The organism is Streptomyces sp. NPDC107521 (genome assembly GCF_055598485.1).
On sequence record NZ_JBVKAT010000016.1, the window covers coordinates 79,345 to 136,466 of the forward strand.

At 75.2% G+C, this 57,122-nt stretch carries 44 protein-coding genes, 2 pseudogenes and 1 CRISPR repeat array (2 of these 47 only partly in view); of the genes and pseudogenes, 19 read left to right on the forward strand and 27 right to left on the reverse strand.

Translation table 11 applies throughout. From position 1 onward, the window contains the following. Positions 1-1,247: the 3' portion of an NAD(P)/FAD-dependent oxidoreductase gene (locus ACZ7LB_RS22905; RefSeq protein WP_471470710.1), read on the forward strand. 145 nt of this gene lie to the left of the window's left edge; the window shows 1,247 of its 1,392 coding nt (coding positions 146-1,392); its start codon lies off the left edge, out of view; the stop codon is at positions 1,245-1,247. Positions 1,248-1,430: 183 nt separating this feature from the next. On the opposite strand, the gene ACZ7LB_RS22910 is transcribed toward ACZ7LB_RS22905, so the two are convergent. The 3 genes from ACZ7LB_RS22910 to kbpA all read right to left on the reverse strand — a co-directional run bounded on the left by ACZ7LB_RS22910 (position 1,431) and on the right by kbpA (position 5,929). Next, positions 1,431-2,033, reverse strand: coding sequence for a hypothetical protein (locus ACZ7LB_RS22910; protein ID WP_471470712.1), 603 nt, complete (start codon positions 2,031-2,033; stop codon positions 1,431-1,433). Between the two features lie 225 nt (positions 2,034-2,258). Continuing rightward, the gene (gene afsK / locus ACZ7LB_RS22915) at positions 2,259-4,613 is read right to left on the reverse strand and encodes a protein serine/threonine kinase AfsK (protein WP_471470713.1); all 2,355 of its coding nucleotides are present in this window, start codon (positions 4,611-4,613) and stop codon (positions 2,259-2,261) included. Positions 4,614-5,173: 560 nt separating this feature from the next. Further along, positions 5,174-5,929 (reverse strand): AfsK-binding protein KbpA, encoded by a 756-nt coding sequence (kbpA, locus tag ACZ7LB_RS22920; protein ID WP_471470714.1) that lies wholly within the window; start codon positions 5,927-5,929, stop codon positions 5,174-5,176. Between the two features lie 134 nt (positions 5,930-6,063). Here kbpA and ACZ7LB_RS22925 point away from each other — a divergent pair, with 134 nt between their 5' ends. The 4 genes from ACZ7LB_RS22925 to ACZ7LB_RS22940 all read left to right on the forward strand — a co-directional run bounded on the left by ACZ7LB_RS22925 (position 6,064) and on the right by ACZ7LB_RS22940 (position 10,622). Further along, positions 6,064-6,699, forward strand: coding sequence for a TetR family transcriptional regulator (locus tag ACZ7LB_RS22925; protein ID WP_161224057.1), 636 nt, complete (start codon positions 6,064-6,066; stop codon positions 6,697-6,699). Between the two features lie 244 nt (positions 6,700-6,943). After that, on the forward strand, positions 6,944-7,369 hold the full coding sequence (locus tag ACZ7LB_RS22930; RefSeq protein WP_471470715.1) for a pyridoxamine 5'-phosphate oxidase family protein: 426 nt from the start codon (positions 6,944-6,946) through the stop codon (positions 7,367-7,369). Between the two features lie 69 nt (positions 7,370-7,438). Next, positions 7,439-8,104, forward strand: coding sequence for a pyridoxine/pyridoxamine 5'-phosphate oxidase (locus tag ACZ7LB_RS22935; RefSeq protein ID WP_471470717.1), 666 nt, complete (start codon positions 7,439-7,441; stop codon positions 8,102-8,104). Positions 8,105-9,440: 1,336 nt separating this feature from the next. After that, entirely contained in the window at positions 9,441-10,622 is a 1,182-nt protein-coding gene (locus tag ACZ7LB_RS22940; protein ID WP_471470718.1) for a flavin-containing monooxygenase, read from the forward strand. Between the two features lie 810 nt (positions 10,623-11,432). Here ACZ7LB_RS22940 and ACZ7LB_RS22945 read toward each other — a convergent pair. From ACZ7LB_RS22945 to ACZ7LB_RS22955, 3 genes are all read right to left on the reverse strand, one after another. Continuing rightward, positions 11,433-11,963 (reverse strand): ATP-binding protein, encoded by a 531-nt coding sequence (locus ACZ7LB_RS22945; RefSeq protein ID WP_471470720.1) that lies wholly within the window; start codon positions 11,961-11,963, stop codon positions 11,433-11,435. A gap of 723 nt (positions 11,964-12,686) precedes the next feature. Further along, entirely contained in the window at positions 12,687-13,193 is a 507-nt protein-coding gene (locus ACZ7LB_RS22950; protein ID WP_161224056.1) for an EF-hand domain-containing protein, read from the reverse strand. An 83-nt stretch (positions 13,194-13,276) separates the two neighbouring features. After that, positions 13,277-13,657, reverse strand: coding sequence for an STAS domain-containing protein (locus ACZ7LB_RS22955; RefSeq protein WP_161224013.1), 381 nt, complete (start codon positions 13,655-13,657; stop codon positions 13,277-13,279). 469 nt (positions 13,658-14,126) lie between these two features. On the opposite strand from ACZ7LB_RS22955, the gene ACZ7LB_RS22960 reads away from it, so the two are divergent. Then, complete coding sequence (locus tag ACZ7LB_RS22960) at positions 14,127-14,669, forward strand: sigma-70 family RNA polymerase sigma factor (protein WP_471470838.1); 543 nt, start codon at positions 14,127-14,129, stop codon at positions 14,667-14,669. Continuing rightward, positions 14,666-16,093, forward strand: coding sequence for an anti-sigma factor family protein (locus ACZ7LB_RS22965; RefSeq protein WP_471470722.1), 1,428 nt, complete (start codon positions 14,666-14,668; stop codon positions 16,091-16,093). The genes ACZ7LB_RS22960 and ACZ7LB_RS22965 overlap by 4 nt, the downstream gene beginning before the upstream one ends. Before the next feature lie 265 nt (positions 16,094-16,358). Here ACZ7LB_RS22965 and purU read toward each other — a convergent pair whose 3' ends face one another. Further along, positions 16,359-17,240 carry a formyltetrahydrofolate deformylase gene (gene purU, locus ACZ7LB_RS22970; RefSeq protein WP_471470723.1) on the reverse strand — a complete coding sequence of 294 codons (882 nt, stop codon included), beginning with the start codon at positions 17,238-17,240 and terminating at the stop codon, positions 16,359-16,361. Between the two features lie 46 nt (positions 17,241-17,286). Then, the gene (locus ACZ7LB_RS22975) at positions 17,287-17,787 is read right to left on the reverse strand and encodes an SCO4402 family protein (RefSeq protein WP_471470725.1); all 501 of its coding nucleotides are present in this window, start codon (positions 17,785-17,787) and stop codon (positions 17,287-17,289) included. 117 nt (positions 17,788-17,904) lie between these two features. Between ACZ7LB_RS22975 and ACZ7LB_RS22980 the strand changes: the two genes are divergently transcribed. Beyond that, complete coding sequence (locus ACZ7LB_RS22980) at positions 17,905-19,302, forward strand: ABC transporter substrate-binding protein (RefSeq protein WP_471470727.1); 1,398 nt, start codon at positions 17,905-17,907, stop codon at positions 19,300-19,302. A gap of 576 nt (positions 19,303-19,878) precedes the next feature. Here ACZ7LB_RS22980 and ACZ7LB_RS22985 read toward each other — a convergent pair. Then, positions 19,879-21,789 (reverse strand): hypothetical protein, encoded by a 1,911-nt coding sequence (locus ACZ7LB_RS22985; protein WP_471470728.1) that lies wholly within the window; start codon positions 21,787-21,789, stop codon positions 19,879-19,881. Positions 21,790-21,990: 201 nt separating this feature from the next. Further along, complete coding sequence (locus tag ACZ7LB_RS22990; protein WP_471470730.1) at positions 21,991-23,376, reverse strand: transcriptional regulator; 1,386 nt, start codon at positions 23,374-23,376, stop codon at positions 21,991-21,993. Positions 23,377-23,651: 275 nt separating this feature from the next. Between ACZ7LB_RS22990 and ACZ7LB_RS22995 the strand changes: the two genes are divergently transcribed. The 3 genes from ACZ7LB_RS22995 (at position 23,652) to ACZ7LB_RS23005 (ending at position 26,915) form a co-directional block, all read left to right on the forward strand. Next, positions 23,652-24,314 (forward strand): bifunctional DNA primase/polymerase, encoded by a 663-nt coding sequence (locus ACZ7LB_RS22995; protein WP_471470732.1) that lies wholly within the window; start codon positions 23,652-23,654, stop codon positions 24,312-24,314. 166 nt (positions 24,315-24,480) lie between these two features. Then, positions 24,481-25,257 (forward strand): ABC transporter ATP-binding protein, encoded by a 777-nt coding sequence (locus ACZ7LB_RS23000; RefSeq protein WP_471470733.1) that lies wholly within the window; start codon positions 24,481-24,483, stop codon positions 25,255-25,257. Further along, positions 25,254-26,915: a transporter gene (locus tag ACZ7LB_RS23005; protein ID WP_471470734.1), complete on the forward strand. Its 1,662-nt coding sequence runs from the start codon at positions 25,254-25,256 to the stop codon at positions 26,913-26,915. Before ACZ7LB_RS23000 ends, ACZ7LB_RS23005 begins: the two co-directional genes overlap by 4 nt. Before the next feature lie 625 nt (positions 26,916-27,540). Here ACZ7LB_RS23005 and ACZ7LB_RS23010 read toward each other — a convergent pair. Both ACZ7LB_RS23010 and ACZ7LB_RS23015 read right to left on the reverse strand, forming a co-directional pair. Beyond that, positions 27,541-28,575, reverse strand: coding sequence for an alpha/beta fold hydrolase (locus ACZ7LB_RS23010; RefSeq protein ID WP_471470736.1), 1,035 nt, complete (start codon positions 28,573-28,575; stop codon positions 27,541-27,543). Between the two features lie 661 nt (positions 28,576-29,236). Beyond that, positions 29,237-29,929, reverse strand: coding sequence for a metal-dependent transcriptional regulator (locus ACZ7LB_RS23015; RefSeq protein ID WP_471470738.1), 693 nt, complete (start codon positions 29,927-29,929; stop codon positions 29,237-29,239). Between the two features lie 287 nt (positions 29,930-30,216). On the opposite strand from ACZ7LB_RS23015, the gene ACZ7LB_RS23020 reads away from it, so the two are divergent. Further along, entirely contained in the window at positions 30,217-30,972 is a 756-nt protein-coding gene (locus ACZ7LB_RS23020) for an SIS domain-containing protein (protein ID WP_471470739.1), read from the forward strand. Between the two features lie 445 nt (positions 30,973-31,417). Here the strand turns inward: ACZ7LB_RS23020 and ACZ7LB_RS23025 are convergent, their stop codons facing one another. The 3 genes from ACZ7LB_RS23025 to ACZ7LB_RS23035 form a co-directional block, all read right to left on the reverse strand. After that, positions 31,418-32,836, reverse strand: coding sequence for a PAS domain-containing protein (locus ACZ7LB_RS23025; RefSeq protein WP_471470740.1), 1,419 nt, complete (start codon positions 32,834-32,836; stop codon positions 31,418-31,420). Positions 32,837-32,995: 159 nt separating this feature from the next. Next, a complete protein-coding gene (locus ACZ7LB_RS23030) occupies positions 32,996-33,883 on the reverse strand; it encodes a GNAT family N-acetyltransferase (protein ID WP_471470741.1) in 888 nt (295 codons plus the stop codon). A gap of 381 nt (positions 33,884-34,264) precedes the next feature. Then, positions 34,265-35,365 carry a citrate synthase 2 gene (locus ACZ7LB_RS23035; RefSeq protein ID WP_471470742.1) on the reverse strand — a complete coding sequence of 367 codons (1,101 nt, stop codon included), beginning with the start codon at positions 35,363-35,365 and terminating at the stop codon, positions 34,265-34,267. A gap of 255 nt (positions 35,366-35,620) precedes the next feature. Between ACZ7LB_RS23035 and pdxH the strand changes: the two genes are divergently transcribed. Further along, positions 35,621-36,310, forward strand: a complete 690-nt coding sequence (gene pdxH, locus ACZ7LB_RS23040; protein WP_471470743.1) for a pyridoxamine 5'-phosphate oxidase — start codon at positions 35,621-35,623, stop codon at positions 36,308-36,310. A 416-nt stretch (positions 36,311-36,726) separates the two neighbouring features. Continuing rightward, entirely contained in the window at positions 36,727-37,332 is a 606-nt protein-coding gene (locus ACZ7LB_RS23045) for a hypothetical protein (protein WP_471470745.1), read from the forward strand. 127 nt (positions 37,333-37,459) lie between these two features. Here the strand turns inward: ACZ7LB_RS23045 and ACZ7LB_RS23050 are convergent, their stop codons facing one another. Beyond that, on the reverse strand, positions 37,460-38,410 hold the full coding sequence (locus tag ACZ7LB_RS23050) for an EamA family transporter (RefSeq protein ID WP_471470747.1): 951 nt from the start codon (positions 38,408-38,410) through the stop codon (positions 37,460-37,462). Positions 38,411-38,661: 251 nt separating this feature from the next. On the opposite strand from ACZ7LB_RS23050, the gene ACZ7LB_RS23055 reads away from it, so the two are divergent. Then, on the forward strand, positions 38,662-39,114 hold the full coding sequence (locus ACZ7LB_RS23055; protein WP_471470748.1) for an NUDIX domain-containing protein: 453 nt from the start codon (positions 38,662-38,664) through the stop codon (positions 39,112-39,114). Between the two features lie 587 nt (positions 39,115-39,701). Here ACZ7LB_RS23055 and ACZ7LB_RS23060 read toward each other — a convergent pair. Next, complete coding sequence (locus tag ACZ7LB_RS23060; RefSeq protein ID WP_471470750.1) at positions 39,702-42,791, reverse strand: FAD-binding and (Fe-S)-binding domain-containing protein; 3,090 nt, start codon at positions 42,789-42,791, stop codon at positions 39,702-39,704. A gap of 173 nt (positions 42,792-42,964) precedes the next feature. Here ACZ7LB_RS23060 and serC point away from each other — a divergent pair, with 173 nt between their 5' ends. Then, on the forward strand, positions 42,965-44,083 hold the full coding sequence (gene serC / locus ACZ7LB_RS23065; RefSeq protein WP_471470751.1) for a phosphoserine transaminase: 1,119 nt from the start codon (positions 42,965-42,967) through the stop codon (positions 44,081-44,083). Between the two features lie 76 nt (positions 44,084-44,159). Here serC and ACZ7LB_RS23070 read toward each other — a convergent pair whose 3' ends face one another. The 3 genes from ACZ7LB_RS23070 to ACZ7LB_RS23080 all read right to left on the reverse strand — a co-directional run bounded on the left by ACZ7LB_RS23070 (position 44,160) and on the right by ACZ7LB_RS23080 (position 46,148). Further along, positions 44,160-44,981, reverse strand: coding sequence for a polysaccharide deacetylase family protein (locus ACZ7LB_RS23070; protein WP_471470752.1), 822 nt, complete (start codon positions 44,979-44,981; stop codon positions 44,160-44,162). Positions 44,982-45,141: 160 nt separating this feature from the next. Next, positions 45,142-45,321, reverse strand: coding sequence for a DUF397 domain-containing protein (locus ACZ7LB_RS23075; protein WP_471470754.1), 180 nt, complete (start codon positions 45,319-45,321; stop codon positions 45,142-45,144). Beyond that, positions 45,318-46,148 (reverse strand): helix-turn-helix domain-containing protein, encoded by an 831-nt coding sequence (locus ACZ7LB_RS23080; protein ID WP_471470756.1) that lies wholly within the window; start codon positions 46,146-46,148, stop codon positions 45,318-45,320. Before ACZ7LB_RS23080 ends, ACZ7LB_RS23075 begins: the two co-directional genes overlap by 4 nt. Positions 46,149-46,379: 231 nt before the next feature. Here ACZ7LB_RS23080 and ACZ7LB_RS23085 point away from each other — a divergent pair, with 231 nt between their 5' ends. After that, the gene (locus ACZ7LB_RS23085; RefSeq protein ID WP_471470758.1) at positions 46,380-46,880 is read left to right on the forward strand and encodes an ATP-binding protein; all 501 of its coding nucleotides are present in this window, start codon (positions 46,380-46,382) and stop codon (positions 46,878-46,880) included. Here the strand turns inward: ACZ7LB_RS23085 and ACZ7LB_RS23090 are convergent. From ACZ7LB_RS23090 to ACZ7LB_RS23105, 4 genes and pseudogenes are all read right to left on the reverse strand, one after another. Then, positions 46,870-47,718, reverse strand: coding sequence for a helix-turn-helix domain-containing protein (locus tag ACZ7LB_RS23090; RefSeq protein ID WP_471470760.1), 849 nt, complete (start codon positions 47,716-47,718; stop codon positions 46,870-46,872). The two genes, ACZ7LB_RS23085 and ACZ7LB_RS23090, sit on opposite strands and share 11 nt — an antisense overlap. A 17-nt stretch (positions 47,719-47,735) precedes the next feature. Further along, positions 47,736-48,486, reverse strand: a pseudogene (locus ACZ7LB_RS23095) (DUF6879 family protein). Between the two features lie 193 nt (positions 48,487-48,679). Continuing rightward, entirely contained in the window at positions 48,680-49,522 is an 843-nt protein-coding gene (locus ACZ7LB_RS23100; protein ID WP_471470761.1) for an ABC transporter permease, read from the reverse strand. After that, positions 49,519-50,604: an ATP-binding cassette domain-containing protein gene (locus ACZ7LB_RS23105; protein ID WP_471470763.1), complete on the reverse strand. Its 1,086-nt coding sequence runs from the start codon at positions 50,602-50,604 to the stop codon at positions 49,519-49,521. The genes ACZ7LB_RS23100 and ACZ7LB_RS23105 overlap by 4 nt, the downstream gene beginning before the upstream one ends. Before the next feature lie 117 nt (positions 50,605-50,721). Here ACZ7LB_RS23105 and ACZ7LB_RS23110 point away from each other — a divergent pair. After that, positions 50,722-51,549 (forward strand): annotated as a pseudogene (locus ACZ7LB_RS23110) (TetR/AcrR family transcriptional regulator); the annotation flags it as partial. 300 nt (positions 51,550-51,849) lie between these two features. On the opposite strand, the gene ACZ7LB_RS23115 reads toward ACZ7LB_RS23110, so the two are convergent. After that, entirely contained in the window at positions 51,850-52,872 is a 1,023-nt protein-coding gene (locus ACZ7LB_RS23115; RefSeq protein ID WP_471470765.1) for a WD40 repeat domain-containing protein, read from the reverse strand. Between the two features lie 88 nt (positions 52,873-52,960). Here ACZ7LB_RS23115 and ACZ7LB_RS23120 point away from each other — a divergent pair, with 88 nt between their 5' ends. After that, the gene (locus ACZ7LB_RS23120; RefSeq protein ID WP_471470767.1) at positions 52,961-53,638 is read left to right on the forward strand and encodes a GDSL-type esterase/lipase family protein; all 678 of its coding nucleotides are present in this window, start codon (positions 52,961-52,963) and stop codon (positions 53,636-53,638) included. Between the two features lie 260 nt (positions 53,639-53,898). Here the strand turns inward: ACZ7LB_RS23120 and ACZ7LB_RS23125 are convergent, their stop codons facing one another. Then, positions 53,899-54,597: an N-acyl homoserine lactonase family protein gene (locus ACZ7LB_RS23125; RefSeq protein ID WP_471470769.1), complete on the reverse strand. Its 699-nt coding sequence runs from the start codon at positions 54,595-54,597 to the stop codon at positions 53,899-53,901. 259 nt (positions 54,598-54,856) lie between these two features. After that, positions 54,857-56,900: a CRISPR direct-repeat array (repeat unit 29 nt; unit sequence GTGTTCCCCGCGCACGCGGGGGTGGTCCC). A gap of 144 nt (positions 56,901-57,044) precedes the next feature. Next, positions 57,045-57,122, reverse strand: partial view of a ScbA/BarX family gamma-butyrolactone biosynthesis protein gene (locus ACZ7LB_RS23130; protein WP_471470770.1) — the end only. The gene runs 876 nt beyond the window's last position; 78 of the gene's 954 nt are visible here — the last part of the coding sequence; its start codon lies beyond the right edge, outside the window; the stop codon is at positions 57,045-57,047.

A 57,122-nucleotide genomic window follows, 5' to 3' on the forward strand; every position in this document is an offset into this window, starting at 1 on the left:
GCCGGGGCGTGCCCCAGGCCCGCCACGCGCACCTGGTGTGGAGCGGCGGCGTACGGGCCCTGCGGGACCTGCTGCCCGGGCTGGTCGAGGACGTGGTCTGCCGGGGCGGCCGGCTCGTCCACATCATGGGCGACATGGTGTCCCGGGCGCCCAACGAGGTGTGGTTCCGCCGCTTCCTGGCGACCGGTCACCACAACCTGGTCTGCTCCCGCGACCTGCTGGACTCCGTGGTCCGCGACCACGTGGTCAAGGACGCCCGGATCACCCTGCTCCAGGAGGGCTCGGCGCTCGCCCTGGAGGGCACCGCCGGGCGGGTCACCGGCGTCCTGGTGCGCACCGGTGACGAGGAGCGCGTCCTCGGCGCCGACCTCGTCGTGGACGCCTCCGGGCGCGGCTCGCGCGCCCCGCACTGGCTGACCGACCTGGGGCTCCCCCTGGTCACGGAACGGGAGGTGGACGCCGGGCTCACCTACGCCACCCGGCTCTACCGCTCCCCCGCCGACGGCGACTTCCCCCTGATCAACGTGCAGGCCAACCCGGCCAAGGCGCCCGGACAGGGCGGCGTCATCCTGCCCGTCGAGGGCAACCGCTGGGTCGTCACGCTGGGCGGCACCCGGGGCGGCGAACCCACCGGCGACCCCGGTGCCTTCGTGCCCTTCGCGCTCGGCCTGTCCGATCCGCTCATCGGCGAACTGCTCCGCGACGCCGAGCCGTTGGGCGACGTCGCCGTCACCCGCAGCACCGCCAACCGGCGGCGCTACTACGAGAAGCTGAAGCGCTGGCCCGACGGCTTCACCGTCGTCGGCGACGCCGTCGCCGGCTACAACCCCGTCTACGGGCACGGCCTGACCGTCGCCGCGCAGAGCGCCCTCGCCCTGCGCGGGGTGCTGCGCCGCCGGGGGATCACCGCGCCCGGCACCGCCCGCGCCCTCCAACGGGCCACCGCCCGCCCGGTCTCCGGGGCCTGGGGACTGGCGGTCGGGCAGGACGCGTTCTACCCGGGCGCCGCCGAGACGCCCCCCACGGCGGCGGAGCGGTTCCTCGCCCGCTATGTCGACCGGGCCGTCTCCACCGGCGCCCGCAGTCCGCGCGCCATGGGGGCGCTGCTGGACGTGATGAGCATGGAGCGTCCGCCGACGCGGCTGTTCTCGGCGGACATGCTGGTGCCGATGCTGTTCGGGCCCAAGCGGCCGCCGCTGGACGGCCCGCCGATCACCGAGGAGGAGCGCCGGGCGGCCCTGCGCTGACACCGGCCGGGCCCGCGGGGGCCGTTCCGGCGCGGGTCGCCGCCACTCCGGCGGGGTCCCCTTCGTCGGCGCCGGCCCTGTCGCCGTCGCTGCCGCCGTCGTCGCTGTCGCCGCCGCCGTCGCCGTCCCGGCGGCGCCCCGCCCCGTCGTCCCGGCGGCACTCCCCCGCGCCGCCGGGTCCGCTCACGCCTCCGGGAGGGGCCGGGAGTCCTCGATCTCGCAGTGGTCGGGCTTCTCGCCGGGCGTCGCGGTCGCCGCGTCGAACTCCAGGCGCACGGTGGCGACCTCACCGGCCGGGACGGTGGCCTCCCCGGACACCTCCTGGATGGTGGTGTCCCCGGCGTTCCGGAAGAGCACGGTGACGGTGAAGGTCCGTTCGCCGCCGTTGGGGTTGGTGACCTCGACGGTGGCGTACGGGTCCTCGTCGCTCGCGCAGCTCACCAGCTCGACCGTGGCGGGGCTCAGGCCGCTGTCCCCGCCGCCGCTTCCGCCGCCCCGGTCGTCGTCGTCGCGGTCGGCGCCGTAACCGTTGCCGTTGCCGTTGCCGTTGCCATAGCCGTTGCCGCCGTAGCCACCGGTGCCGTCGTCATCGTCGTCCTCCTTGTAAGCGCCGCCGCCCGACGAGGAGGAGCCGTCGTGGTCCTGGCTGCCGCTGCTGCATCCGCCCCCGCCGTCGTGACCACCGCCGTGACCGCCGCCGTGGCGGCCCGTCGTGAAGCCCGTCAGGCAGAGCACCACCAGCGCCGAGACCGCGGTGAACCTGAGCGTCCGTCCCCGTTTCCTCATGCGTTCACGCTAGGCAACACCTGTCACGAGCACGTCACCAAGGGGCCACGGGCGTGCGGGAGCGGAACCGGGGGGGCGCGCCGCCCGGTCCTGGGGCCCAGGCGGACGGGCGGGCCGGGGCCCGGGCAGGGCCGGCTGGGGCGGGCGCCGGGCCGGGCGAGCGCCGGCGGTGGGCGCTGGGCCGTACGGGTGCCGACGGTGGGGCGGGCCGTGCGGGTGCCGGCGTCAGGCCGTGCGGGCCGTGCCCGTCCCCTTCTCCGCGTCCAGCGCGTACACGCAGCGGTCCTTGCTGCAGGCGTACACGATCCCGTCGCGCACCACCGGTGACCCGGTGATCTCGCCGCCGGTCGCCAGCTTCCAGCGCAGCCGCCCGTCGTCGGCCTTCAGGGTGTACAGCAGGTGGTCGGTGGAGCCGAAGTGGATGCGGCCCGCCGCCACCGCCGGGGCGCCGACGATGTCGCCGCCCGCCTGGAAGCGCCACTTGGGCGTGCCCGTCACCGCGTCCAGGGTGTACAGGCCCTTGCCGCTGCCCACGTGCACATGGCCCCCGGCGACCAGCACCGGATCGGTCCCGGAGCGGGCCTCGGTCGCGATCCGCCAGCGGTCGCGGCCGTCGGTGGCGTCCAGGGCGTAGACCGTGCCCAGGTAGTCGGCCAGGTACACCCCGCCGCCGGTCACCGCCGGGCCGGGGACGAAGGCGGGCGGCGAGAGGAAGACCGCCGGGGCCTCGAAGTGCCAGCGGACGTGGCCGGTGGCGACGTCCAGGGCGAGCGCCCGGGTCCCGGCGGCGACGTACACGTAGCCGTCGGGCGCGCGGGTCACGCGGACCGGCACCCCTCCGCAGGAGGCGGCGTCCCCGATCGGGTACGTCCAGCGCTCCTCGCCGGTACGGGCGTCCAGGGCGCGCAGCCGGGCGTCCTGCCAGAGGTACACCGTGCCGTCGTGGACGGTGGCGCCCGCCTCCGGGGTCTCGAAGTCGGTCTGGGCCCCGGTGACCTCCCAGAGCTTCTGCCCGTTCGACGCCTCCCACGCCTGCACCCCGCCGCCCCGGGTGGCGGTGACGACGGTGCCCCGGTCCGCCTGGAGCGAGTACACCCAGGCGTCCGTCTGCACCCGCCACAGGTCGGCGCCCTCACGGGCGTCCAGCGCGAAGAGGGTGGGCCCGTCGGAGGCGTGGATACGGCCGTCCGCGACCGCCATCGACCAGGCCACGTCCCGCGTCTTGAAGCGGCGGCGGCCGGTGGCCACGTCCAGGGCGTGCACCTCGAAGGAGGTGACGTAGACCAGGTCCTCGGCGACCGACGGCGTGCCCCACACGTCGTTGGACATGCGGAACCGCCAGGGCCGCCAGCCCGGCGCCGCCGCCTCCGGGGCGGGCGCGGGCACCGGCGGCGGCACGGCCGGGTCGGCGCCGGGCGCCCCCGGGCGCGGCCGGGACCAGGAGGCGGCCAGCGCGGCCTCCGGCGGGGGCGCCGCGACGGCCGCGGCGCGCATGTCCGCGACGCGCGGCCCCGGGCCGATCGGCACCGACACCCCGGCCAGCCGCACCGGCCCGGTGTCCGGGGCGCCGAGGGGCGCGGGCACCGGCGGCGCCGTGACGGGGGGCTCGGGCCGGGGCGGCGGCGCCGTGCGCCCTCCCCCGGGACCGCGTCCGCCCGGCTGGCCGTCGGGACGAGGAGCGGGGCGTCCGCCGCGGCGCGCCTCGATCAGGCCGACGGCCTCCTCGGGCAGCCAGGCGGAGGCCGTGCCGCTGTCGTCGGAGCCGGAACCGAACAGGTGCGGGGCGAGCTGGGCCTGGAGGTCCGCCGGGTTGGGCCGGGCGGTGGCCTCCATCTGCATGCAGGACTCGATCAGCGGCAGCAGTTCGTCCGGCAGCCCCTCCAGGTCGGGGACCTCGCGCAGCAGCATGAAGACCGTCTCGACCGGGTTGGCGCCGTGGAACGGGGGGTGCCCGGTGGCGGCGAACACCAGCATCGAGCCGAGCGAGAACACGTCACTGGCGCCGGTGACGCTGCGCGAGTCCTTCGCCTGCTCCGGCGACATGTAGGCGGGGGTGCCCACGGCGACGTTCGTCATGGTCAGCCGGGTGTTGGAGACACCGGAGGCGATCCCGAAGTCGATCACCCGGGGGCCGTCCTCGACGACCAGGACGTTGGACGGCTTGAGGTCGCGGTGGACCAGTCCGGCGCCGTGGATGGACTGGAGCGCCTCGGCGACACCCGCCGCCAGCCAGCGCACCGCCTGGGCCGGGAGCGGCCCGCACTCACTCACTATCTCCTCGAGCGAGGGCGCGGGCACGTACGCGGTGGCCAGCCACGGCACGGCGGCCCGGGGATCGGCGTCGACCACGGCGGCCGTGTAGAAGCCGGAGACCGCGCGGGCCGCCTCCACCTCGCGCGTGAAGCGGACCCGGAACAGCTGGTCCTCGGCCAGCTCCGTCCGGACCGTCTTGATCGCCACGCGGCGGCCGGAGGCCGAACGCGCGAGATAGACCAGCCCCATGCCGCCGGCCCCGAGCCGGCCCAGCACCTCGAACGGCCCGATCCGCCGCGGATCGTGCTGCGTCAGCTGATCCACCACTTGCCTGCCACCTCCCCGTACGAGCCGCGCCACCATATGTGTACGCGGCCGAAGTGCAGCGTCTCACCACCGCACCGCCGTGGCGGCACGCACCCCGATTGTTCCTGCCCGAAGCTCTGGTGGCGAACCTGGGGACAATCGGGGTGTCTCGTGGTAATCCCGGGCGAACGGTGGGACCGCACGGGGCGCTCGGAGGCACTCACGGGCGGCTTCGGGGCGCTTTTCGGGGGCTTCCGGGCGCTTTCGGGGGCCGTCCTGGGCCGATACGGGTGATCTTGTGCGACTGCGGGCGACTTTGACGCGTTCCGGGACGGGGGTCGGCGGGGCGCGGGAGCGGTGGGCAAGGGTGATGGGCGGGGGTGGTTCCGGGGGTGGTTCCGGGGGTGGTTCCGGGGGGTGAACGACCGCCCCCGGGAGTGACCGGTCCGCAACCGGAAGGGGGACGGCCCGCGGGTGCCGCACGAGGGGGCCGCCGCACGGCGTCCGCCCGCTCGCGCCACCCCCGCCCCCGCTCCCGTACTCGCCGCCCGCGCGCCGCCCCGCTCCCGTCGCGCGGGTGCTCAGCGCTGGAGCAGCGCGAAGGACGCCCCCTGGTCGTCCGTGACCACGGCCACCCCGCCGTACGACGTCTCGAACGGCGGCACCTGCACCCGCCCGCCCAGCCGGGTCACCGTGCCGAGGTCGGCCTCGCAGTCCCGGGTCAGGAAGTGCACGAGGAAGTGCGGGGGCATCTCGGCGGGGAAGACGTCGACCACCGGGGCCCGCCCGAAGTCGGGATCGGCGTCCTCGCCGAACAGCGCCTCGTGGAAGAGTCCGCCGTAGAAGGTGTTCGCCTCCTCCGTGTCCCTGGTGTACAGCTCCGCCCAGGCGAAGGCGCCCGGCTCGTGCCGCCGCCCGAAGCCGGAGAAGCCGGAGGGCCCGCCACTGCCGGTCTCCCAGAGGGCGAAGACCGCGCCCTGCGGGTCGGCGACCAGGGCGGTGGTGCCCATCCCCGCCGTCGGCCGCGGCGGGACCACGATCTGCCCGCCGCCCGCCCGGACCCGCGCCGCCAGCGCCCCGGCGTCGTCGGCGGCGAAGTACACCGTCCACACGGTGGGCATCCGGCCGTCCGTCTTGGGCACCATCGCGGCGACGGGCTCACCGTCCAGCAGCGCCCGCACGGGGGTGCCGGAACCGCTCCCGGTGAACTCCCAACCGAACAATTCACCATAGAACCGCTTACCCGCACCGACGTCGGAGAGCTGCGCCTCCACCCAGCAGGGGACCCCTTCGGGGCAGGGCGGAGCCTTCCTTGGGGACGCACCGTTTTCGGCCATGTCGCCAAAGTAACCGCGAGGCCCGCACCGCGCAGACCAGGCACACCGTGCTCCACTCACCCGCACACCCCATTTGCAGTCGGCCGAATCGCGCTACCTCCGCCCGTCGGTAAGCTGACGGCATGACAGGACAAGTGCGTACCGTGGACGGCCGCGTGGCCGGTCAGCGAGGGCAGGCGACCCGGCAGAAACTGCTCGACTGCCTGAGCGACATGCTCAGCTCCTCTCCCTACCGGGACGTCAAGGTCATCGACGTCGCCCGGAAGGCGGGAACCTCCCCCGCGACCTTCTATCAGTACTTCCCCGACGTCGAGGGAGCCGTCCTGGAGCTGGCCGAGCACATGGCCGCCGAGAGCTCCGCGCTGGCCGACCTCACGGCCGACCGCTCCTGGGTCGGCAAGGCGGGCTGGCAGACGGCCCAGGAACTCGTCGACGGGTTCCTCGACTTCTGGCGCCGCAACGACGCGATCCTCCGGGTGATCGACCTGGGCGCGGCGGAGGGCGACAAGCGGTTCGCCAAGATCCGCACCCGGATCCTCAATTCGGTGCACTCCTCGCTCGCCGACGCCGTGGCCGAACTCCAGGCCAAGGGCCGGGTCGACAAGGACGTGAACCCCTCGGCGGCGGCCGGCGCGCTGGTCGTCATGCTCTCCGCCGTGGCCTCGCACCAGAAGAGCTTCTCGTCGTGGGGCGTGAAGCAGTCCGAACTCAAGCCGAGCCTGGCACTGCTGACCTACCTGGGCGTCACCGGCAAGAGGCCCACCAAGTAGCGCGTGCGCCCGGCGCAGCCCCGCGCCCGCACGCCGCTCCTTCGCCCTCCCGCCGTCCTCCCGGCTCCTCGCCGTGCCGGGCGCCGCGGTGGCCGTCGCCGCCCACGGGAACGCAGCAGCCTGTCATCCCTGCCGAACCCCCCACCGGCCGTCCGCCGCCCCACCGGGAATCACCGCGCCCTCGAACGGTGTTGTGAGGGACGTCCGCGTCGCGCCGACCCACGCCACCGCTGGAGGAATCCTCATGGCCCTGACCCGCGAAGAGCGCGAGACCTTCCTGGCCGAGCCCCACATCGCCGCCCTCTCGGTCGACGGGGGCCCCGGCCGCGCCCCGCTGACCGTGCCCATCTGGTACCAGTACGCGCCCGGGGGCGAGGTGTGGATCCTCACCGGTGCCGACAGCCGCAAGAACCGGCTGATCCAGTCCGCCGGCCGGTTCTCCCTGATGATCGACCGCGTCGAACCGACCATCCGCTACGTCTCCGTGGAGGGACCCGTCATCGGCACCAGCCCCGCCGACGCGGCGCCCCTGCGCGAGATGGCCACGCGCTATCTGCCGGCCGAGAAGGTCGACGGCTACGTCGACTACGCCACCGCCGACCACGGCGACCAGGTCGTCATCCGGATGCGGCCCGAGCGCTGGGTGTCCTCCGACCTCGGAACGGTATGACGTATCCCGGACGGGTATGACATGGCGGAGTCCACCCGGCGGGGCCGCGAGCCGCGTGACAATCGGCCCATGCACACCGATCTTCACGAGCTGCTGAAGTCACTGCGCGTGTGGGACCCGGCGGTCACCGAACTGGCCCCCTTCGACCCGGCCACCGCGCCCGACGACCCCCTTCCCCTGTTCGCCCGGTGGTTCACCGACGCCGTGGCCGCCGGGCAGACCGAGCCGCACACCATGTCCCTCGCCACGGCGGACGCGGACGGCTGGCCGGACGTACGGATCGTGATGCTGCACGGCGCGGACTCCGACGGCTGGTCCTTCGCCACCCACGCCGACAGCCGCAAGGGCCGCCACCTCATCGCCCGCCCCTACGCCGCGCTCGCCTTCTACTGGCCGGTGCTGGGCCGGCAGGTGCGGGTGCGCGGTCCGGTCGCCGTGGCCCCGTCCCCGGAGGGTCAGGCCGACCTGCACGCCCGCTCCATCGGCGCGCTGGCCGCCGCGCTGACGGGACGGCAGAGCGCCACCCTGGGCTCGGTGGACGAACTGGCCCGCGCCTCCACCGCCGCCTGGGAACGCGCCCAGCGCGAACCGGACGCCCCCGTCCCCTCCTGGACGCTCTACCACCTGCGCCCCGACGAGGTGGAGTTCTTCCAGGGCGACGCCCAGCGCCGCCACGTACGACTCACCTACCGCCGCACGGAGTCGGGATGGGGAACCCACCTGCTGTGGCCCTGATGCGGGGCGACGAGCCGGGTGCGGTACGGGGTGGAGCGCGACACCGGTTCGAGAGGAGCGGGAAGGGAGCAGGAGGGGAGCAGGAAGGGTCAGCGCGAGGTGGCGCGTACGGCGGAGGCGGGCACGACCGGACGAGGCCGGGAGCCAAGGCGGGCACGGTGACGACGCGGGGGCGGAGGCGGGCACGGCGGAACGAGGCGGGGGGCGGAGGTGTCACCGAAATCCGTGAACACCGAGGGCAACAATGTTCACCACATCCGCAACGCCCCCAGGCGGCCCGGAACCCACCGACGTGAACAGTGCTCGCAACCGTGAGCGACGCTCACACAAGAGCAGCGCTCGCAGAGAAGAGCAGCGCTCACCGAACCGAGCAGTGCTCACCGAGGCGGACAGCGTTCACCACCGCGGACACCGCTCGCCATCATGAGCAGCGCTCGCACGGCAGCGGCATCCCCAAATGTGAGCAGCGCTCACTCAAGAGGCCACCGCTCACTGGCGAGACCAGCGCTCACTGAAGCGAGCAGCGCTCACCGGTCCGGCGGGAACAGTGCTCTCCAACGGGAGCGGCGCTCACTAATGGGACCAGCACTCCCCCAGGGGCCGGTACCCAGTAGCGGGACGGTACGCAGTAGTGGGGCCGACGCCCAGTCACGGGCCGGCACCCAGTCACAGGCCGACGCCCAGTCACGGACCGGCGCCCAGCAATGGGGCCAGTGCTCACAAAAGGGAGCAGCGCTCGCCTGGAGGGCCAGCGCTCTCCAATGAGGTCGGTGCTCACTGTTGGAAGCAGCGTCCACCAAAGCGAGCACCGCTCACCAAGAGAAGCAGTGCTCACGGAACTATCGGCGCTCACCGAAGAGGACGGCGCTCACCGCAGCGAACACCGCTCACCAAGAGAAGCGGTGCTCACCAAGCCGTGCTCACCAAGTGGTGATCACCAAAACGAACGATGCGCGCCAGAAAGAGCAGCGCTCACCGAAAACCCCGTCGACCCGGCACCCCAGCCCCGCCCCGCCCCCGGTCCGAGAAGAAGAGAGCGGCGTTCACAAAGGGGAGCAGCGCTCGTCGACAGAAGCGCCGCTCACCCGAGAGAACGGCGCTCACCGACGAAGGCGGTGCTCACCAGAGCGAATGGTGCACACCGGAGAGAGCAGCGCACGCGGCGGAGAGCGATGCACTCCCGAGAGAGCGGCGCTCCCCGGGGTGAGCACCGCTCCGGAATCCCGCCTCCCCCACCCTCACCCACCGCCGTGAGCGCCGGGTTTCGTGACCGATCCGCAACCGATTCCGGCCTTGACCGATACCCATCAAGCGCCCGCGAGATTACGCTCACGGCATGCACGACTCCACCCCGCCCGCCGGGGCGCGCCCCGTCTATGTCATCGGCGGCGGTCCCGGCGGCCTCGCCGTCGCCCACGCGCTCCGTACGCGGGGCGTACGCGCCGTCGTCCTGGAGCGGACCGGAAGTGTCGGTTCCTCCTGGCGCCGCCACTACGACCGGCTGCGCCTGCACACCACCCGGCGCAAGTCCTCCCTCCCCGGTCTGCCGATGCCGCGCCGCTTCGGCCGTTGGCCGGCCCGGGACGACGTGGTGCGGTACCTGGAGAAGTACGCCGAGCACCACAAGCTGGAGATCGTCACCGGGGTCGAGGTCTCGCGGGTCGAGCGGGCGCCCGACGGGAAGGGCTGGCTGCTGCGGGCCACCGGCGGGCGGGAGTTGACGGGTGCGGCGGTGGTGGTGGCCACCGGGTACAACCACACGCCGTACGTCCCCGGCTGGGCGGGGCGGGAGGAGTACGCGGGCGAGTTCCGGCACGCCGCCGAGTACCGGGAGCCGTCCCCCTACGCCGGGCGGGACGTACTGGTCGTGGGGGTGGGCAACACCGGGGCGGAGATCGCCGTGGACCTGATGGAGGGCGGTGCCTCCCGGGTCCGGCTGGCGGTGCGGACGGCGCCGAACATCATGCGGCGGACGACCGTCGGGTGGCCCACGCAGTACTCGGGGATCCTGTGCCGTCGGCTGCCGGCGGCGCTGATGGACCGGGTCGCACGGCAGTTGGCCCGGGTCAGTGTGCCCGACCTGTCGGAGTACGGGCTGCGAAGACCGGAGGCGGGACCCTTCCGCCGGGTGGCGGCGGGGTCGGTGCCGGTGCTGGACGTCGGCCTGGTCGACGCGGTGCGCTCGGGCCGGGTGGAGGTGGTGACCGCGGTGGAGGGCTTCGAGGGCGGCGGGGTGCTGCTCGCGGACGGTGCCCGGATCACCCCGGACGCGGTGATCGCGGCGACCGGTTACCGCCGGGGCCTGGAGGACCTCGTGGGCCACCTCCGGGTGCTGGGGTCCGACGGCCGCCCCCTGGTGCGCGGGCGGCGCACGCCGTCCAACGCGCCCGGCCTCTACTTCACCGGGTTCACCAACCCCATCAGCGGCATGCTCCGCGAACTCTCCCTGGACGCCGAGAAGATCGCCGGTGCGATAGCCAAGGCCCACGCCTCCGAGGTGTCCCGGCTGGCCATCTGAGACGGCCGCGGGAGGCCCGGTGCGACCCAGGATGCGGTGCGGTGCGGTGCGTCAACAGTGCCACATTCCCAGAGCCGTTCCCGGAGCCGGCCCTCAGAGCCGTTCCCAACTCGGTGCGTGCCGCCGCGTCCGACGCCGCTCGCGGCTTCCGCCGCACCGGGCGTTCCGCCGGACACCGTCAAGGGGCGGCGCGGGCACCCCGCCTCCCCGTGCTCCGACGGCCCACGGCCCCGCTCATCCGGCGGTCCGGCAATTCCATTCATCCGGCGGGCCATGGAGCCGTGAGCAGACGCCCCGGCACCCCGCCGCTTCAGCCCGCCCGACTCGGGCCCGGCCCGGCCCGGTCCGCGCCCGTGGCGCGTACTCGTCGGACATACCGGACCGAGGACGCGGGCACCCGGCGACCGCACCCACCGCACCCACCGCACCGTGCCGTGCCGTGCCAGCGGGGCCGGAGTTGTCCACACCCTGTGGACAACAATCGCCCGCCCTCGGGATTCATCGGTCGGCGGCGCGGCGTTGTCCGCCCCGAGCCCGGCATCGCGCGCCGCCACCCGACTCCGGCGTTCCCGCCCCGGCCCCCGCCCGCAGGCAGGGGGGAGCCGACGCCGAATCACGACCCACACTCGCCGAGGGCCCCGTCACCGAGCCCTCGCCGTCCCCTCGCGGCGAATCGCTCGTCCAAGGGTGAAGAACCGGTCACGAGCCGTCAACAGGGCCTCGGGGATGTGCCGCGTATGCCCTTTTCGTGATGGACGCGCACGGGGGCACGGCCCCGGCGCACCCTTCGGCCCGCATGCCGCGCGTGCGTCACACCGCCTCGTACGCCAGCCCCTCGTAGGCCACGACTCCCCCGCCGGGGCACGGGGGCGGGGCGGGCGGGCGCCCGGCGCAGGGGTCCAGCTCGCACCAGATGCGCTTGCCGCCGGCCTCCCGGCTCCAGCCCCAGCGGTCGGCCAGCCCGTCGACGAGGGCCAGACCCCGGCCGCCGGTCGCGTCGCCGTCCACACAGCGGGGCACGGGCACGAGGTCGCAGGAGTCGTCCACTTCCAGCCGGACCGGCAGGCCCGGGACGGCGCTCCCGACGAGTCCGGCGTTCCCGGCAGTCCCGGTCTCTCCGGCGACCGCCCCGGCCCCGGTCGCGGTGCCGGGCAGGCGGAGCCTCAGCACGGCGGGGCGTCCGGTGTGGACGACGGCGTTGGTGACGAGTTCGGAGACGAGCAGGATCAGGGTCTCGGCCAGCGGTTCATCGGCCCGTATCCCGCAACCGGCGAGCCGCGAACGGGCCCACCGTCGGGCTCGCCCCACTTCTGCGGGGTCGGGCCGGATATCCAGCTGCACTTGAAGCACCTGCACCGCTCACACCATCCGAACCGGCGGACACCGGGGCTCGCGCCCGACGGCGGCCACGATCGAAGCCATTTCCTGCATGGCCGGTACCACGGCCACGTCGGGGATCACGTACCGTGAATTCCCCGCAGGACAGCATGGTTGACGGTGCGTCACATCAACAAGGGCTTCGGGCATATTCCCGCGTGAAGGAGTACGCGTGCGGCATACTGTGCGACGCGCCGCCCGGGAAGTCGAACAGACGGTCCCCCAGGGCAGTTCAGCCGCGCGGGGAGGGGTGCGCACCCGCCGGTCGCGGGGCCGGGTCCGGCCGTGCGGACGCCGCGCGCCCACCGCGCCCCGCCCGCGTCGCCGGAACGCGGCCGACTCCGCGCCGTGACGGTCGGGGCCCGAGGTCCGGTCCGGCGATCATCCCGGAAGGTCACTCCGCGTCATATCCTTGCGCCACGATCGGTGACATGTACGGGTCGTGAAGGCGCATCGACAGGGGCGGGCACGGCCCGGCGGCCCTCGAAGGGAACGGCTCCGCCTCCCGGGCGGAGGTTCCGGCCGGACGGGCGCGGGGTGAGCACGCACCACGGAACCCCGTCACCACGCACTCCCGGCGCACCGTCTCCGCGCGCCCCCCGGAACCCCGTCACCGCGCACCCCCGGTGCACCGTCCCGGCGGCGGTCGGCCGCCGGGACGGTGCGGGCACATCTACTCGGGCACGGCTACTCGGGCACGGTGAAGTAGCGGGCGAACGCCGGGACGACGTCCGCCTCCCCGACCTCGCCGTCGCCGTCCGCGTCGAGCGCGGTGGCGACCGGCCGGGCCGTGTCCCCCGGCACGCCGAGGGCGGTGAGCCCGCGCGCCACGTCGGACACGGCGGCCCGGCCCCCGCCTCCGGCGAGGTCCAGGGCCGCGTGCAGGAAGGGGCGGGCGATCTCGGCGAACCGCTCGGGGTTGTCCCGCAGTCGCTTCACCGCCCCCGTGACGAACTCCTCGCGGGTGATGCGCTGGTCGCCGTCCCGGTCCGCGATGCCCGCCATGCCCTGCCAGAACGCCTCCGCTCCGGCGTAGAGGTTCTGCCCCCGCTCGGAGCGGGCGGCGGTGCCGAACTCGCCGAGCAGGGCCTTGGCCGCCGCGCTGAAGTCCTCGCGGTCGATCCACCCGTTGCCGTCCTGGTCGAAGGTGGCGAACCGCGCGGCGATCCTGTGCTCGTACTCGCTGCTGACCATGTCTCTCCTGGCCGCCTCATGGGTGACGTCGGTGCGTCCCGTTCGCCACGGAGCGTACGACGCCGGGGCCGCCGGGTGCGGCCCTATGCCGACAACGAGCGGGGACCCTCCCCCGTGGCGGAGGCCAGATCGGGGTACACGTCGAACAGCCTGCGCACCCCGAGCGCGCCGAGGACCCGGTTGACGTGGGAGCCGTCGACCGCTCCCTGGGCGGGCAGGATCAGCCGCAGCCGGCCCCGGCAGGAGCGTATGAGGCGCCGGGCCGCGATCAGGACGCCGACCCCGCTGGAGTCGCAGAACAGCACCTCGGAGAGGTCCAGCACGAGGCTGTGCCGCCCCTCGGCGACCGCGTCGTGCACCCGCTGCCGCAGCACCGGCGAGGTCGCCAGGTCCAGTTCGCCCGACACCTGGAGCACGGCCCAGTCGCCCCGCTCACCGCCGGTCACCTTGAACGCCACCACCATGCCCTTCATCCGTCGGTGCCCCAAGGAGCCGGAAACCCGGGGCCCCCGGGAACGGGCCCCCTGAGCGGAACCCCGGAGCCCGCGCCCGTGTTCCCCGGGCGCGCACCTGCCCACCGGCCGTTCCCACAAACGCCGGGGGGAAAACGGCCTCCGGCCGGAACAGGCTTGTTTCAGATGGTTTCGATCCCGTTCGATCGATTCCGGTCACACAGTGGAGGGTAGGCGTCCATTACCACCAGCGGTCCGCCGGGGGCGCGCATTGCGCAAAAGGGGCGTGTACGGCACGCGGTGACGACTACATTCGTGGTGACGGTGGCCGCGCACCGGGCACCGGGACGACAGGGGTGGGAGGCCCGGCATGGCGCAGAGCGAGCGGGGAGCACCGCGGGACCCCGGGGCGGCCCCGGGCGGCGGGGACGGACCCGGCGGACCGGGGCGGGGCGGGTCGCCGTGGCCCTGGGACCGGGTGATGCGGCAGCGGCTGGCGCGCGGCGAGGCGGCGGCCCTGGGGGAGCTGTACGACAGGTTCGGCTCGCTGGTGCACGGGCTGGCGCACCGCGTCCTGGACGACGACGAGGCCGCCGACCGCCTCACCCGTGAGGTCTTCACCCATGTCTGGCAGCATCCGGACACCTACGACCCCCGGCGGAGCCCGCTGCGCTCCTGGATCGCGGACCTGACCCGCCGCATGGCCGTGCGGCGGCTGCGGGCCACCGAGACGGCGGCGCTGGCCGGCGGCGGCCCCGGCACGGCCGAGGACGTGGAGCGCACGGTGCGCGCGGCGGCGGTGGCCGCCCGCGCCGACTACATCGTCCAGTCGATGCCCGCCCCGCTGCGCGCCGCCCTGGAACTGGCGCATTTCCAGCGCCGGGACTACCGGCAGACCGCCGCCGACCTCGGGGTGAGCGACGACGAGGCGCGCCGTCGGCTGCGCCTCGGGCTGCAACTGCTGTCCACCGCCCGGAACGCCGCGGCCCCCGGCGCCCCGCCCGGCTACGGTGGGGCCGCGTGAGCGGCGCACACGGCGCGCGGGGCGCGGACGACGAGCACGGCACGCCGGGCACGCACGGCGCACGGGACGGGCGCGGCGGCCCCGAGGGGACGGCCTCGGCGCCGCGCATACCACTGCCCCGGGCGCCCGCGGAGAACGGGGCGGGCCCGGCGCACGGCGAGCGGCGGGCGCCCGCGGCACCCCCGGCACCCCCGGCACCCCCGGCACCCCCGGCACCCCCGGCACCCCCGGCACCCCCGGCGGAGTATCCCGTGCCGGATCACCACCACCTGACCTCCCTGCTCGGCGCCTGGGCGCTGGCCGCCTGCTCCCCCGGGGAGACGGCGGCCGTCGAGGAGCACCTCGGGGAGTGCCCGTCCTGCGCGGAGGAGGCCCGGCGGCTGCGGGAGGCGGTGGGGCTGCTGCGGCGCCCGGAGACCCTGGACCCGGACCCCGCGCTGCGCGCCCGCGTCCTGAGCGGCTGCCTGGAGCGGCGCCCGCCGCGGGTCCCGGTGCCCGGCTGGGCCGCGCCGTACGACGCCGAGACGGCGCGGCTGGACGCGCTGCTCCAGGACATCGGTGATGCCGAGTGGCACGCGCCGGTGCGGCTGCGCTGGTTCACGGCGGACGGCGGGACCAGCCGCCGGACGACCGTCGCCGGGGTGCTGGGGCATCTGCTGAGCGTCGACGGGCTGGTCGCGGTCGCGCTGGGGCTGCCCGACCCGCTGGGCGGCGGGCACGCGCCGCCCCCGGCCCCGGCCGGCCGCACCGAGGCGTACTGGGACGCCGCGCGGTCCGCGCGGGAGGGCGCCGGGGAGGCCCGCGCGGCCCGCGACCGCGCCGGGCGCGCCCCTTCGGCCGGCGCGGTGCGCGACCCGTGGCGCGAGCAGTCCCACGGCATCGTCCGCACCGTGTCGGCCACCGGCGGCGGAGGCGGCGCGGAGGGCGGGGCGCCGGTCTCCTACGGCGACTTCACGCTGCCGCTGCGGGACGCGTTGCTGGACCGGGCGTTCGAGTGCTGGGTGCACGCGCAGGACATCGCGGAGGCGGTGCACTACCCCTACCGGCCGCCCGCGCCGCCCCATCTGCACCGCATGATCGACCTGGCCGCCCGGATGCTCCCGGAGGCGCTGGCGGAGCGCCGCCGGTCGGGGCTGGCCGGGCCGGGCTCCGGGGCGCTCCCGGCGGCGGCGGGGGCGCCGGGGCGCAGTCTGCGGCTGGAGATCGAGGGGCTGGGCGGCGGCGAGTGGCTGATCCCGCTGGACGATCCGGGGCCTGCGGGCTCCGCCGGGCGGGAGGTGGCCCATGTCGCCCTGGACGACGTGGAGTTCTGCCATCTGGCGGCGGGCCGGGTGGCGCCAGTGGAGGCGGCGGCGGGGCAGACCGGGGACCGCGAGGCGATCAGGGACGTCCTGTTCGCGACGGCGAGCCTGAGCCGGATGTAGGGGCGGGCGCGGGCGCCGGTCACGCCGCAGGACGCGGCCGCCCGGTGCGGGCCGGGTGCCGGCGGGACGGACGCCGGGAAGCGGGAGCACGGCGGGCCCGAGCCCCCGTGCCGCCCCGGCCCGGGACACGCACGCCGGGTCGGGCACGCTCCCGGGCGCGGAACCGTGCTCCCGGGCACGCCGCGCCCCGGGCACGGGAAGTCCCGAACGCCCCGGAGCCCCCGGCACGCCCGGGGCCGGCGCCTGACCCCGGCACGCCCCGGGCTCAGGCGAAGACCACCGTGCGGCGCCCGTTGAGCAGGATGCGCCGCTCCGCGTGCCACTTCACGGCCCGCGCCAGCGCCTGGCACTCCACGTCCCGGCCGACGGCGACCAGCTGGTCGGGGGTGACGTCGTGGCCGACCCGCTCGACCTCCTGCTCGATGATCGGGCCCTCGTCGAGGTCGGCCGTCACGTAGTGCGCCGTGGCGCCGATCAGCTTCACTCCCCGGGCGTGCGCCTGGTGGTAGGGCTTGGCGCCCTTGAAGCTCGGCAGGAAGGAGTGGTGGATGTTGATGATCCGGCCGCTGAGCTGCTTGCACAGGTCGTCGGAGAGGACCTGCATGTACCGGGCGAGGACGACGAGTTCGACGTCCTCCTCGCGGACGATCTCCAGCAGCCGGGCCTCCGCCTCCGCCTTGGTGTCCCGCGTGACGGGGATGTGGTGGAAGGGGATGCCGTAGGACCCGACCAGCTCGGCGTAGTCGGTGTGGTTGGAGACGACGGCGGCGATGTCGACCGGCAGCGCGCCCGACCGGGCCCGGAAGAGCAGGTCGTTCAGGCAGTGCCCGAAGCGGCTCACCATCAGCACGACGCGCATGCGGTGGTCGGCCCGGTTGATCTGCCAGTCCATGTGGAAGGAGTCGCCGATGGCGGCGAAGCTGGCGCGCAGCTTGTCCACGGTCACCGGCGCCTCGGCCGAGAAGTGGACGCGCATGAAGAACAGCCCGGTGTCGTGGTCCCCGAACTGCTGGCTGTCCTCGATGTTGCAGCCGGTCATGAACAGGTAGCTCGACACGGCGTGCACGATGCCCTGCTTGTCGGGGCTGGACAGGGTGAGGACGTACTGCGCGGCCTGGGCGGCGGACGGGGCGGACTGCTCGTTCATGCCGGACAGGGTCCCATACCCGGTCCCGGCGGCGGGGTCCGTTCCGTCAGACGGACCGGGTCATCAGGGAGAGCGCCTCCAGGCTGCGGGGCTCCGCGTCCGGGTCCTCCCCGTCGCTGGCGGCCAGCCGCACGTGCGCGTCCCGGGCCGCCCGTATCGCCTCGGGCCAGTCCGCGTGCTCGAGGTAGGCGGCGACCGGCGCGTCCGGGCCGACCTGGTGCATGATCCGCAGCACCCGCAGCACCGCGGTGTCGACGAGGGCCGCCTCCTGCGAGTCGCGGAAGATCGTGCCGACGTACTTCTCGGCGGACCAGTGGTCCAGCCAGGTGTCCTCCACCAGCCGGTAGACCGCGTCGGTGACGTCACCGTAGCCGGGAGTGCCGGCCAGCCAGACCTCGCGCTGGAAGCCGGGCGCGGAGAGCATGTGGAGCGCGGAGCGCACCTGGCTGCGCCAGCGCCACCACGGCATGTCGTTGAGTGGCATGCCGTCCATGGTGGAGGAGCGACGGCCACGACGGGAAGTGTTCTCCGAACCCTGCACGGTCATCGATCGTACGTTCCCCTTCACCAGAACCCCATTCGCCCCCGCAATTCACGCCGGTGTCACCACGCGTTGACCGGGGGTCACTTCCAGGTTATCCGCGTGACGGAATCGTGCGTGACCATGACCGGCAGTCGACGCACGCGCAGCACCTTCCTCCGCGACCGTTCGGGGCCCCGCGGACCCCTCGGCCCCCTCGGACCCCGGAGCCCCCTCGGCCGCCCCGGGCGTTCCGGGCGTTCGGGTCGTTCGGGTCGTTCGGGGCGAGTCCGTTCCGGCACGCTCGCCGCGGGCGCGCTGCTGGCGTGTGTCTCGCTGACGGCCGGCTGCGGGGTGGTCCCCGGTGCCACGGGGGGCGGCGGGAACGCCCCGGTCACCGTCATGACCTGGGCCCCGGAGAAGACCGGCGCCACCAACAAGCCCGGCATGCCCGCCCTCGCCCTCGCCTTCGCCCGCTGGACCAACGCCCACGGCGGGCTGAACGGCCGCCCGCTCAACGTCCTGACCTGCAACGAGCGCAACGACAGCGTGAGCGCCGCGAAGTGCGCCCGGCGCGCGGTGGAGGAGGGGGCCGTCGCGGTCGTCGGCTCCTACAGCCAGTACCCCGACTCCTTCATGACGGTGCTGGAGGGCGCCGGCATCCCCTACATCGGCGGCTACGGCGTCACCGGCGCGGAGTTCACCAGCCCCCTGTCCTACCCGGTCAACGGGGGCCAGCCGACGCTGCTGGCGGGGCTCGGCGACGCGCTCGCCCGCGACTGCGGGCCGGTCGCGCTGATCCGCCCGGACACCCTCGCCGGGGACCGGCTGCCCGCGCTGCTGGACTCCGGGCTGACCACGGGCGGGCACGGTCCGGCCCACGACGAGCGCGCCGCCGAGGACGCCACCGCCTACGACCACCAGGCGGAGCAGGCGCTGCGCCGCACGACGGACGGGGCGCGGCGGCCGGGCTGCGTGGTCCCGGTGCTCGGGGACCGCACGGTCACCTTCATGGACTCCTTCCGCCGGGCCGGGCGGGACCGCCCCGGGGTGCGGACGGCGACGGTGCTGGGAAGCGCCGACCAGACGGCGGTCAACGCCTCCGGGGGCGCGTCCGGGCCGTACGAGGGGTCGTACATCGCGGGGTGGTACCCGGTGGTGAGCGATCCGCGCTGGGAGGGGATGAAGCGGGTGATCCGGGAGCAGGCGTTCGGCGACAACGCGGTCGACCCGGCGGACGCCGGGGTGCAGACGACGTGGATCGCGTACAGCGTGCTCAGGGAGGCCGTCGAATCGCTCGACGGCGGTGAGGTGACCGCCCACGCCCTCACCCGCGCCCTCAACGACGGGCTGAAGATCGACACCGGCGGGCTGACCCCCACGCTGCGGTGGCGGTTCCAGGAGAGGCTGGCGGCCGTCGGCCTCCCCCGGCTGGTCAACACCGAGGTCACGTTGCAGGTCGTACGGGAGGGGAAGCTGGTCTCGGCGCGCGCGGAGACCCTCGACACGACCGCGATCCTGCGGGACGGCTACGCAGGCTGAGACGGCCGCCCGGACCGACGCCGGGCGCCCCTGGTACGCCCCGGGGCGGCACGGTACGGCCCGGCGGGCGACCCCGGCGGGCGACGGACCGTACGCCGGGCGCACCGGCCGCCACCCGCCCGGCGCACCGGTCCGTGCGCGGGCCCGGCGGGTGAACGGGCCGCCGGTACCCGGCCCACGACCCGGCGGGCGCGACGGGCGCGGGCCCGGGACCCTGGGCCGCCGACGGCCCCGGGAGCGGGGTGGCCCCCGGGCGCCCGGGGGCAGGGCGGGCACAGGAGCGCCCCGGAACCGGACGGGCACCCGGCCCCGGGGAACGGGGACGGAGACGGGGAACGGGGACGGTCGCCGGACGGCCCGGAACCGAGCCCCCCGCGCCGCACCGGAGCCGGAGGGCGCCGGCCCGCCCGAGGAGCCGGACAGTCACCGCCCCTCCCCGGGCCGGACGCGGGGCGGGAGCCGCCCCCGGGCACACGGGAGCCGGGCCGTCCCGCGCCGGGCGGAGCCGCCGGGGAGCCCCGGGGGATGCCGGGGCGGGGTCGGAGCTGGGCGGGCGGGGGCAGAGCTGGGTGGGGGTCAGAGCTGGGTGGGCTGGCGGGTGGTCAGCCCGTACTCCTTGGCGATCTCGTTCCAGAGCCCGGCGGCCTTGCCCTTCTCGGCGCTGGCGGTGCCGCTGGCCCGGTTGCCGGCCTGGGCCTGGTCGGTGGTGCGGGCCCGGCCCTTCTTGCAGCCCTTGCGCCCGGCCACCTGGTCGGCCCATGCCGCGTAGTGGTTGTCCGCCGAGGCGGAGGCCTGCCACGCCTTGGTGAGGGCGTCGGTCAGCTCGGCGTGCCGGGGCAGCCGGTCCACCGAGAGCTGTCCGAGGCCGGTGACCAGCCCGGTGCGCTGCTCGGCCGCCTCGCGCAGGTCCTTGGCGGCCTGGGGCAGGTTCTCGCAGGCCTGCACGTCGGACACGGCGCTGATCACCGTGGCCCGGCCGCTGCCGCTCTCCGCCAGCAGCTTGTCCAGGGCCTCGGCCTGCTGCCGCACGGGGTCGACGGTGGGCGAGGGGGACTCGGAGGGGGTGGCGGAGGGCTCGTCGGCCGCGGGGGGCGCCGTGGCGGCCACGGTCCGCCCCTCGCCCTTGTCACCCCCGCCTCCGCCGCCCAGCAGGGCACCGGCCCCGACCCCGACGACGGCGAGGCCGACGCCGACGGCCGCGATCAGCGGCACCTTGCTCCTGGAGCGCCCGCCGCCGGAGCGGGCCCCCGCGGCACGTCTCCGGCCGCCGCCGCCCGCCGGACCGCCGGGCCCGGGCGGGGCGTGGCCGCCGCGGGCCGCGGGGGGCGCCGGGGGCTCCTCGAAGCGGGGCATCTGCTGGGTGGCCGAGGCGGGGCCGTCCGCCCCCGGGCCGCTGCGGAAGAGGTTGTCGAACTCCGCCGGGGGCCGCGCCGGCTCCTCCTCCGCGCCCGGCCCGGCGCCGTACGGCGGCACGGGGCCGGGGCCGCCGGGGACCGGCGCGATGTACTGGGTGGCCTCGGCGTCCGGGCCGGGACCCGGGGCGGCGGGGTGCGCGTGCCCGGGGTGGTGCGCACCGCCGGGGGGCGCCGGGGGCGGCATCTCGGGCGGCAGGGCTCCCGGCCCGACGGGCGGTATGAGCTGGGTGGCCCCTTCGTCCGGTCCGGCGGGGACCGGGGGTATGTACTGGGTCGCCCCCTCGTCCGCTCCGGCGGGGACCGGCGGCAGGTACTGGGTGGCGCCCTCGTCGGCCCCGGGGAACCCGCCGGGCGGGCCGCCCGGACCGGGCGGTACGGCGCCGGGGGCGGGGTGCGCGGCGCCCTGGACCGGGGGCGGATAGCCGTAGCCGGGCTGCGCCGGACCGCCGGGCGGGCCCTGCTGGACGTGGGGGTAGCCGTAGGCGGGCTGTCCGGGGCCGCCGGGAGCGGAGCCGTGGAGGGCCGCCGGGTCCTGGCCGTGCGGCGGGTACGCCGGTCCGCCCTGCGGGTACGCCGGCCCCTGCGGGTACGCCTGCCCCGCGCCGTCGGCGTGCGCCTGCGGGCCCGGGGCGAAGCCCTGCCCGCCGGGCGGGAGCCCGTGGCCGCCGTCCGGGTACCCCGGGCCGTGGCCCTGCGGGCCGGCGGGGTGCGGCACGGTGCCGTAGGACGCCGGGTGGGGGGCCTCCGGGGGCAGCGGTCCCGGGCCGGAGGACGCCGGGCCCGCGCCCTCGCCGGGCCAGGAGGGGCCGGGCTCCGGCGCGCCCCAGCCCGGGGTGTCGGGCGGGGCGGGCCAGCTCTGGGCCGGGGGCGACTGCTGCTGCCCGGGGCCCCACGGCTGGTCCCACGCCTGGCCGCCGTGCGGCGCGGAGGCCGGGACGGGCGGGCCCGCGTAGGGGCCGCCGGGCCCGTCGGCGGGTCCCGGCAGTACGGGCTCACCGCCGTCCGAGGGCAGCACGATGCCTTCGCGCGCATGCCGCGCCGAGGGCTCCTCGCCCTGTCCACTCTGCGTCACCGGGACTCCTACGAATGGGGGATCTTCGGAATCGTCGGCTCACGCTACCGGGTCCCCGGAGCCCGCTGCCACGCCGCCCGGAACCCCGCCCCCTTCCCTGTGACGGCGGTAACAGAACCGGGCCGGGACACGCTGTTGATGCCCCCGCCCGCTCGTCACGGGCCCGTTCCCCGGGTGTTCACGCCCCCGCCGGACGGCCGGTCACGCGGCCGCCGCCAGCTCCAGCCGCGCCCCGAACTCCCGTACCACCGCCTCCTCCCGGTACGGCTCCAGCCGCTGCTGGAAGTCCTCCAGGTACTCGGCGCCCCGGTTGGAGCGCAGGGTCTCCAGCAGGTCGACGGCCTTCAGCGCGGTCTGGCAGGCATGTTCGACCTCGCGCTGCTGCACCTGCGCGGTGGCCAGCAGGACCAGGCCGATGGCCCGCCTGCGCACCCGGGACTCCGGATGTCCCGCCAGGGACTGCCGCGCGCACCGGGCCGCCGCCTCGGCCTGGCCGAGGTCCCGGTGGCAGTGGGCCAACTCGTCGGCCAGATAGGCCCCGTCGAAGTGGGCGATCCACACCGGGTCGTCCCCGGTGTCGGCCTCGGCCCGCTCCATCGCCCCGACGGCCCGTCCGGCGGCGGCCTCGGCGGCCCGCGCGTCCCCGAGCAGGGCGTGCCCGCGCGCCTCGGCGGCGTGGAACATCGACTCGGTGCGCGGGGTCACCCGGCCGCGGGTGCCCTCCTGGGCGGCGCGCGCCAACTGGGCGATCTCACGCGGGTTCCCGAGCTGCGCGGCCAGGTGGCTCATGGACGCGGCGAGCACATAGCCGCCGTAGCCGCGGTCCCCGGCGGCCTGGGCCAGCCGGAGGGACTGGATGTAGTACCGCTGGGCCAGGCCGGGCTGGCCGGTGTCGACGGCCATGTACCCGGCGAGTTCGGTCAATCGGGCGACCTCGGCGAACAACTCCCGTCCCACCGCCTCCCGGTAGGAGCCCGCGAGCAGCCCGGAGACGACGCTGTTGAGGTAGTGCACGACGACCGGGCGGACGTGGCCGCTGCCGTACTCGTGGTCCAGTTCGGCGAGGGACTGGGTCATCGACCGCACGGCGGACACGTCGGCCCGGCCGACGCGCGGTCCGGCGGCCCGCGACACCTGGGGGTCGGGCGTGGAGATCAGCCAGTCGCGGCTGGGCTCGACCAGCGCGGACGCGGCGACCGAGGAGCCTGCCAGGAAGTCCCGCCGCCCCACGTCGCTGCGCCACAGCTCGCAGACCTGCTCGATGGCCCCCAGCACCGTCGGCGAGAACTGGAGGCCGACCCCCGAGGCCAGGTTCTTGCCGTTGGCCATGCCGATCTCGTCGATCGTGACCGTCCGGCCGAGCTTGCGGCCCAGCGCCTCGGCGATGATCGCCGGTGCCCGGCCGCGCGGTTGCTGTCCGCGCAGCCAGCGCGCCACGGACGTCTTGTCGTACCGCAGGTCGAGCCCGTGCTCGACCCCGCACATGTTGACCCGGCGGGCGAGCCCGGCGTTCGAGCACCCCGCCTCCTGGATGAGCGCCTGCAGCCGTTCGTTCGGCTGCCGTGCCACGAGAGGCCTTGCGGCCATGGCGTAACCCCCATGCTGTCTCGGCGGAACCCTGCGATCCGACCGTGAGCATCACTGCCCCGTCGACGTGCCGACAATGCGAGCCTTGTGCATCTTGCACGGATTGCCGGGGTGACGGCGGCTTGCCGGCCCCAGGGCTGGTTACCCGGAGCGGGCCGGGGTTCCTCCCGCGCGCCCCCGGAGATGCACCCATGCGCCCCGGACACGGGACCGGTGCTCCACCCCCGCGCGTCCCGCTCCGTAACCCCCGGTGATCACGGGGAGTTGGGCCCCGTGTGGAAGAGACCATCACCGCCTTCACGGGCGCCCGGGCCGTCGCGGGCCATGGGGGCCGGGGTGTTCGGGCGCCGGAGGCCGCCGCGCGCTACGCGGAGGAGTGCCACTGGGACGTGTGCCCGGGGACCTGGCTGGAAATGAACGGCGGTGCCTGGCACTGCTCGTGCGGCGATCCGGGGTGCGCCGCCCCCGGCGCGCACCCGGCGCGCGCGGACTGGGCGGCCGAGGCCACCGGCAGCGCGACGGTGGCCCGCCGGATGTGGCGGGAGCGGCCGGAGGCGTCCGTACTGCTGCCCACGGGGCGGTCGTTCGACGTGATCGAGGTGCCGGAGACCGCCGGATTCCTGGCGCTGGCCCGGATGGAGCGGAGGGAACCGGCGCCCGGTCCGGTGGTGTCGGCGCCGGACCGGCGGATGCGGTTCCTGGTGCTGCCGGGTGCCGCGGCGAAGGTGCCCGACCTGGTGCGGGGGCTGGGCTGGGCGCCCGCCACCCTGGACCTGGCGGTGCTGGGCGCGGGCGGGTACGTGGCGGCGCCGCCGACCCGGTGGGGGGCGTGGGGGTCGGTGCGCTGGGTGTGCCGGCCGACGGCGGCGAACCGCTGGCTGCCGGACGCGGCGGAGCTGATCGCCCCGCTGGCGTACGCCTGCGCCCGGGAGCGCTGAGGGCCGCCGCGGCGCGGGACCGCGGCACCGGGTCCCGCTCCCCGCGCCGGTGCGCCCGTCCTCCGCCGGCGCCCCGCCGGGGGCGGCCGCGCCGTTTCCCCGGGGTCCCGCCCGGCCCCCGCGGGGCGTTCCCACCGTAGGGTTTCGGCCTGACGGAGGGAGACGAATGGTGACGACGAGCGCCGTGCGCGTACAGGGGCTGTGGAAGCGGTTCGGCCAGCAGGTGGCCGTGGGCGGCATCGATCTCGAACTGCCCGCGGGGAAGTTCATCGGGCTGGTCGGACCCAACGGGGCCGGGAAGACCACCACGCTGTCCATGGTCACCGGGCTGCTCAGGCCCGATCGGGGCACCGTCGAGATCGCCGGCCACGACGTGTGGCGGGACCCGGTCGCGGTGAAGGCCCGGATCGGGGTCCTCCCGGAGGGGCTGCGGCTGTTCGAGCGGCTGTCGGGACGCGAACTGCTCGCCTACTCGGGACGGCTGCGGGGACTGCCCGGCGCCGAGGTCGACAAGCGGGCCGCCCAGTTGCTGGACGTGCTCGATCTGGCGGGGGCGCAGCACAAGCTGGTCGTGGACTACTCGACCGGCATGCGGAAGAAGATCGGGCTGGCCGCCGCGCTGCTGCACAACCCCGAGGTGCTGTTCCTGGACGAGCCGTTCGAGGGCGTCGACCCGGTGTCGGCCCAGACCATCCGGGGTGTGCTGGAGCGCTACACCGCCTCCGGCGCCACCGTGGTGTTCTCCTCGCACGTGATGGAGCTGGTCGAGTCGCTGTGCGACTGGGTGGCCGTGATGGCGGCGGGCCATATCCGCGCCACCGGTCCGCTGGCGGAGGTGCGCGGGGAGGCGGCCTCGCTCCAGGAGGCGTTCCTCGAACTCGTCGGCGCGGGCGGCCGGGACGCCGGAGCGGCGCTGGACTGGCTCGGCGGGGGTGCCCGGTGAGCGCGGCCGGCGCCCGGGGCGCGGTACCGGCGCCCCCGTCCCCCGCTCCGTCCGCCGCTCCGCCGCCCGCCCCGGCCCTCACCCCGGTCTTCGTCCGGCTGAAGCTGTCGCTGCTGCGCAACGGGCTGCGGCAGTCCGGCGGGCGGCGGGCCGTCTTCGTCGCCTCGGCCGTCTTCGTCAGCCTGTTCACCGTGCTCCAGCTCATCGGTCTGATCGCACTGCGCGGGTACCCGCACGCGGCGGGCCCGGTGCTGGTGCTGGCGGCGGTGCTGGGGCTGGGCTGGGCGGTGCTGCCGCTGTTCTTCCCCGGCGGCGACGAGACGCTCGACCCGACCCGGCTGGTGATGCTGCCGCTGCGGCCCCGGCCGCTGGTGCGGGCGCTGCTGGTGTCCTCCCTGGTGGGCATCGGACCGCTGTTCACGCTGTGCGTGTTCGCCGGTTCGGTGGTCGCCCTGGCGCACGGCCCGGCGGCCTGGCTGGCCGGGGCGGTCGGCGCGGTCCTGGGGCCGCTGGTGTGCGTGACGCTGGCGCGGACCGTGGCCGCCGCCAACGTACGGCTGCTGACCAGCCGCAAGGGGCGGGACCTGGCGGTGCTCAGCGGTCTGGTCATCGCGATCGGGGCCCAGCTCGTCAACTTCGGGGTGCAGCGGCTCGGCGCCTCCGGGCTGGGGCAGCTCGACCCGGTCGCGGACGTGCTGGGGTGGGTGCCGCCCGCGTCCGCCGTCGGCGCGGTCCGGGCGGCGAGCGACGGCGCGTACGGGACCGCGCTGGCCCAGCTCGCCCTGACCGGGGCGGCCCTGGTGCTGCTGCTGCGGATGTGGGCGGGGCACCTGGTGCGGCTGATGACCGCGCCGGACGGCTCCACGGTGCGGGCCGCCGACGGCGGCTCGGGCCGGGCCCGGGGCACGTCGGGGCTCGCCCGGTTCCTGCCGCCGGGGCGGACCGGCACGGTGATGGAGCGCAGCCTGCGCTATGCGTGGCGGGACCCCAAGACCAAGGCGGCCTGGGTGACCTCGCTGGCCATCGGTCTGATCGTGCCGCTGTTCAACGCCTGGCAGGGCACGGGCTCGGTGTACTTCGCCTGCTTCGCCGCGGGCATGCTCGGCGTCCAGATGTACAACCAGTTCGGGCAGGACTCGTCGGCCTTCTGGATGGTCGCCATGACGATCTCCTCGCCCCGGGACGCCTACGTCGAACTGCGGGGCCGTGCGCTGGCCCTGCTGGTGGTGGCCCTCCCGTACGCCACCGCGGTCACGGTGCTGACGACGGCGGTCCTGGGCGAGTGGGGCAAGCTGCCGCAGGCGCTGGGGCTGTCCTTCGCGCTGCTCGGCGCGATGCTGGCGTCGGGCGCGTGGGCCTCCGCCCGCTTCGCGTACTCCGTTCCGCAGGAGGGGCACCGCAACGTCGCCCCCGGTCAGGTGGGGCTCGCCTGGTTCTCCATCTTCGGCGGGATGCTGACGGCCACGCTGCTGTGCGCGCCGGTGATCGCCCTGACGGTCTGGCTGCACGTCTCCCCGGCCGGCGAGGGCCTGGAGTGGCTGCTGCTGCCGGTGGGCGCGGTGTACGGCGCCGCGGTCACCCTGCTCGGGCTGCGGGTGGCGGCACCGCGGGCCGCCGCACGGCTGCCGGAGATCCTGGCGGCGGTCAGCAAGGGGTGAGAACGGGTGCGGGGGCGTGGCCCGCGCGCCGGCCCCCGCCCCCGCCCGGCCCCCGCGCGGGGGCCGCACAGGTCCTGCCCCGGGCTCGGCCCACGGCTCCGTGCCCGGGCGTCGCACCCCGCCCCGCCCGGACCCCGCACGGTCCCGGGCCCGGGCCACGGCTCCGCCCTCCGGTCCACCGGCTCCTGTCCTGCCGGTTCCTGTCCTGCCCTGGGACTTACCGGGGATCCGGGCGCTGCCCCCAGGAGGACTCCCCCTCGGGGCCCGCGCACCAGGGGGCTCCCGGGGGCACGGTGTTCAGCGGCACGTCCACGGGTCCCGGGGCGCCGGTGACGCGGAACAGGACTGGGATCGACCCCTGGAGCCCGGATCCGGGAGGCCAAGAAAGGGCCTGGACCCGGAAGGCCGGGACTCGGGCCCCGGAAGGCCGGAGCCGGAGGGCCGGAGCCGGAGGGCCGGAGGGCCGCTGACCGGAGGGCCGGAAGCCCGGCGCACCGGGACCCGAGGCGACGGACCCGGGAGGCAGCCCCGGCTCCGGAGAGCCGGACCCGTGGTCCGCACCCGCCCCGGGGCTGCCGCGGCCCGGGGCCACGCACGGGCCCGGGTTTCGCCGGGCGGCCCCGCCCTACGGCGCCCCGGTGCTCTCCGGCACCCCGGTACCCCCGGCTTCGACGCCCTCCCCCGCCTCCCCGAGGCCGTCCAGGAACGGCAGGATGGCCGCCCGCCAGGCCTCCGGCTGGTCGTAGTGGACGAGGTGGCCGGCGTCGGCGACCTCGGCGTACCGGCCGCGCGGCAGGACGCGGACCATCTCCTGGGCCTCGGCACGGCCGAGTTCGCCGTCGAGGCCGCGGACGACCAGGGTGGGGCAGCGCACCTGGGCCAGCTCCTCCCAGTGGGCGTCGTGGACCCAGGTCTCGCGGGTGCGGAGCATGTGCTCCGGGTCGAAGACCGGCCGCCAGCCGTCCGGGGACTCGGCCATCACCTCGGCGTAGAACTCGCCCCGGGCGGGGTTGGGATGCTCCATCCACGGGTCGTCGCCGCCGAACCACCTGCGGACGTCGGCCAGCGTGGCGAACGGCACCGGCCAGGCCCGGAACCACTCCCGCCACACGTGCTGCGAGGCACCGCCGAGGGCGGAGGCCCGCATGTCGCAGATGATCAGCGCGCGGACCAGGTCGGGCCGCTTGGCGGCGAGCTGCCAGGCGGTCAGCGCGCCCATGGCGTGGCCGACCAGGACGGCGGGGCCGAGCCCGAGCTGCTCCAGCGCGGCCTCGGCGTCCTCGACGTAGACCTCACGGGTGTGGGCGCCCTGCGGCGGCTTGTCGCTGCGGCCGTGCCCGCGCTGGTCGAGCGCGACGGCGCGGTGGCGGGCGGAGAGCCAGCGGGCGGTGGGCGCCCAGTGCGAGGCCCGGCCCATCAGTCCGTGCAGTAACAGCACGCCGGGGCCCCGGCCGGATGGCCCCGCCCCGCCGGACGCGCCGGGCTCATCACCCCTGTCGGCGGGTTCGCCGGAACCGCCGGACCCCTCCGCCCCGTCGCCCCGGTGGACCCCGTCGGGCCCCCCGGAGCGGTCGGATTCGTCCGGCTTGGGAGGGTCACCGAACTCCCATGCCGCGAGACGGAGACCACCCGCCCCGATCACGTCGATACGCCGCGCCATAGGTCCTGGCACCCCCAAGTGTCGCGCCCTGTCGCGCCCTGTCGCGCTCTGATGTGCTGCGCCGGTCGTGCGGGCCGCCCCTTTGTGCGGGGCACCCGCAGAGTATCGAATGGTTATTCGACACCACTGTCTCGCTGGACAACACCGCTCAATCGAGTGACAGCCCCCGGGGATTGACCACCTCCGCCGCGGGGAGATCTCCAGCGGGGGGCGGGCCGCTCGGGGAAACCGGTCCGCGGGAAGTGACCTTGAGAGCTCGGGGCTCCGGGTCAGCACGGGGGAGGACAGGCCCCGGCGCCTTCGAGCGCCGGGGCCCTCTCCGTCTCGACGGCACGCCCCTCCACCCCCTCTCCGGCCGGTCCGGCTCCGCCGGACCACCGGACCCCTGATCCACGCTCACGTCCCCGGCCGCCCGGTGGTGGTCCGCACACCCTCCCGCCGCACCGGGCCGGGACCCGGGCACGACCGGCACACGGGCCGGACACACCGGGGCGCGCCCGGGCCCGCCCCTCGGTGGGGGCGGTGCGACGACGGCGCCCCGCGCTCCGCGGACAGCCTCGCACGGGACTCCCCGGAGTGCCGCGCTCCGGTCCGCGCCGCCGGTGGCGGGCGCTGCGCCGCGGAGGGCCCGCCGGGCGGACCGGCGGGCCCTCCGCGGGGTTCAGCGCTTGGCGACGAAGACGTGGGAGGCGATGTCCGCCTCCAGCTCCGCGGCCTCACCGCCGCTGCCCACCAGGACGCCGCCCGCCGACTCCGTCACGCTGACCACCGAGCCGGGCTGCACGCCCGCCCGCCGCAGCGTGTACATGAGCTGCGCGTCCGTCTGGATCGGCTCCCCGATGCGGCGCACGATCACCGTCTTGCCCTCGTCGCCCGGGTCGAGGTCCGCGAGCGAGACCATGCTCTCGTCGAGGAAGGGGTCGGCCTCGTCCGTCTCCCCCAGCTCGTCCAGCCCCGGGATCGGGTTGCCGTAGGGGGACTCGGTCGGGTGCCGCAGCAGCTCCAGGACACGGCGCTCGACCGCCTCGCTCATCACGTGCTCCCAGCGGCAGGCCTCGGCGTGCACCTGCTCCCACTCCAGGCCGATCACGTCGACCAGCAGGCACTCCGCGAGGCGGTGCTTGCGCATGACCCGGGTGGCCAGGCGGCGCCCCTCGTCGGTCAGCTCCAGATGGCGGTCGGCGGCGACGGCCACCAGGCCGTCGCGCTCCATCCGCGCCACCGTCTGGCTGACCGTCGGACCGCTCTGGTCGAGCCGCTCCGCGATCCGGGCACGCATGGGGACCACACCTTCCTCTTCGAGCTCCAGGATGGTGCGGAGATACATCTCCGTGGTGTCGATCAGTCCGGACATACGTGCCCCTTGATGTGATCTGCCGGGAGCCGAGGCCCACCGGCGCGTGCGCTGGCCCTGTCACCAATTCTGACGCATACCACGGACAACCGTGCCGCTCCGGCCGTACCGGGCCGCGGCGGCACGGCGCGCGCACCCGCGCCGGGGCGGCGCCGGGGGGCGGTGGCGGGGTCGGTGACGGTGGGCACCGTACCCGGTCGCGGTACGGCCGTACCGCCGTATTGACACCGCAGTGGTCCAGACCGCACGGTGATCCGCGACACAGCCACCACCGAAGGGGCCCCCGCATGAGCGACCGCAAGTTGGCCGGCCAGTTCCTCGACGCGGCGATCGACCTGCTGCGACGCGTCCGCGACGAGGAGGCCGAGGCCATCGGGGCGGCCGGCACGCTGATCGCGGACACGGTCGAGAACGGCGGGCGCCTCTTCGCCTTCGGAGCGGGCCACTCCTCCCTCGTCGCCCAGGACGTGGTCTACCGGGCCGGCGGGCTGGCCCTGATGAACCTGCTCGCGGTGCCCGGCGCGGTCGGTGTCGACGTCGTGCCGGCCACCCTCGGCTCCGCCCTGGAGCGTGTCTACGGACTGGCCGGCGCCGTCCTGGACACCTCCCCGCTGCGCGCGGGCGACGTCCTGGTGATCATCTCGCTCTCCGGGCGCAACGCGCTGCCCGTCGAGATGGCCGTGGACGCCCGCGCGAAGGGGGTCAAGGTCATCGGCGTGACCTCGGTCGCCTACGCCGAGGAGACCAGTTCCCGGCACACCTCGGGCACCTTCCTCAAGGACCACTGCGACCTCGTCCTGGACTCCAAGATCGCCGTCGGGGACGCCGAGCTGAGCCTCGACACCGTCGCCGCGCCCTTCGCCCCCGCCTCGACCGCCGTGACGACCGCGCTCCTCCAGTCCGTGATGGCCACCGCCGCCGGGGTCCTCGCCGACCGGGGCATCGAGCCCCCGCTCCTGCGCTCCGGCAACGTCGACGGCGGCCACGACTGGAACAACCGCGTGATGAAGGAGTACGGCGACCGGATCTTCTACCACAACTGATCCGCCGCGCCCGGGAAAGGGGCGGTGCGGGGAGGCGGCGCCGGGACTCCGGGCCGCGCCCCGCGCCGCCCCTTTCCGCCGCCCGCGCGTTCACACGTCCGCGCGTCACGGCCTCGCGCCGGAGACCGCGCGTCACGACCGCGCTTCCGCGCACACGTGCGCGCCCGCGGAGGCTCCGCCCCGCCCGGCCGAGCCCGCGTCCTGCCCCGCCGGGGAACCCCGTCGGCCGCCCCGGCCCCGGGCGCCTCCGGCCAGGGGCCGGGGAGCCGGCGCCTCCGGCCCGCCAGGGTCTTTCGTTCGGATCAGGCCCGGATCGGGGAGCGGGTCCGGCGCCGTGCGTCGCGAGGCGGAGGAGGGAGTCGGGGCGGAGCCCCGGCGACCGACGACAACGCGGCGAGGCGCGCTGCCAGGGACCGCGAGCCCGGCATGATCCGAACGAGAGGCCCTAACCCTCCGCCGTTTCGCCCGCCAGGTCGAGGGCGGTGGCGATGTGGGCGGCCACCGCCTCCGCGTAGGTCACGTCGGCGCGCTCGAAGGGTGACCGGCCCGAGCTGCGCAGAAACGTCACGGCACCAAGGGTGCGTCCCCGGCTGCGCAGCACCGCGCACAGGGCGTGCACCGTGCCGTCCGGCCACTGCCGGGTCGCCGCCCACGCCTTCGCCCGCTCCTCCGGCACCGCGCCGAGACCCGCGCTCGCCCGCACCGGTCCGGCCCGCTCCACGCTCTGCACCGCCGGGTGCCCCGGGGCGTACCGCACCGGCAGCCCGGCCGCGCCGCCCGGCGCGCTCGGCCCCGGCGCGCCCGAGGGCGTGGCCGCGACCCGCACCAGCCGGACCGGGGCGGCGCCCTCCGCGGTGTCCCCCGGCTCCCGGCGGGGACCGCCCGCGACCCGGTCGACCAGCGCGTGGTCGGCGAACCCGGCCAGCGCGAAGTCCAGGTGGACGGTCGCCGCCTCGGCCGGGTCCTCGCACTCGGCCGCCGCCCGCACCGCCCGGTGGAGCTGGTTGGTCCGGAACCGCAGCAGCGCGCCCTCCTGCTCGGCCCGCTTCGCCTCCGTCACGTCCAGGAAGAGCCAGCCCACGCCCAGCGGCACCGGCTCCTCGGCCAGCGGGGAGGCCAGCCGCACGAAGCCGCTGCGCCAGCACCGCCGCCGTTCGCCCTCCGGGGTGCGCACCCCGACCCACATCTCGGCGGGGGCGGGCGGGGCGCCCTCGGCCAGGACGTGCGTCAGCGCGTTCTCCAGCTCCTCCGCGCCCTGGGAGAGCAGCTCGCCCAGCGGCCGGCCCAGCACCGAGGTGCGCCCGGCGCCCAGCGCGCGGGCCGCGTGCGCGTTGACCACCGCCGGGCGCAGGTCGACGTCGACCAGGACGACACCCCAGCTCGCACCCTCCAGCAGCGCCTCGCTCAGCGCGATGGAGCGCTCCAGGTCGATCTGCGCGTGCACCTCGCTGAAGGCGCAGTACACCCCCGCGGGCGCCCCGTCCGGGCCGCGCACGGCCGCCGACTGGGTGCGCACCAGGACCCGGCCGCCGTCCTTGGTCACCAGGGCGAACTCGTGCACCTGGCGGCCGGGCGCCCGCATCGCGGAGAGCAGCCGCCGCTCGACCTCGGGGGCGTCCGCGCTGCGGACGGCCCATCCGGCGAACCCCTGCCGCCCCACGGCCTCGGCGGCGCTCCAGCCGAGGATGCGCTCCGCCTCGCGGTTCCAGTGTGTGACGACCCCCTCGGCGTCGAAGGCGCACAGGGCCGCGTCCATGCCGTCGAGGAGCGCGGCCAGCAGGTCGGCGCCGACCCGGCCGGGCCGCTCCGGCCCGTCCGGGCCCAGCTCGTCGGTGGCCCCACCACTACGCCGGGAAGCACTCACCTGGACCCCCTGCAGGCTGCGTCACTGGACATCATTCAACTCGAACGTGATGCAGCACACACGGATTTCCCGGAAGATTGCGGAAATCGTTGTGCCGCGGAAACCCGGCATTCACCCCGGTCAGGGCCATACCCGCCGCCGGTCCGGCGGGCGGCGCGCTCAGGACGCGCGGGGTGCCAGCCACAGTTCGACCCATTCGTCACTCCCGCCGTCCGGCACATACCGCTTTCGCTCGACGAAACCACACCCCCGGGCGAACCGCAGCCCGTCCCCGTCGGCCGCGGGAACCTCGGTCCGCACCGTCTCGGCGCCCCGTTCCCGGGCCCGTTCCAGGGCCGCCTCGAACAGCGCCGTCCCGATGCCCCTGCCCCGGAAGGCGGGCAGCACCCCTGCGGTCACGGTCGCCGTCGGCCCGCCGTCACCGGGCGGCCGTACGGTGGAGCAGCCGACGGCGAGCCCGCCCAGGTAGGCGGTGGCCGTCAGGTCGCGCGCGTCCGGCTCCGCCGGGCCGGCGGCCGTCGGCGCCGCGGCCCGGGCGACGGCGTCGCGCACCGCGCGCCAGTCCTCCGGCGGGGCGCCCCCGCCCCCGGCTCCCGCGCCGGGCCCGTCACCGCCCACGTCCTCGATCCGCAGCCCGCGCCCGTCGCCCGGGGTCAGCCGGACGCGCCGGGCGTCCACCTCGATCTCGATGCGCATCCGCTCGTCGGCGAGCCCGCACACCGCCATCGTGCCCGCCGGCCGCACCTCGCCGAACACCCGGCGCAGCGCGGGCCAGCACGCCTCGAAGTCCTCCCGCACGGGCAGCATGTAGCGCACCCGCACCACGTCCAGGACGGTGCACCCCGTCCCGGCCAGTGCCTCCGTGATGTTCCGCAGGCACTGCTCGGTCTGCTCCACCACGTCGTCGTGGATGGTCATCGTCGCGTAGTCGAACCCGGTCGTCCCGGAGACGTACACCCGCTCCCCGTCGACCAGGGCCCGCGAGTACCCGATCCGCTCCTCGAACACCGAGCCACTCGATACCGTCCACCGTCGTGTCCGTGTCATACGGCGAACGCTAGGTGACCAGCACACACGCGTTCAATGCTTGATCCACGACAGCTCGCCGGAAAAACCGGTTGAACGGGCGGGGAGCGGTTCCTAGTGTTGCTCCCACTTCGGAAAGGAGGTGGTTCGGCAGATGAGCAACGACCGGACGGAAGAGGTGGCCGCGGGCTAGCGGCCCGTCACCACACCTGTGCGGTGCCGGACCAGCGTGCGCGAGCGCGCAGCCGGCCAGTCCATCGCAGTCACCCGACCCGCGAGTCGCCGGTACGTCCGGCCGGCTCCTCCCCGGAGGAACCCGACTCGCGGGTCGCCCGCGTCCCGGGCGGGCCCGCCGGGCCCTCGGGGGCTCCGGCCGGGCTCCCGGCGGAGCGGACGGCGGGCTCAGCGGGCGATGCCGCCGTACCCCTCGATGTCGCGCGGGTCGCGGCTGCCCGGCCCCACGTAGCGGGCGGAGGGGCGGACCAGGCGGCCGGTGCGCTTCTGCTCCAGGATGTGCGCCGACCAGCCCGCGGTGCGGGCACAGGTGAACATCGAGGTGAACATGGGCGCCGGCACCTCGGCGAAGTCCAGCACGATGGCGGCCCAGAACTCGACGTTGGTGGCCAGGACCCGGTCCGGGCGGCGGCTGTGCAGTTCCTCCAGCGCCGCCTTCTCCAGGGCCTCCGCGACCTCGTAGCGCGGGGCGCCCAGCTCGCGGGCGGTGCGGCGCAGGACGCGGGCACGGGGGTCCTCGGCGCGGTAGACGCGGTGGCCGAAGCCCATCAGCCGCTCGCCGGAGTCCAGGACGCGGCGCACGTACGCCCCGGCGTCCCCGGTGCGCTCGATCTCCTCGATCATGCCGAGGACCCGGGAGGGGGCGCCGCCGTGCAGCGGCCCGGACATGGCGCCCACGGCGCCCGAGAGGGCGGCGGCCACGTCGGCGCCGGTGGAGGCGATGACGCGGGCGGTGAAGGTGGAGGCGTTCATGCCGTGCTCGGCGGCGGAGGTCCAGTAGGCGTCCACGGCGGCGACGTGCTTCGGGTCGGGCTCGCCCCGCCAGCGGATCATGAAGCGCTCGGTGATCGAGTGCGCCTTGTCGATCTCCCGCTGCGGCACCATGGGCAGGCCCTGGCCGCGGGCGGACTGGGCGACGTAGGACAGGGCCATGACCGCGGCGCGGGCCAGGTCGTCGCGGGCCTGCGCGGCGTCGATGTCCAGCAGGGGTTTCAGGCCCCAGACGGGGGCGAGCATGGCGAGGGCCGACTGGACGTCCACCCGGACGTCACCGGTGTGCACGGGGAGGGGGAAGGGCTCGGCGGGCGGCAGGCCGGGGGCGAAGGCCCCGTCGACGAGCAGGCCCCAGACGTTGCCGAAGGAGACGTGTCCGACCAGGTCCTCGATGTCGACGCCGCGGTAGCGCAGCGCCCCGCCCTCCCGGTCCGGCTCGGCGATCTCCGTCTCGAACGCGACGACTCCCTCAAGCCCGGGTATGAAATCGGACATCAGGCGGCTCCTCGTGATCGTGATGCGGGGCGACCGGGCCGGTTCGGACCGCCGGGTGAGGCGGACCGGAGCGGAGGGTCCGCGGCCGTTCGTGCGGCTCGCGTCCGCGTCCCGTCGTCGTGCGGTCATCCCTGTGATGCCCCGTTCGGCAGGCGGTCATCCGAGCGGGGCCGGAACCAGCACGATATCCCGGAGTGCCACGAATGGGGAGGGGGTGCGGCACTCAGTGCCATTTCCCGGCGGGGGGCGCGGGGGATGCGGCAGGATGGCGATGTGACCGACCGCGATGCCATCCCCCTCGCTCTCGCCTCGATGCGCAAGCAGTACCGGGCCGAGGGGCTCTCCGAGCCCGAGCTGGCCGCCACGCCCTTCGAGCAGTTCGCGCGCTGGTTCAAGCAGGCCGCGACGGACGGGGGGCTGTTCGAACCGAACGCCATGGTCGTCTCGACCGCCGACGCCGAGGGCCGCCCCAGCTCGCGCACGGTGCTGCTCAAGCACTTCGACGAGCGCGGCTTCGTCTTCTACACCAACTACGGCTCCCGCAAGGGCCGCGAGCTGGACGCGAACCCGTACGTCTCGCTGCTCTTCCCCTGGCACCCCATGGCCCGGCAGGTGATCGTCGGCGGAACGGCGCGGCGGACCGGGCGGGACGAGACGGCCGCGTACTTCCGGACCCGGCCGCACGGCTCGCAGCTCGGCGCGTGGGCGAGCGCCCAGTCCTCGGTGGTGGGCTCGCGGGACGAGCTGGACGCGGCCTACGCCGGGCTGGCGGCCCGGTACCCGGAGGGCGAGCAGGTCCCGGTGCCGCCGCACTGGGGCGGTTTCCGGGTGGTGCCACGGACGGTGGAGTTCTGGCAGGGCCGCGAGAACCGCCTCCACGACCGGCTGTGCTACACGGCCGCGGAGGACGGGGGCGGCTGGCGGGTGGAGCGGCTCAGCCCCTGACGGCGGGTTCCGGCCGGGCAATCCCTGGCCTGGCGGTCCCTGGCCTGGCGGATCCTCGGCCTGGCGGGGCCCTGGCCTGGCGGGCTCCTTGGCCCGGGGGCGCTTTGGGCCCGGGTGGGCCCCGGTCCCGGCGGGTCCCCGGCCCGGGCGAACCCCTGGCCCCGGCGGACCCGGAATCAGCGGGTCCCCGCCCCGGGTGCGCCTCCGGTCGGGTCGGGCTCCGGCTCGGTACCGGCCCGGCCCGGCCCGGCCCCGCTTCCCGCTTCCGGCTTCCGGCTTCCGGCTTCCGGCTTCCGGCTTCCGGCTTCCGGCTTCCGGCTCATCGTCCCGTCCCCGGGGTCCCGGGCTCCTGGGCCCGGCGGGCCGCCCACGCCCCGGCCCCCGGGCCGCCGCCGGACGGCCGTTACCCTGCCCGGGTGAACGGTACGGAGGGGGCGGGGGCCGCGCCCGGATGGCGGGTGCTGGTCGTCGGGGGCGCCTCGGGGATGGGGAAGACCGGTGTCGGCCGGGCGCTGGCCCGGCGGTACGGCGTCCCGCTCGTGGAGGTCGACGACATCGTGGAGGCCCTCCTCGCGGTGACCCTGCCCGAGCACCTGCCGGAGGTGCACCACTGGCGCGTCCACCCGGAGGCCGCCCACGGGGCGCCCGCGTCGGTGGCGGCCCAGCAGCTCGCCATCGCCGGGGCGCTGGCCCCCGCGGTCGCCGCGGTGGTGGCCAACCACGTGGACACCGGCACCCCGGTGGTCCTGGAGGGCGACTACCTCCTGCCCCCGGTGACGGTGCCCGGCGGCCCGGTCCGCGCGGTCTTCCTCCACGAGGACGACGAGGAGCGGGTCACGGCCAACTACCTGGACCGGGAGCCGGAGGCCGGACCGCAGTGCCACCGCGCCCGCGTCAGCGTGCTGTACGGCCGTCTGCTCGCCGCGCGGGCACGGGCGGCCGGCGTCCCGGTCCTCGCCCCGCGCCCGTGGGGGGACCTGGCCGACCGGGCCGCCGCGGCGGCGGACGGGCGGGGTTCCTGACCCCGTGCTCGCGGCGCGCGCGGCCGGCCCCGTGCACCTGACCGGGACGGACGGGCCGGACGGGACGGCGGACCGGAGCGGACTGCCTCCCGCGCCCGGGACGCGCCCGGCATCGGGCCGAGGGGCGTTACTCCGGCGGGGCCGCGTTCCGGCGCCGTCCCACCTGGGTCCGCACCGCCCCCATGCTGGCCGCGATGACCAGGGCGATGGCGGCGGACTGGGTGGCGGTGAGCGCCTGGTCCAGGATGAGGAAGCCCGCGGTCGCGGCGATGGCGGGCTCCAGGCTCATCAGGATGGCGAAGGTCGGCGCGGGCAGCCGCCGCAGCGCCAGCAGTTCCAGCGTGTACGGCAGCACCGACGACAGCAGTGCCACCCCGGCGCCCAGCCCGAGCGTCGTCGGCTCGATCAGCTTGGTCCCCGACTCCGCGATGCCCAGGGGCAGGAACAGCAGCGCCCCGACGCCCATGGCGAGGGCCAGCCCGTCCGCCTGCGGGAAGCGGCGGCCGGTGCGCGCGCTGAACACGATGTACGCCGCCCACATCGCCCCCGCCGCCAGCGCGAACGCGGCACCGACCGGGTCGAGGGTGTCGAAGCCGCCCCCGCCGAGCAGGAAGACCCCGGCCAGGGCCAGCGCCGCCCACACCAGATTGAGCGCGCGGCGGGAGGCGAAGACGGACAGCGCCAGCGGGCCCAGCACCTCCAGCGTCACGGCGGGGCCGAGCGGGATGCGGGCGGCCGCCTGGTAGAAGAGGCCGTTCATGGCGGCCATGGCGACGCCGAAGACGACGACCGTGCCCCAGTCGGCGCGGGAGTGGCCGCGCAGCCGGGGCCGGCACACCAGCAGCATCACGACCGCCGCCACGGCCAGGCGCAGCGTCACCACGCCCAGCGCTCCGGCCCGCGGCATCAGCCCCACCGCCAGCGCGGCGCCGAACTGCACGGACAGCCCGCCGGCCAGCACCAGCCCCACCGGCCCGAGGGAGCCCCGACGGCCCGCGGCGGGCTGCGGCCCGCCGGACGGCACCGCCCCGTCGACGACTGCGGTCGGGGTGCCTGGGGCGGCGTTGGGCGTGCTCACTTGGTCTCCGGAAAGGGACGGATTCTCACGGTTCGGCGCGTACATGTCCCGGTACGCCGGGGTCCACCGCGGTGGACGCATACAGGTACGTACGTACAGGTACGTCACCCCGCCATGCAACTGTCGTCGCCGGGGTACTCCGCTGTCAACGCGATCATGTCCGGCGGGCGGGGCCGACGGCCCGGCGGGCGGCGTCGCGGAGTAGCGTCCGCACAGCCCGCACAGCCCCCGCTCCCGAGCCCGGAGGTCCCGTGAGACGACTCGTCGCCCGCGTCTGGCGCGCGCTGCGCCCGTTGCAGAGCCGGATCATGTGGTGCCTGAACGCGAAGTTCGTGGTCGGCGTCACCGGTGTGGTCCGCGACGGCGAGGGGCGGGTCCGGCTGCTGCGGCACCGGATGTGGCCGCCGGGCCGCCAGTGGGGGCTGCCGAGCGGCTTCGCCCGCAAGGGCGAGGACTTCCGGCGGACGCTGGTCCGCGAGGTCAAGGAGGAGACCGGCCTCGACGTGGAGGCGGGGGCCCTCGTCCTCCTCAACAGCGGTCTGCGCACCCGGCTGGAGGTGGCCTACGAGGCCCGGCTGCTCGGCGGCGAGCTGCGCCTGGACCCGTTCGAGATCCTGGAGGCCCGCTGGTGCCGCCCGGACGAACTCCCCGAGGGGATCCAGCCGGTCTGCCGTCCACTGGTCCGCGGCGAGACCACGCCGTAGGACACGCCCACCGGCGCGCCGGAACCGCCCGGGAAGGCGGGCTCCAGGGCCCACTCGGGGCGGTGGGCCGGACCGAAACGGTGGCCGAGGGACGGGTGCTCCGGACCGCATGGGCCGACCGGCCCCACACCGGGGTCTCGGCCGGGGGCTGGCCGTCCGGGGGGCCGGACCTGACAGGTGGGCAGCCCGAACCGGTCGGCCGACCCACCGCCCGGGGAGGCGGGCCGCCGGGACAGGCGGGCCGGACCGAACCCGTGGCCGAGAGACCGGTGACCCGGACGGCATGGGCCGGCCGACCCACACCGAGTCGGCCGGGACCGGTCGCCGCCCCTGACCGGTGGGCAGCCCCAACCGGTCAGCCGACCCGAATCGGTCAGCCGACCCGAATCGGTGGACAGCCCGGACCGGTCGGCCGGACCGGTCAGCCCGCCCGAACCGCTCGGCAGCCCGAGCCGCTCGGCCGGACCGCTCGGCCACCGGCCCGAACCAGGCGGGCCCGCGACCGGCACCCCGGTGGTCGTCCGGTCGCCCCGGAGCGGCCCACCGGGGAGTGGTCGTCCGGCCGCCCCGGAGCCGCCCGCCCCCGGTCACGCTCCGCCGCTCCCCTCCTCCAGCGCGTCCGCCAGGACCTCGGCCAGGTGGCGGCCCCGGACCCCGCCCAGTTGTTCCAACTGGATCCGGCAGGAGTAGCCGTCCGCCAGGACCACCGCGCCGTCCGGGGCCCGCCGCACCGCCGGGAGCAGCAGTTCCTCGGCGCAGGCGGCGGACACCGCGTAGTGGCCGTCCTCGAAGCCGAAGTTGCCCGCGAGGCCGCAGCAGCCGCCGGACAGCTCGCCGGTGAGACCGGCGGCGGCGCGCAGGGCACGCTCGGGGCCGTCGCCGAGGACCGCGTGCTGGTGGCAGTGGGTCTGGCCGACCGCCGGGCGGTCGAGCACCGGGGGTCTCCAGTGCGGCGCGTGGCGCTCCAGCGCCTCCGCGAAGGTGAGGACCCGGGCGGCGAGCCGGGCGGCCCGGGGGTCGTCGTGCAGCAGCTCGGGCAGGTCGGTGCGGAGCGACGCGGCGCAGCTCGGTTCGAGGACGACGACCGGGGCGGGCGTCTCCAGGACCGGCGCCATCAGGTCGAGGGTGCGCCGGAGCACCGCGCGGGCACGGTCGAGCTGGCCGGTGGAGACGTACGTCAGTCCGCAGCACACCCGGCCCCGGCGCGCCGCCAGCAGGGCGGCGGCGGTCCCCGGCCCGCCGCCGTCGCCGAGGGCCCGGCCGCGGGTCCGCAGGGTCGGCGGCAGCACCACCCGCAGCCCCGCCGCCTCCAGCACCCGGACGGCCGCCCGGCCCACGGACGGCGACAGGTACTCGGTGAACGTGTCGGGCCACAGCACGACCAGCTCCCCGCCGCCGACCGGCGCGGTGCCGACCGGCCCGGAGCCGACCGGGCCGACGGCCGCCGGCCCGGCGCCGACCGATCCGGTGCCGACCGATCCGACGGTCGCTGATCCGACGCCCGCCGGCCCGGAGCCGACCGGCCCGGTGCCGGTCGATCCGGCGTCCACCGGCCCGGAGCAGACCGGTCCCGTGTCCGCCGGCCGCGCGCCCCCCGACCACCCCGCCCCGCCGAGGGGGCCGCCCCTCCTCCGCCACCAGCGGCTGAACGGCTCCGCCGCCGGGGCGGGCAGGTCCCGTTCCGCCGCGATGCCGGCCAGCCGCTTCGCCACCGCCGCCGTCGGCCGTACCCGCGCGAGCGCGCCGAGGAGCCCCGCCGTGCGGGTGCGGGCGGCCCAGCGCAGCCACACCGGCAGCCACCCCAGGGCGTAGTGGGCGGCGGGGCGGCGGCGGCCCGCGTAGTGGTGGTGCAGGAACTCGGCCTTGTAGGTGGCCATGTCGACGCCGACCGGGCAGTCCGAACGGCAGCCCTTGCAGGACAGGCACAGGTCGAGCGCGTCCCGGACCTCCGGTGAGCGCCAGCCGTCGGTGATCAGCTCCCCGGCGAGCATCTCGTGCAGCAGCCGGGCCCGCCCCCGGGTGGAGTGCGCCTCCTCCCCCGTCACCCGGAACGACGGGCACATGACGGCCGCCCCCTCCGCCGTCGCCGTACGGCACTTGGCGACGCCGACGCAGCGGCGCACGGCGGCCGGGAAGTCGCCGCCGTCGGCGGGGTAGCCGAAGGCCACGTCGACGGGGCGGCCGGGCAGGACGGCGAAGCGGAGGTCGGCGTCGAGGGGGCCGGGGCGCACCAGCATGCCGGGGTTGAGCAGGTCGTCCGGATCCCAGACCGCCTTGGCGCGCTCGAACACGGCGACCGTCCCCGCGCCGTACATGCGGGGCAGCAGCTCGGCGCGGGCCCGGCCGTCCCCGTGTTCGCCGGAGAGGGAGCCGCCGTGGGCGACGACGAGCCCGGCCAGCTCCTCGGAGAAGCGCCGGAAGCGGGCGACGCCGGCCGGGGTCAGCAGGTCGAAGTCGATACGGACGTGGACGCAGCCCTCCCCGAAGTGCCCGTACGGCGTGCCGCGCAGCCCGTGGGCGGTGAGCAGGTCCCGGAACTCCCGCAGGTAGCCGCCGAGCCGGGCCGGGGGCACCGCGCAGTCCTCCCAGCCGGGCCAGGCCTCCGATCCGTCGGGCATCCGGGTCGCCGTGCCGCCGGCGTCCTCGCGGATCCGCCAGAGCGCCCGCTGCTCGGCGGGGTCGGTGACGACACGGGCGTCGAGGACGTCGGCGGCCCGGACGACCGCCTCGGCGCGGGTCCGGGCCTCGGCGGGTGTCTCCCCGCCCGTCTCCACGAACAGCCAGGCGCCGCCGCGGGGCAGGGCGGCCGGGTCGGGCACGAGGTCGGCGGCCATGCCCTCCACGGTCAGCGGGCCGAGCGGCAGCAGCCCGGCCGCCGCCTCCGCCGCCCCGGCCTCGTCGGCGTGACCGAGGACGGCCAGGGCCCGCGCGCGGGGCGCCCCGACCAGCCGGACGACCGCCTCGGTGAGCACGGCGAGGGTGCCCTCGGAGCCGCAGAGGGAGCAGGCCACGTCGGCGCCCCGCTCGGGCAACAGCGCGTCCAGCGCGTACCCGGAGATGCGGCGGGGCAGATCGGGGAAGCCGGTGCGCAGCCGCGCCCGCTCCGCCTCCGCGAGGGCCCGCAGCCCGTCGGGCGCCCCGGCCCACCCGGGGCCGGGACGCAGCCGCTCGCCGCGCGCGGTGAGGACGGACAGCTCCCGCACGTTGTCCGCGGTGGTGCCCCAGGCGACGGAGTGGGAGCCGCACGCGTTGTTGCCGATCATGCCGCCGAGGGTGCAGCGGCCGTGGGTGGACGGATCGGGGCCGAAGCGCAGCCCGTGCGGGGCCGCGGCCTCCTGGAGCCGGTCGAGGACCAGGCCGGGCTGCACCACCGCGGTGCGGGCCTCCGGGTCGAGCGCGACCAGCCGGTTCATGTGCCGGGTGAAGTCCAGGACCACGCCCGTGCCCGTGGCCTGGCCGGCGACGGAGGTGCCGCCGCCGCGAGCCACGACCGGCACGCCGCGCTCGCGGCACACCTCCAGCACGGCCGCCACGTCGTCGGCGTCCCGGGGGGCCACCACGCCGAGGGGGACCCGCCGGTAGTTGGACGCGTCCATGGTCGTCAGCGCCCGGGACGCGGCGTCGAAACCGACCTCGCCCCGGACCGCGCCGCGCAGCACCGCCTCCAGATCCGTCATACGTACAGCATGCACCCCGCCACCCTCCGTGACAGAAGCCTGTGGAAAACTCCTCCGCCCCTCTCCCGTCCACAAGTTGTCCACATGTTCTCCACAGGTTCGCGCCCAGTGGATCGTGTCTCATCCGACGGACATGTCTCCGTACGGTTACGCCGAGGCGCTACGCTCCCGTCGTGGCTGAGATCCAGATTCCTGCTGACATCAAGCCCGCGGACGGTCGATTCGGCGCGGGTCCCTCCAAGGTGCGGGTGGAGGCGCTGGACGCCCTGGCCGCCACCGGCACGTCCCTCCTGGGCACCTCCCACCGCCAGGCCCCCGTCAAGAACCTCGTCGGCGAGGTCCGCGCGGGCATCGGCGACCTGTTCCGGCTCCCGGACGGCTACGAGGTCGTCCTCGGCAACGGCGGCTCCACCGCCTTCTGGGACATCGCGACGCACGGCCTGATCGAGAACCGCTCGCAGCACCTCACCTTCGGCGAGTTCTCCTCCAAGTTCGCCAAGGCCGCGAAGCTCGCCCCCTGGCTGGCCGACCCCTCCGTGGCCGCCTCCGACCCGGGCACCCACCCGGAGGCGCACGCCGAGGCGGGCGTGGACGTGTACGCGTTCACCCACAACGAGACCTCGACCGGCGTCGCCATGCCGATCCGGCGCGTGGCCGGGGCCGACGAGGGCGCCCTCGTGCTGGTCGACGCCACCTCGGGCGCCGGCGGCCTGCCGGTGGACGTCTCCGAGACGGACGTCTACTACTTCGCCCCGCAGAAGTCCTTCGCCTCCGACGGCGGCCTGTGGATCGGCGTGTTCTCCCCGGCCGCGATCGAGCGCGCCGAGCGCGTGCACGCGTCGGGCCGCCACATCCCGGAGTTCTTCAGCCTGCCCACGGCGATCGACAACTCCCGCAAGAACCAGACGTACAACACCCCGGCGCTGGCCACGCTCTTCCTGCTCAACGAGCAGCTCAAGTGGATCAACGGCCAGGGCGGCCTGGAGTGGTCCGCGGCCCGCACCAAGGACTCCTCGTCGCGCCTGTACTCCTGGGCGGAGGAGTCCAAGTACGCCTCCCCGTTCGTCGCCGACCCGGCCAAGCGCTCGCAGGTCATCGGCACGATCGACTTCGCGGACGAGGTGGACGCCGCGGCCGTCGCCAAGGCGCTGCGCGCCAACGGGATCGTCGACACCGAGCCCTACCGCAAGCTGGGCCGCAACCAGCTGCGCGTCGCCATGTTCCCGGCGATCGACCCGGCGGACGTCGAGGCGCTGACCCGCTGCGTCGACCACGTCATCGAGAAGCTGTAGCGGCCCCGCCGCACCGCTGGAAGGGCGCCCCGCCGGTACCGCCGGCCGGGCGCCCTTCCGCGTCGCGGACCGGCGCTCAGCGCACGGGGAAGCCGAAGACGCGGCCCTGCTCCTTGAGCCGGGGCAGGACGCGGCGCAGGGCGGCGACGGTCTGGGAACGGTCGCCCCCGGCGTCGTGGAACAGGAGCGTGGGCCCGTTCGGCAGTTCGCGTTCGACGGTGGCGACGATGGCGTCCGCGCCCGGCCGTTCGAAGTCCTTGGTGTCCACGTTCCAGCCCAGCGGACGCATCCCCCGGGAGGCGGCGACCCCACGGCTGTACGGGGTGAACGCGCCGCCGGGCGCCCGGTAGTACAGGGGCCGCACGCCACCGGACGCCTCGACGATCATGCGTTCGGCGTCGAGGATCTCCCGCGACTGGTACGCCTCGGACTTCCCGTCCATGGCGGTGTCGTGCGACACCGAGTGGTTGCACAGCCGGTGCCCTGCCGCGACCACCTCCTTCACGAGGCCGGGGTGCGCCCGCGCCTGGAGGCCGGTCACGCAGAACGTCGCCTTCACGCCGTGCTCCCGCAGCAACGCGAGCACCTGGGGCGTCCAGGTCGGGTCGGGACCGTCGTCGATGGTGATGTTCACCCCGCGCGGCCCCCGGTCCGAGGCGTGCGCGATGCCCGCGTCGACGGGCGTGACTCCGGTGCGGGGGCTCTTGGGAGGCGTGGAGCCGCCGGGGCGGGCGGGTGCCGCGGAGGCGGTCGCGCCCGGCTCACCGGGCTCGCCGGACGCGTGCACGGCGCCGGCCTGCGCGGACCACACCGAGGCGCCGGTGGCGAGCAGCGTCACCCCGACCGCAGCCCCGAGCATCTTGCCGTACCAGCCCCGCCCACCCGTGTACCGCCCCATGTCCGCCCACCGTCCTCGCGATTCCCCACCGGTTCCTCGGCCGCCGCGCGGCCACCAGGGAGGATGGACGATCGGGCGCCGGGGATGCGCCCGTTACCAATCGATGACAATTCGGGTCATGTCCAGGCCGACCGGAAGGACGGGGCGACGGCCGCCTTCTCTACGCGAAGCGGCGCAGGAAGGCGCGCCAGGTAGCGCCGGACACGGTGAGCAGGGGGCCGTCCTGCCGCTTGCTGTCACGGACGGCCCGACCGCCGGTGGCCGTGTCGGCGACCTCCACGCACTCGCCCAGTTGCGAGGAATACGACGACTTACGGAAGGTTCCCACGATCTCGGTCACTTCTCGCCCTTCCCGAGGGACTCAAGCTTGCGGCGAACGAGTTTCATACTCTCCTCTGGCGTGAGTGACGACGCGAGCATCATGTCGTAGGAACTTGAATACGAATCAAGGTCACGCCGCGACTCGATGACCGAGGAGTTCATCACGTCATCCATGGCGACCGCCTCAATCTCTGACTCCGAATCAAAGCTGAAGGCCGAGAAGGCGGAGAACGCGGCAGTCAGCGTACCCGCGCCGAACGGCAGGATATGAACGTCCACGTTCTTCTGACCTGCGAACTCAAGGATCGCGGACAGTTGCCCAAGATGGGTCTCCGTGTCCATGAGGGGGTACTCAATGGTCGCCTCCCATAGCACGGCAGAGTACTTCACCTCGCCCTCGACAACCCTCTTCTGACGCCTCCGCCTCACTTCCACCAGCCGGGAAACACGCTCGGGCGTGAGAGCATTCGGCCCGCCCTCGACAACCGCCTTCGAATACGCAGCGGTCTGGAGGAGACCCGGGACGAGAACCGGCTGCCATTGACGGATACAGACAGCGTCATCCTCCATCGCGATGTAATCGAGGTAGTCCGGCCTCAGGTCCCCCGCGTACTCAAGCCACCAGCCCCGCTTCTTCGAGTGCTTGGCCAGCTCCTCAAGCTTCTCGCGCACGCCGGAGTCAGTGACGCCGTAGGCATCGAGCAACAACCGGACTTCAATCACGCGCGGTGTGGCCCGCCCGCTCTCCATGCGACTGATCCGAGCCTGACTCGACGCGATCACCTCGGCGGCCTGCGGCTGGTCGAGCTTGGCGGCCAGCCGGTACGCCCTGAGTGCCGTGCCCAAGCGCCTGCTGCGCACTGTCGGCCGTCCGCCTGCGGGCATGGAACCTCCCCCTTCTCCCCGGCAACCCTGCCACACCATGCCACACGCACACGGAGGCATGACACGATCGAGTGACACCAATGAATGCATTCACTGGTGTGGGTTGCATAGGTTCTGAATCCACGCCTACGGTCAACGAGGCGCCGCACAGCAGTGGCTTGGCGCCCCGTCCCACGACGTAGGGGGATACCCATGCCCGTAACCGAGAACTTCCGCGTCCCCAAGCGCCGCAGGAACGTGCCCGAGGCGCGGCAGCACACCCGCGAGGCGCTTGCGGAGTGGGGCGTGAGCGATGAAACAGCCGAGACCGCCGCCCTGTTGGTGAGCGAGCTGGTCGCCAACGCGGTGCTCCACTGCCGGGTCTCCTACGCCCAGGTTCAGGTCGTCCTCACGCTGGACGACGCGGAGCTGACCCTGGAGGTGTCCGACCCGGACCGGGACCGCGTCCCCCGGGCCCACGAGTCGGCCCCGGACGACGAGGGCGGGCGCGGGCTGGCCCTGGTGGCTGCCCTGTCCGACGACTGGGGATGGCGGCAGGACGCCTACACCAAGTGCGTCTGGGCACGGATCGCCCTCGAACCGTCGGATGCGGCCGGGCCCTCCGGGTCCTTGGCCCCCGGCGGAGCCAGGGCACGCGCGGCCGCCCCCGCCGAGCCCGGACGGCCGGCCCACCACGACCGGGTCAGCCCGTGAGGCCCCGTCTGACGCGGCTGATCACCCGCTGCGCCTCGGTCCCGTACACCGCGGACTCCGCGAGGGTGTCCCACACGCGGCGGTACAGGGCGATCGTTTCGGCATCGTCGAGCCATAGTTCGGCGTGCCAGTCCTCCACGGTGACCACTCGGTCGTCCAGGATCCAGAAGCCGTTCTGCGGCGGGAGGCGGAGCAGCGCGTCCAGGGGCACGATGCCGAGGTGGACGGTGTCTATGCCCACGACGCCCAGCAGACGGTCCATCTGGGCCGCCAGCACCTCGGGCGGGCACACCCGTGCCCGTAACGCGCCTTCCCACATGAGCACGTTCAGCCGCTTGCCCGGACGGTAGAGCCACTCCTGGCGCCGCATACGGGCGCGCACCGCGTCCTCCGCGTCCCGCGGGGAACGCTGGAGATCCGCCAGGCACTCGAAGAGCCCGCGAGCGTAGTCGGCGGTCTGCAGCATGCCGTTGACGGCGAAGTTGTCCCACACACGGATGGTCCGGGACTCCGCGACCAGGGCGTTCCACGTCTCCTGCACGGGGCTGTGCCCCGCCGCCAGCAGACGCCGCCAGGAACGGACGTGGCTCTCGAAGCCCCGGAGCCTGGAGAGCAGCTCGGCACGGGTCTCCGGGCGGCCAACGGCCTCGGCCCACTGCCTGAGGTCGTCGTCGGTGGGGGTCTGGCGGCCGTTCTCCAGCTTGCTGACCTTCGATCGCGGCCAGCCCAACGACTGGGCCAGCCGAACACCGGTGAGTCGGCCGCCGGGGCTCGACAGGCGCAACTCCTTCAGCCTGCGCCCCAGTTCCTCGCGTGCCCGCTGAAAGTCCGTACTCACCGGTGTCCGCTCACGTCCTAGGCATCGGGCAGGTGCGCGGCGAACCGCTCCCACGGCACCGCGTGATGCCATGCGGCATCCCGGATCATCCCGCAGCGCACCACCTCTGCGGGTTCCGTGATCAGGTCCACATGGGTGAGCCGATCGCCCTCGTCGAACCGGAGGGCGGCGATGAGCCGGCTGTCGAACAGCCAGAAGTCCTCGGCGGGCAGCCGGAGCCGGTCAGCGTCGGCCCGCCACATACTGCGGATGTCCTCGCCCATACCGCTGTTCCGCCTCGCGTTGTCGAGGAGATAGCGCTGCCCGACGGTCGGCTCCTGGTCCACGATGCGGACCCGCTCCACCCGTTTGCCCTGCGAGGTCTGCTCACGGATCTTCCGGCAGTACGGGTTGTCGTACGTCCAGTCGACCCGCCCGGTCTCCACGAACTGCCGGTAGGTGTCGCTCGCTTCGTCACTCGCGTACCGGCGGCGGGTCTCAAGGCGCCACGCGGTGTGCTCGAACCTGCCGAACAGCCCGCTGAACTCGTCCAGACCGATGGTCCGCACCTGACGCGTCCTCTCCCTTCGGGGTCCAGTCGACCAGCAGTTCACGGGGGACCACGATCGCGACCTCCCCCTCCGACAGATGCCTGAGCTGGGCGATGTCCTCCGGGTCGGCGAGCGGAGGACCGTGCACGATCACCTCCCCGCTGTCCACGTCCTCGTGCACGGAGGGGCAGCCGCCCCCGCCGCTGCCCGCCCCGTTGAACCGTAACCGTCGCGGCATCGCCGATCCCCTCTCCGTCGCCCCGGTGGGCGAGTGATCACAGCCTGGCGATTCCACTGAGTGAATGTCCATGCGTTCTCCGTGACCGCAGGAGAATAGTCGCGCATATTCTCCGGCCCCCCACCGGACGAACCGGGCCGTGGGCCGGAACCGGGGCCGGGTGGGTGACTTGCGGGACGGTGGTCCCGGTGCCCTACCGGCCGAGGCGCTGGAAGCGGCGTACCGCCAGGGGGAGGAAGACCGCCGTCAGGACGGCCGGCCAGACCCAGGCCATGAGCAGCGCGTGTCCGCCGATCCAGTCGTCCGCTCCGGCCACCGGCGTGCCGTACAGGTCGCGGGTGGCGGCGGCGGTGGAGGAGAGGGGGTTCCAGGAGGCCAGCCGGCCCAGCCAGTCCGGCATCAACTGGGGGGCGACGAAGATGCTGGAGATCATCGTCAGCGGGAACGCCACCGCGAACAGCCCTCCCGCCGCCTCGGGGTTGGGAACCAGCAGCCCCAGCCACACACCCAGCCAGATCAGCGCGAACCGCAGCCACAGCAGCAGGCCGAACGCGCCGAGGAAGCCCCAACCGCCCTCCGGGCGCCACCCCATGGCCAGCCCCGTCAGCATCATGATGGCCAACTCCGCGCAGGCCACCAGGAGATCGGTCACGCCCCGGCCGGTCACCACCGCCGACGAGGCCATCGGCATGGAGCGGAACCGGTCGATGACGCCCTTGGTCGCGTCGTGCACCACCAGCGTCGCGGTGTTGACGAAGCCGAACGCCATGGACATCACGAACATGCCCGGCATCAGGAAGTCCAGGTAGTCCCCGCCGCCGGGCACCCGCATCGCACTGCCGAAGACATAGCCGTAGAGCAGGACGGAGAGGATCGGGAAGCCCAGTTGCCAGGCGATGTTGACCGGCCGGCGCCGGTAGTGGGTCATGCCGCGGCGCACCACGTTGGCGCAGTCCGCGAGCAGCCAGTACAGGCGGCCGTGCCCGCCCTCCGCCGCGGCTCCCGTGCCGGCGTCCGCCGGAATCGGAACGCTCATGCCGCCGTCTCCTCCCCATGGTCCGTACGGTGTCCGGTCAGGCGCAGGAACACGTCGTCGAGGCTCGGCCTGCGCAGTCCGATGTCCTCCACCCGCACGCCCTCGTCCTGGAGGGTGCGGGCCACCCCGGTGAGGGCGGCGACCCGGTCGGCGACCGGCGCGCGCACGCTCAACGCCTCCTCGTCCGGCTCCGGTTCGCCCTCGCAGAACCGGGCGACGGCCTTCACCGCGGCCGGGATGTCGGCCCGCTCCCGGACGACGACCTCGACGCAGTCCCCGCCGATCAGGGTCTTCAGCCCGTCCGGGGTGTCGTCCGCGATGGCCCGGCCCCGGTCGATGACGGTGACGCGCGAGGCCAGCCTGTCGGCCTCCTCCAGGTACTGCGTGGTCAGCAGCACCGTGGTGCCGCCCGCCACCAGGGCCCGCACCGCGTCCCAGACCTCGCCGCGGCTGCGCGGGTCCAGCCCGGTCGTCGGCTCGTCCAGGAACAGCACCGCCGGGGAGAGGATCATCGACGCGGCCAGGTCGAGCCGCCGCCGCATGCCGCCGCTGTACTCGCCGACGCCCCGGTCGGCGGCCCCGGTCAGGTCGAACCGCTCCAGCAGTTCGGCGGCCCGCCACCGGGCCCGCCGCCCGCCGAGATGGAACAGGCGGCCGAACATCTCCAGGTTCTGCCGCCCGGTGAGCACCTCGTCCACCGCCGCGTACTGCCCGGTCAGGCCGATCCTGGCCCGCACCTCGCGCGGCCGGCGGGCGACGTCGAGACCGGCGACGCGGGCCCGGCCGCCGTCGAGGCCGACCAGCGTGGCCAGGATGCGCACCGCCGTCGTCTTCCCGGCGCCGTTCGGGCCGAGCAGGCCGTGCACGGTGCCCTCGCGGACGGCCAGGTCGAAGCCGTTCAGGGCGTGCTTGCCGCCGTACCTCTTCTCCAGCGCCTCGGCCAGCACCGCGTATCCGTCACCGCCGACGCCGTCACCGTTCGCTCCGCGACGGCTCGCGCCGCGCCCGTCGCCGTCCGTGCCGCTTCCGCCGCCCCCGCCGGGTGCGACGGGCCCCACGGCCCCGCCGTATGGCTCGCCCATGGTCCGGTCCCCCTTCCGCTTTTAACTGGGTACACCGTACCCGATTGCGCGTACACCGTACTCAGTTTTAGGGGCGGAACGGAAGGCGGTCCGGGGCGGCGGTTTTAAACTGCCCCCATGACCAGCGGTACGGAGACCAGCGGCAGCGGTGACATCGCCCGCACCCTCGACCTGCTCTGGGACACCGGCCCACGCCCGAGCCGGGGCCCGAAGCCGGGGCTGACGCTGGACCGGGTGGTGGAGGCCGCCGTAGGGGTCGCGGACCGGGAGGGGCTCGGCGCCGTCTCGATGCGGCGGATCGCCGCCGAGCTGGGCACCGGCACGATGTCCCTCTACCGCTACGTCCCCGGCAAGGGCGAGCTGCTGGACCTGATGCTGGACCGCGTCCAGCGCCCCTCCGAGGACGCCCCCGGCGACGGCGGCGGCGGGGGCTGGCGCGCGGCGCTGGAGGCCCTGGGCCACGCCTCGCTGGCGCTCCACCGGCGCCACCCCTGGCTGCTGGAGGTCAACCAGTCCCGGCCGATCCTCGGGCCCAGCGCGCTGGACGGCATGGAGAAGGTGCTCACCCGGATCAGGCCGATGGGGCTCTCCGACCCCGAGCTGGTGTCGGTGATCATCATGATCGACGGATACGTGGTCGGCGCCGCGCGGACCCAGGTGTACCAGGAGCGGGCCGAGCGCACCTCGGGGCTGACGGACGCGCGGTTCTGGGAGGCCCAGCGCCCGGTGCTGGAGCGGGCCATGACCAGCGGGCGCTATCCCGTCCTGGCCTCCCTGAGCGCGGACGCCTTCGGGACCGGTTTCGACCACTTCGGGTTCGGGCTGGAGCGGATCCTGGACGGTCTGGAGATCCTGGTGGCGCGGCGGGCGGCGGAGGGCGCCACCGGCACCGGCACCCGCGTCCCGGCGGGCGGGCCCGGCTCGTGCGCCGCCGACAGCCCCTCCGGTGACCGTGCCCCCGGGCCTCCCCCCGGTGACCGTGCCCCCGGACCGCCCTCCGGGGCGTCCCCGACCCCGCCCGGGCGTGCCTCCCGGGGAGCCCGGAAGACCCAGAGGTCCGGGGGTCAGGGTTCCTCGGACTCCCGGAAGTCCCCCGGTCCTGAGGGTTCTCAGGTTCCTGAGGGTTCTCAGCGCCCGTAGGGGTCACCGGGCCAGTAGGGGGCACCTGGGCCCGTAGGGGTGACCCGGGTCCGTAGAGGCCACCCGGACCCGTAGGGGTCACCCGGGCGCCCCGGCCCGTAGGGGTCAGCGGCGCCGGAACAGCCGGCGCAGGCCGAACAGCGCGGCGCAGCCGACGATCAGCGCGACCGTGCCGATCCCGAGGGTGCCGCCCTCGGGCACCGTGTCGCCGTCACCGCCGTCGTCCTTCCCCCGGGCGGCCGGCTTCCCGCCCGGCCGCTCACCCTCACCGCCGCCCCCGCCGCCGGGCGCGTCCTGGGCCTGGACCGGACTGCGCAGCCCCTCCATGCCGAGCAGCAGCTTCGCCCCGTCGACGGTGTAGGTGACGGACTCCCCCTGGCCGAACGGCACGCTGATCCGCCCCCGGCGCCGGATGTCGCCGCCGTTCCAGTCGTACCAGGCCCCGCCCAGGTAGCCGCGCACGGCGAGCCGCTCGCCGTCCGGGGAGAAGGCGGCGTCCGTGGCCCAGAGGTCGACGGACCTGGTGGGCCGGAAGACGTTGGTGCCGGTGGCGGAGAGCTTCGCGGGGCCCTCGTAGAGATGGCCGCCGTCCCGCTGCTTGTCGATGATGTAGACGCGTCCCGTCTTCGGGTGCACGACCATCGACTCGGCGTCCCGGCTGCCGTCCGTGTACTTCACGACGTACTGCGTGGCCCGGATCGTCTGGTCCTTCAGCTCGGCCGGCTCGGGCAGTTCGTAGATCCAGACGTACGGCCAGGTCACGCCGTCGTTGTCGCCGATGTCCCCGACGAGGATCCGGTTGCCGGGGCCGATCGCGATGGCCTCCACGTCCCGGGGGGTGCCGACCCCGGCCATCGAGACCCGGGCGACGGTCTCGCCGGTCGCGCCGTCCACGGCGTAGAGGTAGGGGCCGGTGTCCTGGTCGTTGTGGGTCCAGTAGACGCCGGGGTGCTGCCGCGAGGCGGCGAGGCCGCTGGACTCGGTGATGCGCGGGTCCTTGATCGTGAACCCGTCGGAGCCGGGGATCGCGCCGGCCGCCGTGTCCCCCTCGGCCGCGTGGGCGGCGGCGGGCAGGGCGGACGCGCCCGCGAGAAGGGCCGCGACGAGCAGGGCGAGGGGTCGGCGCATTCCCCAAGAGTGCCATCCCGTCCGGCGGTTCACGCCGGGTGTCCGGGGTCACATCGCGTCGACCAGGGGAATCGTCCATGATGAGCGGATGCTCAGGTTGATGGCCGTAGGCGACTCGATGACGATCGGGAGCGCGGGCCAGCACACCTGGCGCTACTGGCTGTGGCGGCACCTGTGCGAGGCGTACGGCGGCCCCTTCACGCTGGTCGGCCCGCGCGAGGCGCTGCACGACCCGGCGGCCGACGCCCCCGTCTCGTACGCCTACGCCGACCCCGGCTTCCCCCGGGCGCACCTGGCGGGCTGGGGCGAGGGCTGGCACCACATGACCCCGCTCGTCCGGGACGCGGTGCGCGCCCACCGCGCCGACGTCCTCCTCGTCTCCCTCGGCCTGATCGACCTCGGCTTCTACACCGACGCGGAGCAGACGGCGGCCAACGCGCGGGAGTTCGTGGCGCGGGCGCGGGCGGCCAACCCGCGTGTCCACCTCGCGGTGCTGCCGGTACTGCACAACATCCGGGCGGACTCGGACACGTCGTTCGCCGAGCAGGTCGCCCACTTCAACGAACTCCTCGCCAAGGCCGTCGCCGACCTGGACACCGCCGCGTCGCCGCTCGCCCTGGTCCCGCCGCCGGCCGCCTACGACTTCCGCACCGACACCCACGACGGCACCCACCCCAACACCGACGGCGAGCACCGCATAGCGGCGGCCTTCGCGGAGGCGCTGTGGGAGGAGTGGGGGGTCGGGGGGCCGTACGAGGGGGTGTAGGCGGGGGTTCGGCGGGGCGCGGGGAGGTCTTCGGCCGTGCTTCCGCGCCGCGCGGACGTCGGGGGCGGAGCCGCGCCGGGGCGGGTGTCCTGCGGGTCGGCCGCGGTGTCCTGCCGTCGGCCGCCGGTGTCCTGCGGTCGGCCGCGTACGAGCGATCCCCGGCCACGTACGCGCGATCCCCGGCCGCGACCGGTCCGTTGGCGCGGAGGGCCGGGCAACGCGCCTCGCGGGATGGGGAGTCGGGGCCGGGGGGCTCCGGGTCACGACGGTTCCCAGACGGAGCAGTCGTGGGCGAAGAGCACGCGGCGCGGATCGAGGTCGGCGAGCCGGTCCAGCCAGGGCGGGCGGGCCGGCAGCGGCTGCTCCACTCCGTCCAGCTCCGCCCGGCGGGCCAGTTGATCGGACGCGAACGCGGAGGCGAAGTCGTGCGCCTGCCCGGCGAGGACCACGGTGCCGTCGTCCTGCCGGAGGACCAGCGACTGGTGGCCCTCGGTGTGTCCGGGCGTCGGGATGATCCGCACACCCGGCCGGACCTCTGCCTCACCGGCGATCTCCTCGTAGACCGCGCCGGGGAAGTCGACCAGTTCCTCGAAGGTGTGGCCGCCCCGGCGTGCGGCGGCCAGTTCGGCCTCCTGCACGAGCACGGGCGTGCCGCCGAGGAGGGGGTTCCCGCCGCAGTGGTCGAAGTGCAGGTGGCAGTTGACGACCAGGGAGATGTCGTCCAGGGCCACACCGGACGCCGCCAGCGCCTCCCGCAGGTCACGGCGCCGGGGCCGGTAGTGCGCCTCCGTCACGGGGTCCGCCGCACCGATGCCCGTGTCGAAGAGGATGAGTCCGTCGCCGTGCCGCACGAGGTAGGCGAGGACGGGTTCCACCCGTGGATGCGGGCCGCCCGCCTCCGACGCGGGCCGGACGAAGTACCCGAGGTCGAGCCGACGGAGCGCCGTGTCCTGTCCCATGCGGTCATCCTGGCAGCCGGCCGCCCGCCGGACGTCCGGCTCTGCCGACGGCAGAGAACCGTGTCGCGGCACGGGGGCCGGGGGCTGGGGGCGGTGGCAGCACCGGCCCACGAAGGGGCCCACGTGGGGCGCCCGTATGATCCCCGGGAGCCCGAGGAACCCACGAGCAGTCAACAGGACGCTTATGCCCCATAAGCCGGAGTCAGGTAAAGCGAGTAAAATCCGCCCTCAGCCCAAATAGAACCCCAGGTCAGCTCCTGTGTTCCCCGCGCACGCGGGGGTGGTCCACGCCGAGCTCGGCGGTCAGACGCCGCTCGGTGGTGTTCCCCGCGCACGCGGGGGTGGTCCCTGCCGGACGGCCAGGGCGACGGAGAGGCGCCGGTGTTCCCCGCGCACGCGGGGGTGGTCCTCGGGCGGCGCGTCGGCCATGAACATGGCTGATGTGTTCCCCGCGCACGCGGGGGTGGTCCCGACCACTCGTGCGACGCGCTCCGCTACGGCGTGTGTTCCCCGCGCACGCGGGGGTGGTCCCACCTGATGCCGACCAAGGTTGACCGGCACGTCGTGTTCCCCGCGCACGCGGGGGTGGTCCCCTGGTCCTTGTCCCACTCGGGGTGGACCATCCGGTGTTCCCCGCGCACGCGGGGGTGGTCCCGCCCGGACGGTCAAGCGCCCCCGGCCCACGTGGTGTTCCCCGCGCACGCGGGGGTGGTCCCGGATGATCCGGCCCTGATCCACGACGAACTTTGTGTTCCCCGCGCACGCGGGGGTGGTCCCGGAAACGTGAGCCGCCGGCGCTTCCTCACCACGTGTTCCCCGCGCACGCGGGGGTGGTCCCGAGACCGAACTTCGTGCCCCGCTGCGACCGGCGTGTTCCCCGCGCACGCGGGGGTGGTCCCCCGTACCCGGCGATGAGTGCGGCGAGCTGGGCGTGTTCCCCCGCGCACGCGGGGGTGGTCCCGCCGCCGGGTCGTCGCCCGCGCCCGCCCGGAAGTGTTCCCCGCGCACGCGGGGGTGGTCCCGGCCGGGGGGTGTGACGGTGCCGCTTGTCAGGGTGTTCCCCGCGCACGCGGGGGTGGTCCCGAGGGCCTTGTACGTCAGCTCCGTCATGATCTGTGTTCCCCGCGCACGCGGGGGTGGTCCCGAGGCGATCACCCAGGCCAACGACACTCTGAAGTGTTCCCCGCGCACGCGGGGGTGGTCCCCGCAGGTAGCGACGCCCTCCCACCCGGCGGCAGTGTTCCCCGCGCACGCGGGGGTGGTCCCAGACCTGCCTCAGCGGCATCTGCCGCACCGTCGTGTTCCCCGCGCACGCGGGGGTGGTCCCGCCGACGCCCGCCCGGCCCCCACCACCCTGGAGTGTTCCCCGCGCACGCGGGGGTGGTCCCCGGCCGGGGTGTCCGTGGGCACGCCTCGACGGGTGTTCCCCGCGCACGCGGGGGTGGTCCCGCCTGCCTCCCATGCCTCGTGATTCCGCGCGGGTGTTCCCCGCGCACGCGGGGGTGGTCCCATCCTCTGGGGCACCAAGGGCCCCGTCGACGCCTGTTCCCCGCGCACGCGGGGGTGGTCCCGCGTCACGCCTCTCGGCATGGGGACTCGGGCTGTGTTCCCCGCGCACGCGGGGGTGGTCCCGGCGCAGGAAGGATTCCCATGGCAGGAACCGGGTGTTCCCCGCGCGCGCGGGGGTGGTCCCCGCGATTCCCTGCATGTACCGGACGGGGCCATGTGTTCCCCGCGCACGCGGGGGTGGTCCCGGCCTGGTCGACGACGCCGGCCTGAACAACGCGTGTTCCCCGCGCACGCGGGGGTGGTCCACGCGTTGCCGAGCGCCCGCCCGGCCTGCATGGGTGTTCCCCGCGCACGCGGGGGTGGTCCCCACTGGCCGCCGGCGAGGAAGTCTCGCGTGGCGTGTTCCCCGCGCACGCGGGGGTGGTCCCGATGTCGAGTACGAGCAGCTCGCCCGGTTCTTGTGTTCCCCGCGCACGCGGGGGTGGTCCCACCACCTCGGCGGCCGAGGTGCCGTCGGCCCCGTGTTCCCCGCGCACGCGGGGGTGGTCCCACGAGGGTGCCGACCGGGTAGCGGGCGTTGAAGTGTTCCTCGCGCACGCGGGGGTGGTCCCACGCCGGGCGTGACCCGGCTGGAGCCGCCCCGGTGTTCCCCGCGCACGCGGGGGTGGTCCCTGCGGCGCCACGGGTGACGGCTGGTACAGCGAGTGTTCCCCGCGCACGCGGAGGTGGTCCCGGGATGGCGTGGCTGGTGCCGCCTCGGGGCTGGTGTTCCCCGCGCACGCGGGGGTGGTCCCCGGGGAGACCCAGGAGGCCGAGCCCGAGGAACTGTGGCCCCGCACACGGGGCCAGGGCCGTCCGGGGCCCACCGTGCCGGGTGGCGTGGTGGGCCCCGGGTGGGGCGGGGGGGTGCCGCCTCGTCCAGTGCGCCCCCCTCTCGCTCACCCGTGGGCGAGCCGCAGTTCCGCCGTGAAGACGCGCTCCCCCTCCTGCGTGCCCCACACGTCCACCCTCAGCTC

What these genes read in the sequence shown, in the direction of transcription:
- ACZ7LB_RS22910 (WP_471470712.1), bottom strand. Translation starts at nt 2,033, where the DNA reads ATGAGGAAACGGGGACGGACGCTCAGGTTCACCGCGGTCTCGGCGCTG.
- ACZ7LB_RS22990 (WP_471470730.1), bottom strand. Translation starts at nt 23,376, where the DNA reads ATGGCCGCAAGGCCTCTCGTGGCACGGCAGCCGAACGAACGGCTGCAG.
- ACZ7LB_RS23020 (WP_471470739.1), top strand. Translation starts at nt 30,217, where the DNA reads ATGAGCGACCGCAAGTTGGCCGGCCAGTTCCTCGACGCGGCGATCGAC.
- ACZ7LB_RS22940 (WP_471470718.1), top strand. Translation starts at nt 9,441, where the DNA reads ATGCACGACTCCACCCCGCCCGCCGGGGCGCGCCCCGTCTATGTCATC.
- ACZ7LB_RS23000 (WP_471470733.1), top strand. Translation starts at nt 24,481, where the DNA reads ATGGTGACGACGAGCGCCGTGCGCGTACAGGGGCTGTGGAAGCGGTTC.
- ACZ7LB_RS22950 (WP_161224056.1), bottom strand. Translation starts at nt 13,193, where the DNA reads ATGGTCAGCAGCGAGTACGAGCACAGGATCGCCGCGCGGTTCGCCACC.
- ACZ7LB_RS23120 (WP_471470767.1), top strand. Translation starts at nt 52,961, where the DNA reads ATGCTCAGGTTGATGGCCGTAGGCGACTCGATGACGATCGGGAGCGCG.
- ACZ7LB_RS22935 (WP_471470717.1), top strand. Translation starts at nt 7,439, where the DNA reads ATGCACACCGATCTTCACGAGCTGCTGAAGTCACTGCGCGTGTGGGAC.
- ACZ7LB_RS23060 (WP_471470750.1), bottom strand. Translation starts at nt 42,791, where the DNA reads ATGACGGATCTGGAGGCGGTGCTGCGCGGCGCGGTCCGGGGCGAGGTC.
- ACZ7LB_RS23125 (WP_471470769.1), bottom strand. Translation starts at nt 54,597, where the DNA reads ATGGGACAGGACACGGCGCTCCGTCGGCTCGACCTCGGGTACTTCGTC.
- ACZ7LB_RS23070 (WP_471470752.1), bottom strand. Translation starts at nt 44,981, where the DNA reads ATGGGGCGGTACACGGGTGGGCGGGGCTGGTACGGCAAGATGCTCGGG.
- ACZ7LB_RS23105 (WP_471470763.1), bottom strand. Translation starts at nt 50,604, where the DNA reads ATGGGCGAGCCATACGGCGGGGCCGTGGGGCCCGTCGCACCCGGCGGG.
- ACZ7LB_RS23010 (WP_471470736.1), bottom strand. Translation starts at nt 28,575, where the DNA reads ATGGCGCGGCGTATCGACGTGATCGGGGCGGGTGGTCTCCGTCTCGCG.
- ACZ7LB_RS23085 (WP_471470758.1), top strand. Translation starts at nt 46,380, where the DNA reads ATGCCCGTAACCGAGAACTTCCGCGTCCCCAAGCGCCGCAGGAACGTG.
- ACZ7LB_RS23100 (WP_471470761.1), bottom strand. Translation starts at nt 49,522, where the DNA reads ATGAGCGTTCCGATTCCGGCGGACGCCGGCACGGGAGCCGCGGCGGAG.
- ACZ7LB_RS22930 (WP_471470715.1), top strand. Translation starts at nt 6,944, where the DNA reads ATGGCCCTGACCCGCGAAGAGCGCGAGACCTTCCTGGCCGAGCCCCAC.
- ACZ7LB_RS22960 (WP_471470838.1), top strand. Translation starts at nt 14,127, where the DNA reads ATGCGGCAGCGGCTGGCGCGCGGCGAGGCGGCGGCCCTGGGGGAGCTG.
- ACZ7LB_RS23015 (WP_471470738.1), bottom strand. Translation starts at nt 29,929, where the DNA reads ATGTCCGGACTGATCGACACCACGGAGATGTATCTCCGCACCATCCTG.
- purU (WP_471470723.1), bottom strand. Translation starts at nt 17,240, where the DNA reads ATGAACGAGCAGTCCGCCCCGTCCGCCGCCCAGGCCGCGCAGTACGTC.
- ACZ7LB_RS22975 (WP_471470725.1), bottom strand. Translation starts at nt 17,787, where the DNA reads ATGACCGTGCAGGGTTCGGAGAACACTTCCCGTCGTGGCCGTCGCTCC.
- kbpA (WP_471470714.1), bottom strand. Translation starts at nt 5,929, where the DNA reads ATGGCCGAAAACGGTGCGTCCCCAAGGAAGGCTCCGCCCTGCCCCGAA.
- ACZ7LB_RS22955 (WP_161224013.1), bottom strand. Translation starts at nt 13,657, where the DNA reads ATGGTGGTGGCGTTCAAGGTGACCGGCGGTGAGCGGGGCGACTGGGCC.
- ACZ7LB_RS22980 (WP_471470727.1), top strand. Translation starts at nt 17,905, where the DNA reads ATGACCGGCAGTCGACGCACGCGCAGCACCTTCCTCCGCGACCGTTCG.
- ACZ7LB_RS23035 (WP_471470742.1), bottom strand. Translation starts at nt 35,365, where the DNA reads ATGTCCGATTTCATACCCGGGCTTGAGGGAGTCGTCGCGTTCGAGACG.
- ACZ7LB_RS23030 (WP_471470741.1), bottom strand. Translation starts at nt 33,883, where the DNA reads ATGACACGGACACGACGGTGGACGGTATCGAGTGGCTCGGTGTTCGAG.
- ACZ7LB_RS23115 (WP_471470765.1), bottom strand. Translation starts at nt 52,872, where the DNA reads ATGCGCCGACCCCTCGCCCTGCTCGTCGCGGCCCTTCTCGCGGGCGCG.
- pdxH (WP_471470743.1), top strand. Translation starts at nt 35,621, where the DNA reads ATGCGGCAGGATGGCGATGTGACCGACCGCGATGCCATCCCCCTCGCT.